The sequence below is a fragment of the Bradyrhizobium sp. MI1.3 genome, assembly GCF_055811695.1.
Genome location: NZ_JBVVPQ010000062.1, coordinates 1 through 40799, shown reverse-complemented (window position 1 = coordinate 40799; position 40799 = coordinate 1). Strand labels below are relative to the sequence as shown.

Annotated in this window: 35 protein-coding genes; 25 read left to right on the top strand and 10 right to left on the bottom strand. The window is 63.6% G+C overall.

The window, feature by feature from the left end:
• Positions 1 to 590 precede the first annotated feature (590 nt).
• A complete protein-coding gene (locus AC0L3A_RS31635; protein WP_007601251.1) occupies positions 591 to 1574 on the bottom strand; it encodes a LysR family transcriptional regulator in 984 nt (327 codons plus the stop codon).
• Between the two features lie 102 nt (positions 1575 to 1676).
• On the opposite strand from AC0L3A_RS31635, the gene AC0L3A_RS31630 reads away from it, so the two are divergent.
• The 12 genes from AC0L3A_RS31630 (at position 1677) to AC0L3A_RS31575 (ending at position 10998) form a co-directional block, all read left to right on the top strand.
• Entirely contained in the window at positions 1677 to 2621 is a 945-nt protein-coding gene (locus AC0L3A_RS31630; protein WP_007601252.1) for a ketopantoate reductase family protein, read from the top strand.
• A 1-nt stretch (position 2622) separates the two neighbouring features.
• Positions 2623 to 3009, top strand: a complete 387-nt coding sequence (locus AC0L3A_RS31625; protein ID WP_007601253.1) for a VOC family protein — start codon at positions 2623 to 2625, stop codon at positions 3007 to 3009.
• Between the two features lie 13 nt (positions 3010 to 3022).
• Positions 3023 to 3493: a MaoC family dehydratase gene (locus tag AC0L3A_RS31620; RefSeq protein WP_007601256.1), complete on the top strand. Its 471-nt coding sequence runs from the start codon at positions 3023 to 3025 to the stop codon at positions 3491 to 3493.
• Positions 3490 to 4716: a CaiB/BaiF CoA transferase family protein gene (locus AC0L3A_RS31615; RefSeq protein WP_007601258.1), complete on the top strand. Its 1227-nt coding sequence runs from the start codon at positions 3490 to 3492 to the stop codon at positions 4714 to 4716. Before AC0L3A_RS31620 ends, AC0L3A_RS31615 begins: the two co-directional genes overlap by 4 nt.
• Before the next feature lie 3 nt (positions 4717 to 4719).
• A complete protein-coding gene (aroE, locus tag AC0L3A_RS31610; RefSeq protein ID WP_007601259.1) occupies positions 4720 to 5547 on the top strand; it encodes a shikimate dehydrogenase in 828 nt (275 codons plus the stop codon).
• Positions 5548 to 5562: 15 nt separating this feature from the next.
• Positions 5563 to 6417: a shikimate dehydrogenase gene (locus AC0L3A_RS31605; RefSeq protein WP_007601260.1), complete on the top strand. Its 855-nt coding sequence runs from the start codon at positions 5563 to 5565 to the stop codon at positions 6415 to 6417.
• A gap of 51 nt (positions 6418 to 6468) precedes the next feature.
• Positions 6469 to 7137 carry an amino acid ABC transporter permease gene (locus AC0L3A_RS31600; protein WP_007601261.1) on the top strand — a complete coding sequence of 223 codons (669 nt, stop codon included), beginning with the start codon at positions 6469 to 6471 and terminating at the stop codon, positions 7135 to 7137.
• Positions 7138 to 7149: 12 nt separating this feature from the next.
• Positions 7150 to 7806, top strand: a complete 657-nt coding sequence (locus tag AC0L3A_RS31595; RefSeq protein ID WP_007601262.1) for an amino acid ABC transporter permease — start codon at positions 7150 to 7152, stop codon at positions 7804 to 7806.
• 51 nt (positions 7807 to 7857) lie between these two features.
• Positions 7858 to 8685 carry a transporter substrate-binding domain-containing protein gene (locus tag AC0L3A_RS31590; RefSeq protein WP_007601263.1) on the top strand — a complete coding sequence of 276 codons (828 nt, stop codon included), beginning with the start codon at positions 7858 to 7860 and terminating at the stop codon, positions 8683 to 8685.
• Positions 8686 to 8747: 62 nt separating this feature from the next.
• Entirely contained in the window at positions 8748 to 9494 is a 747-nt protein-coding gene (locus AC0L3A_RS31585) for an amino acid ABC transporter ATP-binding protein (RefSeq protein WP_354128980.1), read from the top strand.
• A 13-nt stretch (positions 9495 to 9507) separates the two neighbouring features.
• A complete protein-coding gene (aroQ, locus tag AC0L3A_RS31580) occupies positions 9508 to 9957 on the top strand; it encodes a type II 3-dehydroquinate dehydratase (protein WP_007601266.1) in 450 nt (149 codons plus the stop codon).
• A gap of 6 nt (positions 9958 to 9963) precedes the next feature.
• Positions 9964 to 10998 carry a Gfo/Idh/MocA family protein gene (locus tag AC0L3A_RS31575; RefSeq protein WP_219683107.1) on the top strand — a complete coding sequence of 345 codons (1035 nt, stop codon included), beginning with the start codon at positions 9964 to 9966 and terminating at the stop codon, positions 10996 to 10998.
• A gap of 50 nt (positions 10999 to 11048) precedes the next feature.
• Here AC0L3A_RS31575 and AC0L3A_RS31570 read toward each other — a convergent pair whose 3' ends face one another.
• Complete coding sequence (locus tag AC0L3A_RS31570; RefSeq protein ID WP_007601273.1) at positions 11049 to 12050, bottom strand: alpha/beta hydrolase; 1002 nt, start codon at positions 12048 to 12050, stop codon at positions 11049 to 11051.
• A gap of 15 nt (positions 12051 to 12065) precedes the next feature.
• Positions 12066 to 13001: an MBL fold metallo-hydrolase gene (locus AC0L3A_RS31565; RefSeq protein ID WP_007601274.1), complete on the bottom strand. Its 936-nt coding sequence runs from the start codon at positions 12999 to 13001 to the stop codon at positions 12066 to 12068.
• Between the two features lie 232 nt (positions 13002 to 13233).
• Here AC0L3A_RS31565 and AC0L3A_RS31560 point away from each other — a divergent pair, with 232 nt between their 5' ends.
• The gene (locus AC0L3A_RS31560) at positions 13234 to 14178 is read left to right on the top strand and encodes a LysR family transcriptional regulator (RefSeq protein WP_007601275.1); all 945 of its coding nucleotides are present in this window, start codon (positions 13234 to 13236) and stop codon (positions 14176 to 14178) included.
• Positions 14179 to 14259: 81 nt separating this feature from the next.
• Here the strand turns inward: AC0L3A_RS31560 and AC0L3A_RS31555 are convergent, their stop codons facing one another.
• Positions 14260 to 14610: a RidA family protein gene (locus AC0L3A_RS31555; RefSeq protein ID WP_088941402.1), complete on the bottom strand. Its 351-nt coding sequence runs from the start codon at positions 14608 to 14610 to the stop codon at positions 14260 to 14262.
• Between the two features lie 325 nt (positions 14611 to 14935).
• On the opposite strand from AC0L3A_RS31555, the gene AC0L3A_RS31550 reads away from it, so the two are divergent.
• Entirely contained in the window at positions 14936 to 17257 is a 2322-nt protein-coding gene (locus AC0L3A_RS31550) for a molybdopterin guanine dinucleotide-containing S/N-oxide reductase (RefSeq protein WP_473255841.1), read from the top strand.
• Positions 17258 to 17339: 82 nt separating this feature from the next.
• Here the strand turns inward: AC0L3A_RS31550 and AC0L3A_RS31545 are convergent, their stop codons facing one another.
• A complete protein-coding gene (locus tag AC0L3A_RS31545) occupies positions 17340 to 18323 on the bottom strand; it encodes a helix-turn-helix domain-containing protein (RefSeq protein ID WP_473255840.1) in 984 nt (327 codons plus the stop codon).
• Positions 18324 to 18676: 353 nt separating this feature from the next.
• Between AC0L3A_RS31545 and AC0L3A_RS31540 the strand changes: the two genes are divergently transcribed.
• Positions 18677 to 21559 (top strand): ATP-binding protein, encoded by a 2883-nt coding sequence (locus AC0L3A_RS31540; RefSeq protein ID WP_473255839.1) that lies wholly within the window; start codon positions 18677 to 18679, stop codon positions 21557 to 21559.
• 28 nt (positions 21560 to 21587) lie between these two features.
• On the opposite strand, the gene AC0L3A_RS31535 is transcribed toward AC0L3A_RS31540, so the two are convergent.
• Entirely contained in the window at positions 21588 to 22295 is a 708-nt protein-coding gene (locus AC0L3A_RS31535; protein WP_219683101.1) for a hypothetical protein, read from the bottom strand.
• A gap of 118 nt (positions 22296 to 22413) precedes the next feature.
• Positions 22414 to 25257, bottom strand: coding sequence for an ATP-binding protein (locus AC0L3A_RS31530; RefSeq protein ID WP_473255838.1), 2844 nt, complete (start codon positions 25255 to 25257; stop codon positions 22414 to 22416).
• Positions 25258 to 25588: 331 nt separating this feature from the next.
• Between AC0L3A_RS31530 and AC0L3A_RS31525 the strand changes: the two genes are divergently transcribed.
• The 6 genes from AC0L3A_RS31525 to msrA all read left to right on the top strand — a co-directional run bounded on the left by AC0L3A_RS31525 (position 25589) and on the right by msrA (position 30791).
• A complete protein-coding gene (locus AC0L3A_RS31525) occupies positions 25589 to 26260 on the top strand; it encodes a sensor histidine kinase (RefSeq protein ID WP_473255837.1) in 672 nt (223 codons plus the stop codon).
• A 33-nt stretch (positions 26261 to 26293) separates the two neighbouring features.
• A complete protein-coding gene (locus AC0L3A_RS31520; RefSeq protein WP_473255836.1) occupies positions 26294 to 27019 on the top strand; it encodes a VOC family protein in 726 nt (241 codons plus the stop codon).
• A gap of 261 nt (positions 27020 to 27280) precedes the next feature.
• The gene (locus tag AC0L3A_RS31515; protein WP_473255835.1) at positions 27281 to 28594 is read left to right on the top strand and encodes an epoxide hydrolase family protein; all 1314 of its coding nucleotides are present in this window, start codon (positions 27281 to 27283) and stop codon (positions 28592 to 28594) included.
• 61 nt (positions 28595 to 28655) lie between these two features.
• Positions 28656 to 29504 (top strand): enoyl-CoA hydratase/isomerase family protein, encoded by an 849-nt coding sequence (locus tag AC0L3A_RS31510; RefSeq protein ID WP_007601288.1) that lies wholly within the window; start codon positions 28656 to 28658, stop codon positions 29502 to 29504.
• A gap of 196 nt (positions 29505 to 29700) precedes the next feature.
• Entirely contained in the window at positions 29701 to 30123 is a 423-nt protein-coding gene (locus AC0L3A_RS31505; RefSeq protein WP_007601290.1) for an OsmC family protein, read from the top strand.
• 152 nt (positions 30124 to 30275) lie between these two features.
• Positions 30276 to 30791, top strand: coding sequence for a peptide-methionine (S)-S-oxide reductase MsrA (msrA, locus tag AC0L3A_RS31500; protein WP_007601292.1), 516 nt, complete (start codon positions 30276 to 30278; stop codon positions 30789 to 30791).
• A 49-nt stretch (positions 30792 to 30840) separates the two neighbouring features.
• On the opposite strand, the gene AC0L3A_RS31495 is transcribed toward msrA, so the two are convergent.
• The gene (locus AC0L3A_RS31495; RefSeq protein WP_245286012.1) at positions 30841 to 31401 is read right to left on the bottom strand and encodes a TetR/AcrR family transcriptional regulator; all 561 of its coding nucleotides are present in this window, start codon (positions 31399 to 31401) and stop codon (positions 30841 to 30843) included.
• 216 nt (positions 31402 to 31617) lie between these two features.
• On the opposite strand from AC0L3A_RS31495, the gene AC0L3A_RS31490 reads away from it, so the two are divergent.
• The 3 genes from AC0L3A_RS31490 (at position 31618) to AC0L3A_RS31480 (ending at position 35273) form a co-directional block, all read left to right on the top strand.
• Positions 31618 to 32757: an HlyD family secretion protein gene (locus AC0L3A_RS31490; protein WP_007601296.1), complete on the top strand. Its 1140-nt coding sequence runs from the start codon at positions 31618 to 31620 to the stop codon at positions 32755 to 32757.
• Positions 32754 to 34250 (top strand): MDR family MFS transporter, encoded by a 1497-nt coding sequence (locus tag AC0L3A_RS31485; RefSeq protein ID WP_007601298.1) that lies wholly within the window; start codon positions 32754 to 32756, stop codon positions 34248 to 34250. The genes AC0L3A_RS31490 and AC0L3A_RS31485 overlap by 4 nt, the downstream gene beginning before the upstream one ends.
• 84 nt (positions 34251 to 34334) lie before the next feature.
• On the top strand, positions 34335 to 35273 hold the full coding sequence (locus tag AC0L3A_RS31480) for an aldo/keto reductase (RefSeq protein ID WP_007601300.1): 939 nt from the start codon (positions 34335 to 34337) through the stop codon (positions 35271 to 35273).
• A 23-nt stretch (positions 35274 to 35296) separates the two neighbouring features.
• Here the strand turns inward: AC0L3A_RS31480 and AC0L3A_RS31475 are convergent, their stop codons facing one another.
• Positions 35297 to 38134 (bottom strand): ATP-binding protein, encoded by a 2838-nt coding sequence (locus AC0L3A_RS31475; RefSeq protein WP_007601302.1) that lies wholly within the window; start codon positions 38132 to 38134, stop codon positions 35297 to 35299.
• A 296-nt stretch (positions 38135 to 38430) separates the two neighbouring features.
• Between AC0L3A_RS31475 and AC0L3A_RS31470 the strand changes: the two genes are divergently transcribed.
• Complete coding sequence (locus AC0L3A_RS31470; RefSeq protein ID WP_354128975.1) at positions 38431 to 39420, top strand: Bug family tripartite tricarboxylate transporter substrate binding protein; 990 nt, start codon at positions 38431 to 38433, stop codon at positions 39418 to 39420.
• Positions 39421 to 39426: 6 nt separating this feature from the next.
• Here AC0L3A_RS31470 and AC0L3A_RS31465 read toward each other — a convergent pair whose 3' ends face one another.
• Complete coding sequence (locus tag AC0L3A_RS31465) at positions 39427 to 40566, bottom strand: MFS transporter (protein ID WP_007601306.1); 1140 nt, start codon at positions 40564 to 40566, stop codon at positions 39427 to 39429.
• Between the last annotated feature and the right edge of the window lie 233 nt (positions 40567 to 40799).

The following is a 40799-nucleotide window of genomic DNA, read 5'->3' as shown; positions in this document are numbered from 1 at the left end:
GACAACCCGTTCGGCACGAGGTTGTCACCCATGTCTTAGGTACGACCTGTTACCTATGTCTCCGGTCTGGACAAGGGAAAAGCGGTAGCGGCCTCCTGACTCGAACCCCCGACGCATCGCAACGCCACCGATCTGGCGCGGCGGTAAATCCGCTGGCGCGATTGCGATTCCAGCCGAACCGGATCAGCTCTTAGGTTCGTCAAGGGATCTCGACCGGCTCCAATCCTGTAGGTGGGAGTGGAATGTGGTGTGCGACGAATGCCCATTTGCGGTCGGATAAGGGCAGCAGTGCGATCCATAAGTCATTGATTGTATTTGACCCGTGGCTGACTCTTAATCAGCGGGTCCCAGGTTCGAGCCCTGGTGCGTCCACCAAATAAGAGTTCTTGCTTCCCAATACCTTCGCGAAATGGTGGCCGAGAATAGAACGGGTCTCGCGCGATATCTTTCGTGGCGGGACGGTGCACGGGCAGATCGCTGCGGGTGAAGTTTCCTTTGTCCTGTATCTCACCCCATTCGACATGGTGCGCAGAGCCGGGCGTTAAGCTTCGGTCGTAGGGCAAGTTACCCGAAAGCCGATCTCAACAAGCTCATTGCGACTGCAAATCGCGAGGCACTCGTTTCTTCGGCCGACCGGAACGATGCAGACCGCGTACTTCCTGCTGTTGAAAAAGCTCCGCGCAGAGGCCACGCAGCCATTGGCTTGCCGGGTCGTGATGGAAGCGGGCGTGCCAATATTGCTTCACCGTGAAGCCGGCAATCGGCAGCGGGCAGTTGAGCACGCGCAGTCCGTAATAGTGAGCCAGGGTTTCGCCGATGTGCCTTGGCAGGGTAGCAAGCAGGTCAGTCGTTCCGACGATTGCGGGTAGCCCCAAAAAGCCGGGCAACTCCAGTGCAACGTCGAGGACTATCTTCTGCTCCTGCAGCGCGCCCGCGAGCAACTGATGTCCAGTGCCGGAGCGAATGAGGACGTGAGCCTCACGCCTGAAATCCTTTGCCGTGATGCGGTCGCGGATCCGAGCATGTTTTGCGTTCGCGAGGCAGACCCAATCCTGCGGAAACAGCGCCTGTTGGAAGTGTCCAGCATCGAGATCCGAGATGTAGCCGAGCGCCATGTCGGCTTCACCGGATTGCAGCATGCGTGGAGTGTCGGCGCCAATCTGTGTCGCCTCGATACGAACGCCTGGGGCAACGCGGCGGACGTGGGCGAGAATGGACGGAAGCAGCGTGACGTGGCTTCCGTCCGTCATGCAGATGGCAAAACGGCGCTTTGCGGTTGTCGGATCGAAATCGGTGCGAAGCTCGGCAAGGCGACGCAGCATTTCCAGCGCCTGCCTCGCGGTGCCGATGAGAGCCTCGGCGCGCGGCGTCGGCAGCATGCCCTTCGCTGACCGGATGAAGAGCGGATCGTCCAGTTCCGCACGCAGGCGGGCCAGCCAGATCGAGATGGTCGGCTGACTTTGGCCGAGCTTTTCGGCTGCCCTGGTGACGCTGCCAGTGGTGAACAATGCATCGAAGAGCCTGAGAAGGCGCGGGTCCAGCAGGTTGGTCTCGGTGTGATCCTGGTGCTTCATTGCAATTCACAATAACGGATATAAGAATCATAACATATATAAATATCGAGCCGCCAGCTACGATGCTTCCAACGCCGAGAATGGCGCGGGAGAAGCGTTCGGATGAGGATCTGCTTTATCGGAGCGGGAGCCTTGGGCTCGACCATCGGCGGTACGTTGGCGCGCGGCGGGGCCGAGGTCTGGCTGATCGATCCGTTCCAGGCTCATGTCGGCGCAATCAATGCCGGTGGCCTGCGAATACTCGAAGATGGCGCCGAGACCGTCGTGAAGGTCACTGCTTGCACCTCCGCGGCTCAGGTCGGCGTAGAAGCGGACCTCGTCATTATCCTCGTCAAATCCTACCACACGCGGGATGCCATCCGTGCCGCGGCGCCGATCATCGGGCCGCGGACGGTCGTGATGTCGCTTCAGAACGGTCTTGGTCACGAGGACATCCTGTCGGAGGAGGTTGGTCGTGACCGGGTCGTGGCGGGCAAGACCTACGTCGGCGGTGTGCTGCTCGGCCCTGGTCATGTTCGTTCCGGGGTCATCGGCAAGGAGACCATCATCGGCGAGCTTGATGGGCGCTTGACAGAACGTGCGCAGCGAATCTCCGAGACCTTTAATCGCGCCGGCATTCTCACGCTGCTCAGCGACAACATCTTGGGCACGATGTGGGACAAGTTGTTCATCAACGTCGCCGGAGGAGGAATTACCGCCGTGACCGGGCTGACTTATGGCGGCCTGTATTCGCTGCCGGTTCTGGAAGATTGCGCGCTGGCCGCAATCTCGGAGGGCATCTCGGTCGCGCAAGCTGCTGGCGTGAAGATCTCGATTACCGATCCGCGACGCGCCTGGTCGATGGCGTCCGCTGGACTGCCGCCCGAGTTCAAGACGTCGATGTTGCAGAGTTTGCAGTCCGGCAATCTCACCGAGGTTGACTACATCCACGGCTCCGTCGTGCGCTGGGGCGCCAAGCTCAGCGTGCCGACCCCCGTCAATTCCACCCTCGTCGCGCTGGTCAAGGGCATCGAATACGCCCGCAGCGACTATCCTGGAAAGTCCTGAGATGTCATTGCCCCGCGCTTATGTCGAACACGTCGCGATCCGCGTGCCGGACGTTGATCGTCACGTCGACTTCTTTCGTGAGGTGCTTGGTCTCGCCATTCGCGATGAGCAACCCGCCGATGGTACGCGCCCGCGTCAGGTTTGGGTGCTCGGAAGCGTGCAACTCATCGAAGATCCGAATTTCGTCGGACCAGAGGGGCGTCTCGCCCATCTCGGCATCATGGTCGACGATTACGAGGGTGTGCTCACCCGTGCCGCCGCCTGGGCCGCCAAAGCGTTGCCCGCCGGGCCGAACTGGCTCGAGCTGCCGGGCGGGCTCAACGTCGAAATCTTGCAAGCCAGCGCAGGCGCCGTGGAAGCCGCCCTGGCGATCAATCCCCGTGCCTAGAGGAAGACGCGACATGACAGATGAGCGCTACTGGGACGATGCCAAGGTCGGCGATGAATGCGTAACCCCCTCGGTGACGGTCACCGAAGCAATGGTGAATGCCTATGCCGAACTGACGGGCGATTTCACGCCGGTCCATGTCGACGAGGAGTACGCGAAGACAACGCCGTTCGGCACCCGCGTCGCGCATGGGTTGTTTGGTCTGTCGCTCGCTGACGGATTGAAAACGCGTGCCGCCTACCGGTTCCTCCCGGGAATGTCGCTGGGCTGGACATGGGATTTCAAGCTGCCGATCAAGCTCGGGGACACCGTGCATGTGAAGTTCCGCGTTGGTTCAATGCGCGGCACAAAGAGGGATGGGTGGGGCATCGTTGTGCTGCCTTCGGAACTCATCAATCAGCGCGGCGAGGTCGTTCAGCTAGGTGAGCATCGGCTGATGATCCCGATGCGCCCGAAGACCAGCGCTGCAGGAGAGCAGGCATGACCGCGCAAGATCTGCCGCTCAAAGGCATTCGCGTCATCGACTACAGCCATTTCCTGGCCGGCCCGTTCATGGGCCGTTGCCTCGCCGCGATGGGCGCGGAGGTCATCAAGGTGGAGCGCCCAAAGGGGGGCGACGCAGGCCGGGCCCATGGATATTTCAAGGACGGACAATCCGGCTACTTCCTGCAGCAGAATATGGGGAAGCAGGGACTTTGCATCGACCTGCGCGACGAGCGTGGTCTCGACATGATGATGAAGCTGGTCGACACGGCCGATGTCTTCATCGAGAATTACCGACCCGGCGCACTCGAACGTCTCGGTCTCGGTTACAAAGCACTATCAGCGCGGAATCCGAGGCTGATCTATTGCTCGGTCTCCGCCTATGGCCATACCGGTCCCTATGCCGATCGTCCGGGCTTCGGCCTGATCGCAGAGGCGATGTCGGGTGCGCTGGCGCAACTGGGCAATCCCGGCGAACCGCCGCCGCTGCTGCGGATGCCGCTGGCCGATATGTACACTGGCATTCATGGCGTCGCTGCTATCAATGCGGCGCTGGTTGGCCGTGCGTCGTCCGGGCGCGGCCAACATATCGATCTGGCGCTGTACGATTGCATGGTCTCGATGCACGACTATGCGGTTCAGCGTTACTTCCTCTCGGGCGGCGCTGACCTGCCGAAGCAAACCGGCAGCGGACAGCCGGATTCGACAGTTTACGGCGTCTTTCCGGCCAAGGACGGCAATCTTGTCATCGCTGCGCAAGTCGATGATGCGTGGCGACGATTGGCGAGCCTGATTGGAGGAGACACGCTGGCATTGGACGAGCGTTTCGCCAAGCCCGCCGCGCGGAACGCCCATTATGCTGAAGCCATGGAGATTGTGCGCAATTGGACGCTATCGCAGCCGTCTCGAGATGCGTGTCTTGCGGCACTCGAGGAAGCAGGTGTGCCGTCCGCTCCCGTGCAGACCATCGAAGAGGTCGTGAGGGATCCGCAGATCCATGCGCGCGGCATGCTGGTCGAGCAGGAGCATCCGGTGCTCGGCAAGGTAACGCTGCCGAACCTGCCGTTCCGGTTTTCCGATTGCGACACCACGGTGCGCACTCCGGCGCCACTGCTTGGACAGGACAATCGTCGCATTGCTGTCTCGCTGGGACTGTCGGCCGAAGCCGTCGACGCGATGGTGCGCGACGGCGTGCTCTACAACGAAGCTGCAGTGCAGGAGTGAGCGATGAGCGATCGCTATGCGGTGATTGGCAATCCGATCGGCTTCAGCAAGTCACCTTTCATCCATGGCACTTTCGCCAAAATGATGGGACAGGATCTCGTCTATGAGGCGATCGAGGGGCCCATCGATGGCTTCAGCGCACGGGTTGATCAATTCCGGACGGAGGGCGCCAAGGGGCTGAACATCACCGCCCCGTTCAAGCTCGATGCCTTCGCTTATGCAAATGAGCTCTCAGAGAGCGCCCAACGCGCAGGTGCCGCAAACTGCCTGAAGTTCGAGGGCGATCGGATCATTGCCGAGAATTTCGACGGAATCGGCCTGGCGCGTGACATCACTGCCAATCTCGGCGTCAAAATGGTTGGCCGGCGCGTCCTGATGCTCGGCGCTGGGGGAGCGGCACGTGGCGCGTTACTGCCGTTTCTGCGCCAGCAACCGTCCGAGCTGGTTCTCGTCAATCGAACGCTGTCCAAAGCCGTGGCATTGGCCGAAGAGTTTGCCGGCTGTGGTCCCCTGATCGTGAGCGGCTACGCTGAACTGGCCGACCTTGCCGAGGGCTATGACGTCGTGGTCAACGCGACTTCTGCCAGCCTGCGAGGTGAAATGCCGCCGCTTCCGAGCAATGTCTTCCAGGGCGCGGAGCTGGCGTACGAACTTGCCTATGGCAAAGGATTGACTCCCTTTCTGCAAGCGGCCCGCACTGAAGGCGTGGCCAAGTTGGCTGACGGCGTCGGCATGCTGGTCGAGCAGGCGGCGGAAGCCTTTGTCTGGTGGCGTGGCGTCCGACCGAGCACGGCCCAGATCATCGCCGAATTGACTGTCCCATTGAGCTGACGGACGACGCCGACAATGCATCCCAAACCCAGTTTTCTCGTCGGCCTGATCGGCAGCGGCATCTCGGCGTCTCGCACGCCGCCCATGCACGAAGCGGCCGCAGACGCCGCTGGCATCCGCTATCTCTACAAGAAGATCGATCTGGTCGAGTTGAACCTCGGGGTCGAAGCGTTACCGGAATTGCTCACGGCCGCAAGGCGGATGGGCTTTGACGGATTGAACGTGACCCATCCCTGTAAGCAGGCGATCCTTCCACTGTTGGACGAGCTTTCGCCCGACGCGGAGGCGCTTGCCGCTGTGAACACCGTGGTCGTCAGAAAGGGCCGGATGACCGGCCATAACACGGACTGGTTCGGCTTTGCCGAGAATTTTCGCCGCAGCATGCAAGGTGCACCACTCGGTCGTGTCGTGCAATTCGGCGCAGGCGGCGCGGGCGCGGCGGTTGCTTTCGCGCTCATGAAGCTTGGCGTGCAGGAACTGACCATCATAGACGTCGACTTGGCCAAGGCGCAGAGCGTGGTCGACGGCTTGTCCTCTCGATTTGTCAAAGGGCGCTTGAGGGTCGGCCGGGATGTCGCAGCGGCCGTGGCTGCCGCAGACGGAATTGTAAACGCGACGCCCATTGGCATGGACAAGTATCCGGGAACGCCGCTGCCGCTGGCAATGCTCTGTTCCGGTCTCTGGGTCGCTGAGATCATCTACTTCCCGCTGGAGACCGCGCTGCTGCGCGCGGCGCGTACCCTCGGCTGCCGCACCGTCGATGGTGGCGGAATGGCAATCTTCCAGGGCACCGAAGCATTCCGCCTGTTCACGGGCGTCTCGCCTGATCCAGACGTCTTCTTCGCAACTTTCGCATCCCTGGGAGGATGACATCCGGCCGATGGGCGAGCGGTACGCACAACGCCCGAGAGGAAACGCAAGATGGGCTACACGCTCGATTTCTCGGTGGTTTGGCACGCAATGCCCGCGTTGCTGTGGGGTTGCGTGGGGACGTTGGGGTTGGCGCTTGCTGGCATGACGCTCGCAATGATCATCGGCGTCGCGGGCGTCGCAGCCCGCGATGCGAAGGCGGCCTGGTTGCGCGCCATCGTGATCGGCTTCGTCGAAATCGTGCGCAACACGCCGTTCCTGGTGCAGATCTTCTTTCTGTTCTTTGCACTGCCACTCGTCGGGGTAAAGCTCAATCCGACTGCCACCGCCATTATTGCGCTCGGTGTGAACGGAGGGGCATACGCCATCGAGATCATCCGCGGCGGCGTGCAATCGATTCACAAAGGGCAAATCGAGGCCGGCTACGCGCTCGGACTGCACAAAGGGCAGGTATTCCGTTCCATCGTACTCAAGCCCGCGCTTCGCGCGATCTATCCCTCGCTCACGGGACAGTTCATCATGCTGACGCTGACCTCGTCGATCTGTTCGGCTGTGTCCGCCTATGAATTGACGTCGGTGGCGCAGCGCATCGAAAGCGACACATTCCGCAGCTTCGAGGTCTATTTCTTCGTCACTTTCCTCTACCTCGCGATCTCCTGGCTGCTGATGGCGGGCTTCGCAATCATCTCTCACCGCTTCTTCTCATATCCGACGCGCTGAGGAGCACAGATCATGACACCGCATTTCGGCCTTCCCGAGTTCGGCTTCCTCCTGCGTGGTCTGCAATGGACGGTACTCCTGACGCTGGTTGCATTCGTCGGTGGCTGTACCGCCGGCCTGGTCGTCGCACTGTTGCGCACCTGCGGTCGCACGAGTGTGGAATGGATAGTCCGGATCTATATCGGAATCTTCCAGGGGACACCGCTGCTGCTGCAACTGTTCGTGGTGTACTACGGCTTGGCGCTCCTCGGATTGAAGCTGTCGGCATTCGTTGCGGTCGCGATCGGGTTCACCGTCAACGCCTCGGCTTTTCTCGGCGAGATCTGGCGCGGCGCAATCCAGGCCGTGCCTCGCGGTCAGACCGAGGCCGCAATGGCGCTCGGTCTGCATTATTCCGCGCGCATGCGCGACATCGTGCTGCCGCAAGCCATTCGCATCGCGCTGCCGGCGACCATCGGCTATCTCGTGCAGCTCATCAAGGGCACCTCGCTCGCTGCCATCGTCGGCTTCATCGAACTCGCCCGCGCCGGTCAAATCGTATCGAACCAGACCTACCAGCCGTTGCTCGTCTTCGGTGTGGTCGGCGCAATGTATTTCATCCTCTGCTGGCCACTCTCATGGTGGGGCAGTCGGGTGGAGGCCAGGCTCGCCCTGGCCGGTCAAAGGTAGGTTCGGCGCACCTACTCAATCAAACACAGCCATCACCAGGAGGAGATACTCATGTTGTTTTCGCTCAATCGTCGCCAGCTCGGCATTGCGCTGCTGACGCTCGCGGCCATCGTTGTCGCAGGCGGCTCGCAGGCGGGCACGCTGGAGGACGTGAAGAAGAAGGGCGTCGTCGTCATCGGCATTCAGGGCGATAATCCGCCCTGGGGCTATGTCGATAGCTCGGGAAAGCAGGATGGGATCGATGCCGACATGGGGCGCGCCTTCGCTGAATATCTCGGCGTGAAGGCCGAGTTCGTCCCGCTGGCGGTGGCCAACCGTATTCCGGCGCTGACCACAGGCCGGGTGGACATTCTGTTCGCGACCATGGCCATGCTGCCCGAGCGCGCGAAGGCGGTACAATATTCCAAACCGTATGTTGCCAATGAGATTACACTGGTCGCTGCCCAGGCAACTCCGATCAACAGTAATGCCGATATGGGGAAGTACGTTATCGGCGTCCCACGCTCCTCCACGCAGGACACCCAAGTCACCAATAATGCTCCTGCGGGCGCCGAAATCCGCAGGTTTGATGATGACGCGGCCACGATCCAGGCGCTGCTCTCGGGTCAGGTGCAGGCGGTCGGCGCAAACAGTTTCTACCCGCAGCGTCTGAACGCTGCAAAGCCGGAACTTGGGTTCGAGCCCAAGCTTCACTTCACCGCCTTGTACAACGGGGCCTGCACGCGCCTGGGAGAGAAGGAGTGGAACGAGACGGCGAACAAATTCATCGACCAGATCAAGTCCAATGGCAAATTGGCCGGTTTCTACGCCAAGTGGATGAAGGCGCCCGTGCCAATCTTCCCCGACTCAGTCCCCGGAGTTCCGTTCACAGTTCAATAGTCACTGCAAGCGGCCGACGCGCTGGGCGCGTTGGCCGTCGTCCGATAACGGAGGTCGAATCCATGCAGGACCAGATCCTGATCGAAATGAAGGGCGTGCAGAAATGGTACGGCGGGTACCAGGCTCTCCGCAACGTTGATCTCACTGTGCGCCGAGGTGAAAAGATCGTGCTCTGCGGTCCTTCCGGTTCGGGCAAGTCGACGCTGATACGCTGTATCAACCGCCTGGAGGCGATCCAGCAGGGCAGTATCGTGGTGAACGGTCATCGGCTGGACGACAGCATCAAGGCCATCGATGTCGTGCGTCAGGATGTCGGCATGGTCTTTCAGAGCTTCAACCTTTTTCCGCATATGACGGTCTTGCAGAACTGCATGCTCGCGCCCATTCGCGCGCGCCGCATCGGCAAGACCGATGCGGAGGCGACCGCGCGAAAATATCTCGAGCGGGTGCGCATTGGTGAGCAGGCCGAGAAGTATCCGGCTCAACTCTCGGGCGGTCAGCAGCAACGTGTTGCGATCGCGCGTGCTCTCTGCATGCAGCCCAAGGTCATGCTGTTTGATGAACCGACCTCGGCTCTCGATCCGGAAATGGTCAAGGAAGTGCTCGACACGATGATCGGTCTCGCCAACGACGGCATGACCATGATTTGCGTCACCCACGAGATGGGTTTTGCCCGCCAGGTCGCCGACCGCGTCATCTTCATGGCTGAAGGGCAGATCATCGAAGAAGGTGTGCCCGACGCTTTCTTCCGCAATCCGCAGCACGCTCGCACCAAGCAGTTCCTTGGCGAGATCCTAGCCCATCACTGAACGGAGTTATTCCATGAGTCGTCTTGTCTACGTCCTCAACGGGCCAAATCTCAATTTGCTCGGCAAGCGTCAGCCCCACATCTATGGCCACGAGACGCTTGCGGATGTGGAGCGAGATTGTCGGGGGCTAGCCACGGAGCTCGCTCTGGAGCTACGCTTTCACCAGTCGAACAGAGAATACGAGTTGATCGATTGGATCCACGAGGCACGCGAGACGGCTGTCGGCGTCGTGATGAATCCCGCGGCTTTCACCCATACGTCAGTCGCCATCCTGGATGCTTTGAACACGTTCGAGGGGACAGTGATCGAGGTGCACATTTCCAATGTGCACAAGCGCGAGGAATTCCGCCACCACTCGTTCGTTTCCAAACGAGCTGATGGCGTTATTGCAGGCTTCGGCACTCAGGGTTATCTGCTCGGCTTGCGTCGCGTGGCCAAGCTGCTCGATGAGAAGAAGGTATAGAATCGCATGAGTGCACCCATCCGCCTGACGGTCATGGGAGCGGGTCTCATCGGCAAGCGACATATTGAACATATTCTCGCGCGGCCGGAGGCGGTGCTGTCGTCGATCGTCGATCCGACGCCGGCAGCACGAGAGTTGGCGGTTTCGCTGAACGTGAACTGGTTTCCGTCCTTTCGGGACATGCTCTCCGAAAGTCGGCCCGACGGGGTGGTCGTCGCCACCCCCAACCAGATGCACGTGGCGAACGGCATGGATTGTATCGCTGCGGGCATCCCGGCGCTGATCGAGAAACCGTTAGCGGATGATGTCGTTGCTGCACAGGCGTTGGTCGAAGCCTCCGACCGGGCGGGCGTGCCGTTGCTAACCGGCCACCACCGCCGCCACAGCCCGATGATCCAACGCGCCAAGGCGGAGATCGATAGTGGCGGGCTCGGTCAGATCGTATCGGTGCATGGCATGTTCTGGTTGATCAAGCCGGACGATTATTTTGAAGTGTCCTGGCGCCGCGAGAAAGGAGCGGGCCCCATTTTCCTGAATCTCATCCACGATATCGACCTGTTGCGGTATCTGTGCGGCGATATCGTCGCGGTGCAGGCTGCCCAATCCAATCGGCTGCGCGGAAATGGCGTTGAAGAGACCGCGGTGGTGATCCTGCATTTCGCCTCCGGCGCGCTGGGAACGGTCAATGTCTCCGATACCATCCAGTCGCCTTGGAGCTGGGAATTCACCGCCGGTGAGAACCCAGCCTACAGTCGTACGCAGGAGGCGTGTTACCAGATCGGCGGCACGCGGGCATCGCTGGCTATTCCGCAACTCGATTTATGGCATCATCCGAGCAAGGCCAGTTGGTGGGCGCCGATTGAGCGCGAGCAGCTAAGATATGAGAAGGAAGACCCGCTTGGCCTGCAGATCGCAAATTTCTGTGGTGTTATCTGCGGCACGGCCACGCCTGTGGTGAGTGGGCACGAAGGGCTAAAAACGCTCAGGGTGATCGACGCGGTCAAGCGCGCAGCGGAAACCGGAGATCTCGTGTCGGTTTGATTCGGGCGAGGCACCTGTGTTCTCGCGGCGGGATCCGCGCGAAGATCGCGCTAGTCATGCTCATACTGTTCCGAGAGAAACTGGTTGATCGCGTCGAACGCCTGCAACCGGTTCTTCTCCAGCAGAACCATGTGCGTGCCTTCGCCGATCTCGACCCATCGCCGATATCGCGCCTGTTTCAGTGAGAGGAAGAGGTCCTGTGCCGAGCCGATGGGCACGTCGCGGTCCCATTCGGCGTGGACCAGAAACACCGGCACGCGAATCTCGCTGGGCTCGTAAAGGGCCTTGCCGGCGGCCCAGTACTCGCGGATGTCCAGGATCGGGCCGTTCACGGCACGCATGAGCGGACGAGCTCCTGCGCTGGCCTGTGGGTCTGTTGCGAGCGAGATGTCCGCCCAGAGTTCGAACCCACCTTCCGGGATGAGACTTGATCGCGCTGCTTCCGGTGCTGCCGAAAGCCAGCGCTCCCTGAAGTCCAGAACAGGGACGTGGCGATAGGCCCCGAGGCGGCCGCCCGCATCGATCGGAGCCGGGCCCTTCAGCAACCACAGTGGCGCGACGAGCGCCAGCTTTACGATCTTATCGTTATTGCTTACCGTGTAGGCACCGGCCACAGAGCCGCCCCAGGACATCGCGACCAGATTGAGCCGCGTGATGTTGCGCTGCTTCAGGATGTATTGGACTGCGCTGGCGAGGTCACGCACGCCGACTTCCGTGCGCACAATCGGCTCAGAATCCTCCGGCGGCGCGTCCATTTGGGGCGGACGCGTCGATCCGCCATAGCCGCGCACGTCGAGTGCAAAGACGTCGTAGCCGTGCCCGGCGAGATAATCCATGAAGGAGATGCCATCGAGCGGCACATCGAACAGGCTTTCCGACGAATAGGTCGCGCCGTGCATCATCAGGATGGTTCGCTCGGCGGAAAACGTCTTGAGCGCCGCTGTTCGCTTGTTGCGCAAGTGAAGCGAGATGCCGGCCGTGTCGCTCGGGATCATGAGATCCTCGACCACGATGTCGGATCCGTCTGCCTGCGCGTAAGTTTGCTGGTCCATGATCGGTCTCCTTTATCAGACGAATTGCCAGGCGAAGCGATCGCCGCGGCAGTCGATGCGCCCGACGGACGATTGTGCGAAATGGGTGGTGAAAACGGTTGCGCCAAGCTCGGCTGCGTCCTCGAGGACGGCGGCGCGAGAGCGCGAGGCGGCCTCAGGGAATTCGCAGAAGCAGGAATTGAGCGAAGGCTCATACACCTGCAGTGGATGGTGCATCACGTCGCCGGCAAAAAGCGCCTGCTCGCCGCGGGATACGAGACGGATCGACGCGTGATCGATGCTGTGGCCGGGAGTCGGGATGAAAGAGATGCCCTCAAGGAGCTCGTCGCCATTCACTGCGATGAGCTTGGCAAGGCCGGCCTCGATCACCGGCCGCACACTGTCGTCATAGACGCGGTCGGCCGGCTTGCGCGCCGCCGGGCCGAGCGCCGGGTCGGGGCGGGCTGCCCCTGTGGGCTCCGTGCCCGCCGCGAGGCTCTCGCCATAGGCCTGCTCGATCCCGGAGAAGACGTAGGTTGCGTTCGGGAATGTCGGAATCCAGCGACCGTTGACCAGGCGCGTGTTCCAGCCGACGTGGTCGGCATGGACGTGCGTGAGCAGAACGTAGTCCACCTGTTCCGGGGTGACGCCCGCCGCCGCCAGCCGCGCCAGGAACGGCTCGTTCAGACGATGCAGCGGCGGGATGTCGGGCCTGTTCTTGTCGTTGCCGGTCGCCGTGTCGATCAGGATCGTGTGGTGCGGGGTTTTGACCAGCCAGCTGTGAATGCTTTGAATGAAGGTGCCGGTTGCAGGATCGAACGAGCCCGCCTCGAGCCGGTCGCGATGGCGCTCAAGCGCATCCGGTTCGGCGTCAGGATAGAGGGCGCCGAACTTGAATGCGGCAAGCCGCAATTCATCGATCCGCGTGACGGCTGCATCGCCAACGCGATAGGTTTTCGTCGCTTGCGTCATCAAGGTCCTCCACTCCAGGTCGTGGCTGAGCCGGCCTGATTGCCAGCGCCGCGGTGACCGGGAAGTACGAAGCGCACCACGCCGCCGGGAGGGCCGTGGGCTCGATAGGTCCCATCGACGACGTCGATATCGAAAGGCGGTCAGCCCAGCTTTTCAGACCGCCATTTTGGCTCTACCTCTCTCATCGCGGCTCGTTCGGCCGCGATCATGTGCTTTGAACGGAGGAGGACCGATGCCGGATGCGGAACACGGTCCAGGTCGGCTGGCCGACGACACCGATCTCGCCGAGATCGACCTCGGCCTATTGCTCGCCCTGGAGGCTCTGCTGCGCGAGCGGAACGTCACGCGCGCGGCGTCGCGCCTGAACATCGGTCAGCCCGCGCTATCGGCTCGATTGAACCGGCTGCGACAGGTCTTTGCCGACCCCTTGTTCGTGCCCGCGGCGGCGGGCCGCGGCGTGGTGCCGACGACGAGAGCGGTGGAGCTGCAGGCGGAGCTGGCAGACGTGCTCGGCAAGCTCCGTCGCATGGTCGAGGGACCGGCCGTATTCGACCCGGTCCACAGCCAGCGCACCTTTGTCGTTGCCATCCACGAGAATCCAGCCGTGACGCTGGCGCCCGGATTCGTCGCGCGGTTGACCTCCACGGCCGCACGGGCGCGGCTAGCCTTCGTCCATCCGACGCGCGACGTTGTCGATCGGCTTGAACGGGGCGAGATCGACATTCTGGTGACGGGGGCTGATGGGGCACACGGCGATCTGATGCAGCGCCCGCTTTTCGAGGACAGCTTCCTCTCCGCGCAGCGCAAAGGTCACCCGCGCGGCCACGGGCCGCTTGATCTCGATCGTTTTTGCGCGCTCGACCATCTGTTGATCTCCGCCGACGGTGGCGGCTTTTCTGGTCTGGTCGACGACGCACTCGCCGGGCTAGGCCGTTCCCGACGCGTCGCCGTCTCGATTCAAACCTATGCGCTGGCGCCGGTCATCCTTGCCCACAGCGACTGCATCTGCACCCTTCCGCGACGCTTTCTGATGCGATTTTCCCACGAGCTCGATCTTACATCGCCGCCGCTCGATCTGCCGCCGGCGCGCATCGTTGCGCTGTGGCATCCGCGCAATCAGGAGGACGGAGCTCATGCTTGGTTACGTGAGTGCCTGTACCAAGCGGCCGCCTCCTGATTCGACTTGCCTCAACCGCACCACGTCGCGCATCTAGGCTTGATGATCGTCGGGACCTCTCGATCAGCGGATTCCGTGCCACTATTGTCGAGCGGCGATGGCCGTGATCTCGAGTTTGACGCCAGGACCGAGATCGGCCACGCCGATTGCCGCGCGCGCCGGCAGATGAGCCTCTGCAAAATGCGCCTTCCAGGCCGCATTGAACTCTGCCTTTTCCTTGAGGCTCGCCATGTAGATGGTCACCTGCAAGACGTTGCTCAGATCGGATCCGAGGGTCTTGAGTAACTGCGCCAACTGCCCGAGGACGTCGTTGGCCTGGCCCGACATGTCGAGGCTCGTGTCCTCGGGGACGATTCCACCGATGTAAAGCACGCCATTGTGCTCGACCACTTCGTGGAGCAGACCTTCGTAGGGCAATTCGCGCTTGATCATGACGGGACCGATGTTGTGTGTGACGGGCGGCATATCGCACATTTCAATGTCAGTGTCGTTGCAAGAGATCTCGCGCCAAGTCTTACCGGAAAACGGACCGCACGGCCCCGAATGCAGACGGCTAAGACGTTGAAAATAAAAGCACAAATTGGTCGAAAAATCGCCGCCGGTCGTCCCTGCGAACGTTCGCCAATCTATCTTTGCACGAGCGCCCGGCATTTTCGCCGGCCCTGACCCGACGACATCGAAGCGCGGATCGCTATACTGCGACCCGGGTTATCGGTGCGGCCGGGACAGTGCCGCGACCGGAACAAGGAATGCGACGATGGACGATACGATTGGCTTCCCCGACCCCGGCCTCGACCTGTCCGACGGCTTCAAGCCGCACACCTCGCATTGGGGCGTGTTCTCGGCACGTCAAGGCGAGGCCGGGCTCGAGGTCAGGGCCTATGCGGGCGATCCCGATCCGAACGGCATCATCGGCAATTTTCCCGGCGCGCTGCGCCATCAGGCGCGCATCACCCAACCTGCGATCCGCCGCGGCTGGCTCGAACGCGGTCCCGGTCCGGACGATCGCCGCGGCCGCGACGAATTCGTCTCCGTTAGCTGGGAGAAGGCGCTCGATCTGCTCGGCGACGAGCTGGCACGCATCCGTGAGACGCGCGGCCCCGGCGCGGTGTTCGGCGGCTCCTATGGCTGGTCGAGCGCGGGCCGCTTCCACCACGCCCAGAGCCAGGTGCATCGCTTCCTCAACATCGCCTTGGGCGGCTATGTGCGCTCGGTGAACTCCTATTCCTCCGGCGCGTCCTCGGTGCTGCTGCCGCAGATCTTGGCAGGCTACGAGGACATCACCAAGCGCAACGTCACCTGGGAGCAGATCGCGGCCGATACCGACATCGTGCTGGCGTTCGGCGGCATGGCGCTGAAGAACTCGATGGTCGCAGGCGGCTCGATCAGCAAGCATGTCGAGCGCGGCGCGATGGAAGCTGCGCGCCGCCGCGGCTGCGAGTTCGTCCTGGTCAGCCCACTGCGCGAAGACCTGCCCGTCGAGGCCGGCGCCGAATGGATGACGTGCGTGCCCGGCACCGACACCGCGCTGATGCTCGGCATCGTTCATACGCTGGTCGCGGAAAACCTGCACGACCAGGCTTTCCTCGATCGCTACACCGAGGGATGGCCCGTCTTCCTGCGCTATCTCACAGGCGAGAGCGACGGCCAACCCAAGCACGCCGAATGGGCCGCAGCGATCTGCGGCGTCGACGCAAATACGATCCGCACACTTGCGCGCCGGCTCGCCGGCAAGCGTGCGCTCATTACTGTCTCCCATTCGCTCCAGCGCGCCGAGCATGGCGAGCAGCCGGTGTGGATGGGCATGGTGCTGGCGGCAGCGCTCGGCCAGATCGGCCTCTCCGGCGGCGGCTACGCCTATTCGTTGGGGGCGATCGGCTATTACGGCCGCCGCGTCAACGACGTGCCGGGGCCGACACTGGGGCAGGGCCGCAACGCTGTCCGCGATTTCATTCCGGTGGCGCGCATCGCCGACATGCTGCTCAATCCCTGCGGCACCTATCGCTACAACGGCGAGACGCGCACCTATCCGGATATCCGCCTCGTCTACTGGGCCGGCGGCAATCCCTTCCATCACCACCAGGACATCAATCGCCTGCGCAAGGCGTTTGCGAAAGTCGACACGCTGGTCGTGCACGAACTCGCATGGACTGCTACGGCCCGGCATGCCGACATCGTGCTGCCCTCGACGATGACGCTCGAACGCGAAGACATCGGCTATTCCAGCAACGATCCCCTCATGGTCGCCATGCACCGGATCGCCGAGCCGTTCGGCCTTGCGCGCGACGATTACGAGATCTTTGCCGATCTCGCCGACCGTCTCGGCGCGCGCGACCCCTTCACCGAGGGGCGGACGTCACGTCAGTGGCTGGAACATCTCTATGAGCCGACCCGCGCCTCGCTCGAAGCGCGCGGCCTGGAGGCGCCAAGCTTCGAAGAGTTCTGGCGGCGCGGCAGCCTGGTGGTGCCGCAACAGCCCGACGACGGCGGCCGGCTGCGCCGCTTCCGCGACGACCCCGTCAATCATGCTTTGCCGACGCCGAGCGGCCGCATCGAAATATTCTCCGCCAAGATCGCGGGTCATGGCGATGCGGATTGTCCGGGCCATCCGGTCTGGCTGGAGAAGTCCGACATGCCCAAGCCGGGGGCGCCGTGCTTCCTGGTCGCGAACCAGCCGGTGACGCGTCTGCATAGCCAGCTCGATTTCGGCGGACATTCGCTTCAAAGCAAACATCGCGGCCGCGAGGTCGCACGCATGAACCCTGGGGACGCTGACGCGCGCGGGATCAAGGACCGCGACATCATCCGGCTGTTCAACGCGCGCGGCGCCTGTCTCGCCGCGGTCCACGTCACCGACGATATCGCCCCCGGCGTAGTCCAGCTCCCGACCGGCGCCTGGTACGACCCGATGGACCCCGAAGACGACGCGCCGCTCTGCGTGCACGGCAATCCGAACGTGCTCACCCGCGACGTCGGCACCTCGTCCTTCGCGCAGGGCTGCACCGGCCAACTCACGACAGTCGAGGTCGAGAAGTTCACCGGCAATCTGCCGCCGATCCGGGCGTTCGATCCGGTGTAGAAAAAAGGGGCCGCCCTGTGTGGGTACAGGGACGGCCCCGAGTGGCTCGCAGGCCCGGGAGGATGAGGGCGCGAGCGGATGCTTACGCGGCTGCGCTGATCCAGTCCCTCTCCGTCAAAGGACGACGCGGCGGGAGTGCTTGCACTTCACGCCGTTCGCCCTCGCTGGCGAGGCGCCAGCGTGCCGGGGATTGATCGCTGATGCGCTTGAAGACGGTCGAAAAATGCGCCTGCGTGCTGAAGCCGACCGCAAGCGCAATCTCCGCCAGCGGCCGTTCGGTGGTGGCCAGCAGCGTCTTGGCGTGCTCGATCCGGTGATTGAGCAGATATTCTCGGGGCCGGTAACCGGTCGCGGCGCGGAATTGCGCCGCAAAGTGCATTCTGGACAGGCCGGCGACATTGGCGAGTTCGGACAGGCTAATGCAGCGGTGGAAATGATCGGCGACATATTGCTCGACCCGCCGCAGCCGCCATTTCGGCAAGGCATTGACCCTGGCGCGTGGCAATTCCAGACGTGCGAGATGCATCGCAAGGGTCTGGCCGATGCAGCGCGTGAACTCGTGGTCCGCGGCGTCGCCAAGTTCGATCAGCGCCTTGGCAAGCTCGGCTGCGAGCGGATCGCGCAACAGGACGAGGTCATTCAATCCCTCGGTCCCGGAAAATTGTGCCGGAAATTGATCCGCGGAGATGTAAAAGTGCAAGAAGGCGCATGGCGACTGGAATTGCACGGCGAGGGGCTTCGACGGCGCGGTGAGATACAGTGTGCCCGCGGGCATGGTCCCGTCGAAAATGACCTGGCGATCCCGGGTCAGTTTCGCGCGCGTGGTCTTGAGGGCGATGCCGACGAAATAGCGATCCTCAGGGGTCGTCGCTTCGTGCGACGAGGTGCTCCGCGGGTCTTCCCATCGCGAGATCGCGATGTCCTTGGCGGCCACCCCCGCGCGCGGATCGACCTGACGCCATTGACGCTCGCGAATGATCGCTTGTGTTGCCTGAGGTATCTCGCAATCCCCCGAGGCGCCCGGAAATTCAATCCAGGCATCACTTGCCTGCAAATTGGTCAACATCGTTCGTCCTCTCCGGGCGTTCTCCGCTGTTTGCAACCAGCAAACGCGCAAAGCCCTGCTTTCCATGTTGAGAGGATAGGCGTGAGCTGACCTGCAAGCTCGTTAGTGGTGATTAGGATGTGTTAGTTTTTGTGGGAGCGCATCAGGTGCGGCATCCCGTCTCAGGAAGCGTCCTTTTTGTACAATTTATCAGATATTTGCGCATCCCCGGCCCGACATAGGAGAGCGCCGGACATCGCGTGGAGATCGACGCGGCGGCGTGAGTTCCGTGGTTTGCCCTCGCTGGACCTCGCACTGGCGCGGGGTATAGTCGCGCCGCATTTCGATGGAGCGGCCGTCAGGATGAGTCAGAAGTGACCGAGCTCTCGGCAGGACATGGCCCCCGCAGCAGCGACGCCGCGGCGATCCCAGATTTCGATGCCGTCGCGTTCGGGCCATTTTCACTTCGGTCGCGGCTGCTGGAGAGGGATGGCTTGCCGGTCAGGCTCGGCAGCCGCGCGACGGATATTTTGCGCCTGCTGGTCAGTCGCGCCGGCGAAGTGGTCCCGAAGGACGAAATTCTCGGCTATGCGTGGTCCGGACTTTCCGTCGAGGAGGTCAGCCTGCGCGTCCATGTCGCGGAGCTGCGCAAGGTGCTCGGCGACGGAAAGGATGGTGCCCGCTACATCACCAACATCCCGGGCCGGGGCTATTGCTTTGTCGCCCCCGTGCGGCGTGGCGAACGCGCGGAGCTGGCTGCGCCGCCGTCGCGTGCGCCTGGAAGGACTGCGCCGCCACCTTCGCTGCCGCGCCGATTGGACCGGATGGTCGGGCGGGAAGACGCTGTAACCGAGTTGGCGGCCCGCTTGCTCCGCGATCGCTTCGTCACGTTGCGAGGGCCGGGCGGCATCGGTAAGACCACTGTTGCGACCGCGCTCGCGCATGAGATGTGCGATAGCTTCGACGGCAATGTCCATTTTCTCGAATTCGGTCCGCTCAAGGACGCGGCCCTGGTCGCGAGCACGGTTGCCGCCGCCTTGGGCCTCGTCGTGCACCATGATGATCCCTCGGCCAGCATCGTCAATTTCCTGCGGGGCCGCCGGCTGCTTCTCGTGCTCGACAGCTGCGAGCACGTCATCGAGGAGGTCGCGCGTCTTGCAGAAAACATCTACCGGGCGGCGCCCGGCATCGTCATCCTCGCAACCAGCCGCGAGTCGCTGCTGGTGGAAGGCGAGCAGATTTTCGAGCTCGTTTCGCTTCCTGGTCCGCCGCAGGGCACCCGCCTCAGCGCCGGCGAGGTGCTGGCTTATCCCGCTGTGCGCCTGTTCGTCGATCGCGCCGTCGCGGCCGGGCATCGCGACGACATCACCGACGAGGATGCCGAAGTCCTGGCCCGGATTTGCGGCAAGCTCGATGGCATCGCGCTGGCGATTGAGCTGGCTGCCGCGCGCGTCGGTCTCTATGGACTGCGCGAGATGGCGGCACTGCTCGACAACCGGTTGCAGCTCGAATGGCGCGGGCGGCGGACGGCGCCGCCGCGGCAGCAGACGCTCGGCGCTACGCTCGACTGGAGTTTCGGTCTGATCGGCGAGAGCGAGCGGATCGTATTTCAGCGCCTCGCCGTCTTCGCAGGTCACTTCACGTTGAGGGGCGCGATAGCGATCGCGGCCGGGGCGGCGATGCCGGAGGACCGCGTAGTCGAGGCGCTGGAGCAGCTCGTGGTGAAGTCGCTGATTTCCACCCAGCCGGACGGCGCATCGCGGCGCTATCGCCTGCTCGACGCAACGCGCGCCTATGCCCTGCAGAAACTGGCCGATGGCGGACAGCTGGCCGAGATCGCGCGCCGTCACGCTCTCTATGTCCAATGCACGCTCGAAGCGGGCATGAAGGATGAGGGCAGCAATCATGCCTCACGTTTGCAGGAACGCGCGAGCCTGCTCGCCGATGCCCGCGCTGCGCTGCAATGGGCTTATGCCAACGACGAGGGCGCCGGCTTGCGCGTGCCGCTCGCCGGCAGCTGCACAAGGCTCTTCGTCGAACTCAATTTGCTCAACGAGGCGCGCATCTGGTCCGATCGCGCCCTCGCAATGCTCGACGAGGCCGACCGGGGCGGCGCATGGGAGCTCGAACTTCAGTCGACGCTCGGTCACGCCTTGATGTTCACCGAGCGCAACAGCGAGCAGGCGGAAGCGGCGCTCAGGCGCGGGCTGGAAATAGCGGAAGCGCTTTCCGATCACGCCAACACATTCAGGTTGTTGTCCCGGCTCAACATGTTCTACCGCCGGACCGGTCGCTATCGGCATCTGGTGCCGACTGCGCTTCACGCCGAGCGGATTGCCCGCGTCATCGGCGATACCGCGGGGATCGCCGGGAGCAAAGCGCTGCTCGGCGTGTCATATCACCTCGCCGGAGACCAGGCCGCGGCGCAAGCCCATCTCGACCAGGGCCTGCGCGACGACGCTGCGCTCCGCGGGACCCAACCCGGGCATTTCGCCTATTCACGCACACCGCAGATTCCGCTTGCGCGCGTGCTATGGCTGCGCGGCTTTCCCGATCGTGCGCTTGAATGCATCCGGCCGCTAGTCGGCGCTTCAGCGCCGCATGACGTGGTCATGCATTGTATCGCATTATGCTGGTCCGCCTCGGTGTTCGGCTGGCTCGGCGACTGGTTGTCAGTTGAGGCCATGACCGATCGCCTGGCCGCGCATGCGAGCATGCACGGACTCGTGCCCTACGAAGCCGTCGCGACGGGTTTTCGGGCACAGAGCATGATCGCTCGGGGCGAGGTGGCCGGCGGCGTCGACCTGATGCGGAGTGCGCTTCCACGCCTGCATGCCGATCGCTACGAACTCTATGCCTCGGCGTTCGCCGCGGATCTGTCTCGGGGCCTGGTCAGCTTGGGACAATTGACGCAAGGCATTCAGGTTCTTCACGAAACCATTCTACGGGTCGAGCACGAAGGCGGCGCCTTCGACATGCCCGAGCTGCTCCGTCTGCGGGGAGAGCTGGAGGCCCATGGCGGCAATCCCGACGCGGCCGAGGCGGATCTTGTCGCCTCGATCTCGCTCGCCGAACAGCAGGGCGCGTTATCCTGGCGGCTGCGAGCCGAGATGTCGCTGGCGAGCCTTCGAATCCGGCAGCGTGTGCAAATTCCGCTCGAACAGCTCGCTCAAACCTATGCCCGGTTCACTGAGGGGTTCGAGACCGCCGATCTCAGGGCAGCGCGGCGCATGTTGAACGAGCCGGCGGCCCGGTGAAGTCGAAGCGAATTTTTTGCGCGGGCCGCTACTCGAAGACGGCGTCAAAGATCTCGACGTCCATCAGTACGGGCTTGGCGACCACTGTTCCGTCGGGCCGCAGCGTCTGCGCGCGTCGGAGCGTCGGCACCACGATGCCGCCGAAGCTGTCATGGGCCCAGGAGTAGTGCGCGACCTTCATCCCGAACAGATCGTGATCGGTCCGACGTTGCAACGCGTTATCGTCGAAATAGAAGATCTGCTCGGGCGCGAGCGTGATCAGGCCCGGAGGGAACTGCGCCCGCAACCGCCGCCATGACTCGTTGTTCTCCTGCCACGGTGGCAGCTCCTCCACCACCACGTCGGGATGGGCGAGCAGGAATGGATTGGTCAGATAATTCCAGATCGCGACGCCGCAGAAGAAGACGAGATGCAGTTCGTCCGCCAGCGTAGGCGAACCGGCCTCGGTGAACGCAACGCTTGGATTGCGCCAGGTCCTGAGGACCTCACCCTCGAGGCTTTCGATCGTGATCGCGTCCGGCTGAAACGAGCCGGAATGTTCCCCTCCGGTGATGCCGGTGAAGCGGACCGACTGCGTGCGGGTCGAGCCCTCCGCCGTCACGTCCTTGAATTCGCTGGCATGTCCGGTGCTCGAGAACAGCGTTCCGGCAACGGAGAGGTGAAGCGTGAACCGGCTCAAGCTATTCCAGCGGGCCATTCCGCCGCTGGCATCAATTACATCGTCAAGAAGCGCCATGTCCCGCCATATCCACCGTGAAGTGCCAGCACCATGGCGGGGCGGATGCGGCTTGGCGTGTTAGAAGTTGTTAGGAGTTGCGAGCGGAAATTCTTGCGGTATCCCGTTGAAGATACACTCAATTCAGCGCCGCAAGGAGCTCCCTGGCTGCGACGAGATCACGGGTCTGGAAGCCCTCCTGGTACCGCGCGACGAGAGGGGCGATCAGGGCGCGCGCGTCTCCGGCTTTTCCGGCCTGGCGCCAGAACCGGCCGAGACTGATTGCCCCCCGCAGCTCCCAGCCGAGCGCACATTGGCGGCGTGACAGATCAAGCGAGTCCCGGAAGCAGCTTTCGGCCTCCGCGGCATTGCCCGATCGGGCGAGGATATCGCCCTTGACCCTCAGCATCTCGGGCATGTCGAAGGATTCGCCATGATCGGGGATCTCTGCGATGGCATCATTGATGGTCTGCAAGGCTTCGTCGGCCTGGTTCTGCGCCACGAGTCCCTCCGCGAGCGCGGTCGCAAACACCGTCGTCATGATCCGGTGTCGCGTCGCGTACAGCGTGGCCTGGCTGCGGCGGAGGTGCTCGATGCTGGCGGTGACGTCGCCGCGGCGAAGCAGCAGCTCACCCTTCTGGCCGATGCCGACCGCATGATAGGGCCCGAGGAAGTGCCGCGCCGAATGATCGATCAGCCGCTCGATCAGGATTTCCGCATTCGCCAGGTCGCCGACCCAGAGGAACACGTAGATGGTCCAGATCAAGGAAATACCGAGAGTGAGCGGTTGCTCGAGCAGCTCGGCTTCGCGAATGGTGTATCGGGACGCCTCGATCGCACGATCGGGCCGGCCGGTGAGCCAAAGCCCGCGCGCGAGCGCCACCAGTGCGACGATGCGGTCGTCATAGCCGAGATGCCCGATATTCAGCCGCCGCGAGCCGGGATTATGCAACATCGCGCTCTCGCAGAGCTGCACCGCCTTGTCCTGGTTGCCGATTAAATGATGGGCGACGCCCAGCATCCATTCGACGTTCAGCGTGCTGGCGGGATCGTTCAGCTTCCGCGCGACGCTCTCGCCCTGTTCGCCGGTTCCGAGTGCTCCGTGAAAATCCCCGACCCTGGTCAGGTAGATGTGTAATCCGCGCAGCAACCAGAGCTGCCAGTGCAGATCCTGGAGCTCTCGGGCAAGCTGGAGACTGCGCGTGAACGCCGAGCGGACCGCTTCGGTATTGCCCTGCGTGAACATCGCGGAGACGCCGAGCGCGGCGTGCAGGATCATTTCATTGCGGCCATCCACTGCGCTCGCGTCGAGGGACGCCAGCGCCTGCTGGGTCCAGCGGTAGCATTCCGTCAGCAATGTCAGCTCAAGGAAGAACTGGGCCGCTGACGCCGCAAGATCCACGCCGATCGTTCGGTCCCCGCCGTCCGAAAAGCTCCAGGTCAGCGCGGCCCGAACATTGGGCAGGTGGTCGGCATAGGGAAGGAAGCCGCCGGCCGTCTGCATGCCCGTGGATTTGAGCGCGATGTCGCGCAGGAAATCGCGGAAATATTCGGCGTGGGCGCGTGCGACGCGGTCCGCTTCGCCGTTCTCGACGAGCTTGTCCGCTACGAAGGCACGCGTCGTATCCAGCAGGCGATAGCGCAGCCGCCGCTCCGCAGGCGAGGTCGCGATCAGCGATTTGGAAAGCAGATTGGAGATCGCCTCGGCGGCTTCTGCCTCGCCAATTCCCTGACAGGACGCGACCGCAAGCGCGGCTTCCAGCGTGAACGGTCCGACGAATGCCGACAATCCGCGCAGCGTTGCGCTTTCGGTTGCCGGCAGCAAATCATAGCTCCAGGCGAGCGCCGCACTCAGGGTGTGGTGCCGCGGCACAGCGGTGCGCCGACCGCGCCATAGCAGCGAGAAACGGCTGTCGAGCAGCGAGGCGGTCCCGGCAATGCCGTAGGCGTTCACACGCCCGGCCGCGAGCTCGATCGCGAGCGCGATGCCGTCCAGCCGACGGCAGATCTCGGCGACGAGCGGCGCATCCTCTTCGCTGAGCTCGAATTCGCTCAGGCTCTCTGCAATGCGTTCCACGAAGAGCTGAGTTGCGGGATAGGCAAGGATGTCGGCGATGCCGAGCCCGTCGCGCTGTGGCGGGCAATCCAGTGGAAACAGCCGATGGACACGCTCACCGTCGGCGCGGAAGGATTCGCGGCTGGTGGCGAGAATATGCAGCCCGCCCGCTTCCCGGACGATGCGTTCGGCCAGGGGGGCGAGATCGTCGAGGATGTGCTCGCAACTGTCGAAGACCAGCAGCATCCGCCGGCTGCGCAGGAATGTCAGCAACCCCGGCATCGGGTCGTCGGAATTGACTGTAAGGCCCAGCGCGGCCGCAATCGTTCCCGCAACGAGCCGCGTCTCCCTGAGTGCGCCGAAATCGACAAAACACACCTGGCCGTCGAAGGCCTGGAGTTCGCCATGCGCCACCGCCAGTGCGACCGAAGTCTTGCCGATCCCGCCGGGGCCGACGATCGTGACGAAGCGATGCAAGGCAAGCTCGGCGGAAATTCTCGCGACCGCATCGTCCCGCCCGATCATCTTCGCGAGCGGCGAGGGCAGCGAGCGCGGCGCAGCGACGGGCAGGCTGGTCCGGTTCTCCGATGGGGCAGCCCGGAGCAGCGCGGCCGTGAAGCAATAACCCCGCCCGGGGACGTTGACGACGTAGCGGGAGCCTTCGCCCGGATCGCCCAAGGCCTTGCGCAGTGTCGTGATGTGAAAGCGCAGGCTGCCTTCGTCCACATTCACGTCGGCCCAGACGCGCCGGATCAACTCACGCTTGTCCACGACCTCCCCGGCGCGCTCGGCCAGAAAAACGAGAATATCGAGCGCACGGCCGCCGAGGTGAACCGGGGCGCCGTCCTTCTCGAGCAGCCGCGTCTTTGCGAACAGCCGGAATGGCCCGAAAGCAATGGCCGACTCCTGGTCGTTAGTGTCCGGCACGGGCCAATCATTCCAGTGAGAGCTGAACTCTGCACTTTGATTTAGCAGAAGGGAACCCCGAGTAAACTGGCCGAAAGTGGCGAAATCGCGTGGGGCGCCGGCAATTGGCCGTCGCGCGCGACGATCCGTCGCAAATTGTACTCAAACGCGAGCATCTTGCGAAGCGATAGGGGCAGCCCGGCGGCGTGCTTGACCGCCCAGCTCACGGCTTGGAGTCCCGGTCGTCGCACCCTCATCATAACAAAATCTTACAACGTCTAACGAGCAATGCACGCGAACTGCATCCAGTATCCGTTCCGAGTTTGACGTTAATTCCAACGGGGAGGCGACGATGTCCGGTATCAACGCTCGGCCGAATGACGACGTCGTTCGATCTCAGCTTGTGGCCAGTTTAGACGATCAGTCGCGTGACTGGCAGCTCGTGCTGCGGGAATCCCACCATCGGATGAAGAACACGCTGACGATACTGGGTGCGTCAGTCCGCCGCGATTTCACCCGGGCAGGCACCAGGGACGTGTCGCTTGCCGCGGACCGGCTCGAGCGGCGCATCGTCGCCTTCGGCAGGCTCTATCAACTCTTGTCCGACAATGACGATCATACGGCGATCCCGGTGGCGGCCTTCTTCGAAAATTTGTGCGGAGCGATTTCCGAGGCCGTGCTGGAGCCCGCGGGCATCCGCTGCGAGGCGGCGATCGAAAACGGGACCCTACCGGCATCGCAATGCCATCGGCTCGCGCTGATGCTGACGGAGCTGGTGACGAATGCGGCCAAGCACGCCTTCCCGAACAGGAATGATGCAATGATCCGCATCGAGATAGCCAATCGTGACGGCGCCTGGTTCTGCATGGTATTAGACAACGGGATCGGCGCGACCGGGCCGCTTCAGGGCACAGGCAGCCGGATTCTCGAAGGACTCGCACGCAGCATTCGCGCCCGGCTGCAGGGCGAGGCGGGAGAAGACGGCACACGTGTAACGATCGTGATGCCGATCGCAGCTGCTTGAAGTTCGTCTTCGATCCAACCCAGGGAGTTCGACATGGCCACTACCGAAATCGACCGCGACGCCGCGGCCAAGTCTTCTAAGAACCCTTCCAACAAGTCTGCGAGCAAGTCTTCGACATCGTCTAGAATTGATCAGAGGCTCGAGGTGATCGTGATCCCCGTGTCCGATGTCGATCGCGCCAAGGCCTTCTACGCGCGTCTCGGTTGGCGACTTGACGCCGATTTTGCCTCCGGCAATGACTGGCGCGTGATCCAGTTCACGCCGCCAGGCTCGGCCTGCTCGGTGATCTTCGGCAGGAACGTGACCGCGGCAGCGCCGGGCTCGGCGCGAGGCTTGTACCTGATCGTCTCCGATCTGGAGGCGGCGCGAAAGGATCTGCTCGGCCGCGGCATCGAGGTCAGCGCTCCATTCCATGGTGCCGGCGATGTCCACGCCGGAACCGACGAGCCTTATCTCTCCGGCAGCGTTCGGGTTAGCGGTGCTGACCCGAAGCGCGGCAGCTACGGCTCATTTGCCTCGTTCAGCGATCCCGACGGCAATGGCTGGTTGTTCCAGGAGGTCACCACGCGATTGCCGGGACGGATCGCGGGCGACGGCACGACATTCGCTTCGCAGGCTGCGTTGGCCGCAGCACTGCGCCGCGCGGCGGCGGCACATGGCGAGCACGAAAAGCGGACCGGCGGGCACGATGAGAACTGGGCCGATTGGTACGCCGATTATATCGTCCGCGAGCAGGCGGGCCAGCCGCTGCCATCCTGAGCTGGACGGCGGCTTCTCGACTGATGCAAGCCGACGCGGCGCGCGATGACTGAGCTGATCGCGCGCCGTGTTGCTTTGGCGGCGACCATCGTGGATCGCCGCTTGCTCTGCTCGGCGTCGCGCGGCTCGCAACGGCTAACGCGGTCTAACAACCCATAACGAGCAAATTGCCAGGGCCTGCGCCAATCTCTCTGCATGACGAACCGAGGCGTTGATGTCGAATTCGGTCAGCGTCACCGACCAAAGCCAGGGAGATCGAACATGACCACGCAAGCACGTATCGACATTCTCAATCCAGACCGCCGTCAACTGTTGAGCCAGGCCGCGATGACCGCGGTTGCCGCAAGCGTATCGAGCCTGTTGCCGCTGCATTCCACCAAGGCTGGCGTGAGTGGGGCGGTTCGCCCGTTCCACGTCAGCGTGCCCGAGCAGGATCTGGTCGATCTTCGCCGCCGCCTCGGGGCGACGCGCTGGCCGGATCGTGAGATCGTTGTCGATCAATCGCAGGGCGTGCAGCTGACGACGGTGCAGCAACTCGTGAACTACTGGCAGAACGACTACGACTGGCGCAAGATGGAGGCGCGGCTGAATGCCTTGCCGCAATTCGTCACCGAGATCGACGGCGTCGACATCCACTTCATTCACGTTCGCTCGCGTCACGAAAACGCGCTGCCGATGATCGTCACGCATGGCTGGCCCGGTTCGATCACCGAGCAGATGAAAATCGTCGGCCCGCTCACCGACCCCACCGCACACGGCGCGACGGCGGCGGACGCCTTTGATCTCGTGATCCCGTCGCTGCCCGGCCACGGCTTCTCCGGCAAGCCGACGGAGCTGGGCTGGGATCCCCAGCGCGTCGCGCGCGCCTGGATCGTGCTGATGAAGCGGCTCGGCTACAACCGCTATGTCGCGCAAGGCGGCGATTGGGGCAATGCCGTGACGGAGCAGATGGCAGTGATTGCGCCGCCCGAGCTGCTCGGCATCCATACCAACATGCCCGCGACCGTTCCGGACGACATCGCCAAGGCGCTTCAGCCCGGCGGATCGCGGCCGTCGAACCTCTCGGCCGATGAGCGCTACGCTTACGATCAGCTCGATGACTTCTACAAGCACGGTCTCGGCTACGCCATCGAGATGTCGAACCGGCCGCAGACGCTCTATGGCCTGGTGGATTCGCCGGCGGGCCTCGCGTCCTGGATGCTCGACCACGATGCGCGCAGCACCGCGATGATCGCCCGGGTGTTCGACGGCAAGACGGAAGGGCTGTCGCGCGATGACGTGATCGACAACATCACGCTCTATTGGCTCACCAACACCGCGGTGTCCTCGGCGCGGCTGTACTGGGAGAACAAGCTGGTGTTCTTCGAGCCCAAGCACATCAAGATCCCGGTCGCCGTCAGCGTCTTCCCGGACGAGATCTACGCCGCGCCGCGCAGCTGGACCGAGAAGGCCTATCCGAAGCTGATGCACTACAATCGCCTCGACAAGGGCGGCCACTTCGCCGCCTGGGAGCAGCCCGCGCTGTTCTGCGCGGAAATGCGCACCGCCTTCCGACCGCTGCGTCAGTCGATCTGAGACCTGCGGGGACGCGCACTTCCGCGCGTTCTCATTTTTCCCCACAGACAGGAATGCAATCATGAACCGCCCCGAACGCACCTTCACGACCGACCAAATCCGCCTGGAACGTCGGCTGCCGTCGTATTGGCGTGTCACCTTCGACATGCCCCCGGTCAATATCTTCGGCCCCAAGCAGCTTCCGCTTCTCGACGACGTCGTCACGGCGATCGAGACCGATCCTGAGGTGAAGGTCGTGGTGTTCGACAGCGCCGTGGAAGGCTTCTTCATCACGCATTACGACTTCCTCGCGCCGCTGGAGGATTCGCTTCGTATCCCGCCCGGGCCGACCGGCCTGCAGGCACTGCCCGACATGCTGGTGCGTCTCAGCCGCGCGCCGGTTGTCTCGATTGCCTCGATCCGGGGCCGCGCGACCGGCGTCGGCAGCGAGCTGGCGCTCGCGAGCGACATGCGCTTTGCCAGCCGCGAAAAGGCGATACTGTCGCAATGGGAAGTCGGTGCGGGCCTGGTGCCCGGCGGCGGGCCGATGGCGCGGTTGCCGCGCCTGATGGGCCGCGGCCGCGCGCTCGAAGTTCTGCTCGGCGCCGATGACATCCACGGTGATCTCGCCGAACGTTACGGCTATGTGAACCGGTCGCTGCCGGATGCCGAGCTCGACGGCTTCGTCGAGGCGCTGGCCATGCGCATCGCGTCCTTCGACAAGGAGGCGATTGCCGAGACCAAGCGCCTCGTCGACGTCGCGAGCCTGCCGCCGGATGTCGAGATCAAGCCGGAATGGGACGCGTTCCTGGCCTCGCTCAGCCGCCCCGCGAGCCAGACCCGCATCAAGGCGCTGATGTCGCGCGGCTTCCACCGCGCCGGTGACGTCGAGAACCGGCTCGGCTTCCACGTCGGACAGATCGGTAACTAGAGCGTTTTCGAGCGAAGTGGATACCGGTTCGCGTGAAGAAAACGCGTCAAAGCAAGAATCAAGTCCCGTTCGGAACGGGACTTGACGGAACCGCTGCGGCGCTCGGCCGGTTGGAATTGGCGACAAGCGGTCGTGCCAATGTCGCTTTCCTTCGGTACCGAGCGCCGGTGCCAAAAAATCAACCAGGAGAATTGAGATGATCCGCAAGGCAACAGCAGTCTGGAAGGGCACCGGTCGGGACGGGACCGGTCAGCTATCGAGCGAATCCGGCGTGCTCGCTGCGACGCCCTATTCCTTCAAGACCCGCTTCGAGAACGAGAAGGGCACCAATCCCGAGGAGTTGATCGCGGCGGCCCATGCCGGTTGCTTTACCATGGCGCTGGCCTTCGGCCTGCAGCTCGCCGGCTTCACTCCTGACGAACTCTCGACGGAAGCCGCGGTCACGCTCGAGCCGGAAGGCAAGGGTTTCAAGATCAGCAAATCGGCGCTGACCTTGCGTGCCAAGGTGCCGAACCTCGACGATGCCGGCTTTGCCCGCATCGCGGGCGAGGCCGAGAAGAACTGCCCGGTGTCGAAAGTGCTCAACGCCGCAATCACGCTCGACGCTAAACTGACGTAGGGCGCGCTCTCATTGTGTCTCCATCCGGTTCTGGAAGCTTGCGTCTCGCGAGAGGAGCTGGATGGACAAATGCCTGGCTTTCGGCTGAGCCGCCAAAAGCATAGGATGCGACGGATTCAGAACGGACAGACGGATCAATTGGGAGTGGAGATATGACAACGGAACGCGCAGTTTTAGCCGGAGGCTGCTTCTGGGGCATGCAGGATCTGATCCGCAGGCAGCCGGGCGTGATCTCGACCCGCGTCGGCTACACCGGCGGCGCTGTGAAGAATGCCACCTACCGCAATCATGAAGGTCATGCCGAAGCGATCGAGATCACCTTCGATCCCGCCAAGACCAGCTTTCGGACCATGCTGGAGTTCTTCTTCCAGATCCACGATCCGACCACGCTCAACCGCCAGGGCAATGATTTGGGCACGAGCTATCGCTCGGCGATCTTTTATACCAGCGACGAACAGAAGCGCATCGCAAAGGATACGATTGCAGACGTCGAGGCGTCCGGTCTCTGGCCTGGCAAGGTCGTGACCGAGGTCGCGCCCGCGGGCGAGTTCTGGGAAGCCGAGCCGGAGCACCAGGATTATCTCGAACGCTATCCGGACGGGTACACCTGCCACTTCATCCGCCCCGACTGGAAACTGCCGCGGCGCGGGGCTGCAGCGGCAGGCTAGAGCTGGTCGTCGTTATTGTCGGGGAGAGCCATGCCCGAAATCCGCGAGATCACCGCCGGCATCCGCAGAGCACATCGACCGCTTTTCGGGCCATCTCCCTCAGCTCGGAGCGGCGGGCGCCGGCACGGGCGCGAATGGCGATGGTGTGCATCGTGGCTGAAGCGAGAATGGCAAGCGCCGCTGGATCGGCGTCGCGCTTCAACTCGCCCTTGTCCTGCGCAAGGCGGAAGCGGGCTTCGAAATCGGCATCTATCATCCGCAGTCCCGCCGCGACGCTGCTCCGGATCGCGGCATCTTCGGCGACTTCGGTCACCGCCGTCCCCACCACGAAGCAGCCGCGCGCGGCTCCCTTGCCGGAAAAGTAAATCGACAGCGCCGCGTCATAGGCCAGCATCAGCGCTTCGTCCAAGGGATGGTCCCCGGCGAGAGCCTCACGCGTCGCGGCAAGGCTGATCTCCCAATAACGCGCGAGCGCCTCGAGGTAGAGCGCATGCTTGTTGCCGAACACCGCGTAGAGGCTCGGCGGACTCATCCCGGTCGCGGCAGCGACCTTGTCCAGGGAGGTACCGGAATAGCCCGTCCTCCAGAACGTCTCCGTTGCCCGCTTCAAGGCGGTCTCTGCGTCGTAGGCCGGTGGCCGTCCCCGGCGCGCCGGGCTCGTTTCGCTCTTTTTCCGTGCCATATCGTCAGAACCCCGGTTGCCCTGTTCTACACGTATATTTGTATGGATCGTTATAAAAATCAAGGGTCGCAGCCTTGATCGCCGCGTTGGAGTGCAATATTTGTAACGATCGTTATTAAATAGATTGAACCCGAGGATCTTCCGATGCGTTTCGATTTCGCGCCAATCGCCGGCGGGCTCGGCGATGGCAGCAGCTTCCGCCCGAGCGAGGCTGCCGCGCAATGGTTTGGGGCAGGGCTCGGCAAGCGGCTGCCGCTGATGCTCGCGCTGCCGATGGCGGTGGCCGTGGTTGGCGCCTTCATCTATCTGGCGCAGGAGCAATATGTCTCGACCGACGACGCCTTCGTGCGTGCCGCCAAGGTGACCGTCAACGCGCGCGTTTCCGGCCAGGCGGTCGAGATAGCCGTGCGCGACAACGAGCGCGTCCGGCGGGGGCAGGTGCTGTTTCGCATCGACCCGGAGCCTTATCAAATTGCCGTCGACCAGGCCGAGGCGCGCCTCGGAAGTGCGCGGCTCCAGATCGAGTCCCTCAAGGCGACCCATCGTCAGCAGCAGGCGGAGCTGCAGTCGGCCAAAGAGACGGCTACCTTCGACGAGCGCGAGTTCGATCGCAAGAAGATGCTGGTTGCCTCCGACTTCACGCCACGCGCGGTGTATGAGCGGGCCGAGACGGACATGAAGGTCGCTCGCCACCGCATGGCGTCGATCGAACAGCAGATCGCCAACACGATCGTTGCCCTCAACGGCGATGCCGATATCGATGTCGACCGTCATCCGACCGTTCGCGCGGCCAGGGCACAGCTCGACCGTGCGCGGCTGGATCTCTCCTACGCCACCGTGACGGCGCCGGACGACGGCATCGTGACCAAGGTGGACGATCTCCAGATCGGCGGCTTCGTCAATGCCGGGGCAACGACGTTCTCGCTGCTGTCGAGCCGGCACGTCTGGGTCGAGGCGAATTTCCGCGAGACCGGCTTGACCCACATGCGCCCGGGCCAGGAGGCGACGATCGACGTCGATGCCTATCCGGATCGCAAGTTCAAGGCGCACATCGTCAGCATGAGTCCGGGGACCGGCTCTGACTTCTCGCTCCTGCCGCCCGAGAATGCGACGGGAAACTGGGTCAAGGTCGTGCAGCGATTGCCGGTGCGCCTGGAACTCGACGATCTCGATCCGAACCGGCCATTGTTCTCGGGCATCAGCGTGACGGCGCGGGTCGATACAGGCCATCGCCGCAGCTGGCCGCATCTGCTCCAACCGGCGCCTGCAACGGAGGGCAAATGAGTACGCCCCTTCCATCGACCACGGCGCCCGGCGGTCATCACGCGATCGCCGCGGCCGCACTCATGGCGACCTACATGCAGGCCGTCAACATTTCGATACCGAACGCGGCGCTACCCCATATTCAAGCGACGCTCTCGATGGCGAATGACGAGGTCGGCTGGGTGTTTTCCTCCTATATCGCGGCGAGCGCCGTGACCATGTCGATCACGCAATGGCTGGCGGGACGCTACGGCCGGAAAGTGGTCTATCAGGCCGCTGTCACGATCTTCGTGTTGGGTCTCGCCCTCGACACGCTGGCGACGACGTCGATCCACTTCGTGCTGGCGCGAATCCTCCAGGGCGCGGCGAGCGGACCGCTGGCGCCGCTCTCGCTGGCGATCCTGCTCGAGGCGACACCGCCGGCGCGACATGCGCGCATGAACTTGGCCTGGACCGTCTGCTCCCTGCTCGGCATCAGCAGCGGCCCGGCCATTGGCGGCTGGCTCAGCGAATATTACGGCTGGCCCGCGATCTTCTATTTCAGCCTGCCGATGACGGGCTTCATTTTCCTGACGATGGCTCAGCTGCTCGGCGAGAAGCGGGCGGAGCGGAGCCAGCCCTTCGACTTCTTCGGCCTGACGACGTTCTCCGTCGGCATGATAGGGTTGCAGATGTTGCTCGACCGCGGGGAGCGCCTCGAATGGTTTGCCTCGACGGAAATCTGGATCGAGGCGGGCGCCTCCGTGCTCGGCTTCTATCTCTTCGTCGTGCACGTCATGACGACAAAGGAGCACTTTCTCCGCACGGCGCTGTTCAGGGACCGCAATCTCGTGCTCTCGACGGTCATCTCCTTCGCGGTTGGCTTCGTGCTGCTGCCGACCTTGGCCCTGACGTCCCCGATGCTGGAGGAATTGCTCAACTACCCCGTTGACACCACCGGATACATGACCGTTCCGCGCGGCGTCGCGCTGGTGGGAGCGCTGGTGCTGACGAGCCTGGTCCCGGCGCAGATCGACTACCGGCCGTTCCTCGTGGGTGGAATGACGCTGGTGGTCTATGCCAACTGGCTGATGCTTGGCTATTCACCGGCGATGGATTGGCGGCCGGTGGTCGAGGCCGGCCTGCTCCAGGGAGCGGGCCTCGGCATGTTGCTGCCCGCGCTCGCCAGGGCCGCGTTCGGCACGCTCGATCCGAAGCTCCGCCCGGAAGGCAGCGCGCTGATCAACCTGTCGCGCCTCTATGGCAGCACCATCGGCATCGCGGTGGTCCAGCTCTTCTTCTACGCCAACACGCAGGCTGTGCACGTCGCACTCGCAAAGAACCTCACGCCCTACCGAGTCGCTGCATTCGTCGGGGGGCCGATCGCGAAGCCAAGCCTTGCCGCCCTCAACGGCATGGTCACGCGTCAGGCGGCGACCGTCGCGGTCATCGACCAGTTCGAGATCCTGATGCTCGCCATGCTCGTCGTGATTCCGCTCGTGTTTTTTCTCCGTAAGCCGCGGCCGACCGGTTAACGCCTGGAGCCGTGGAATGACATCGCATCGAATACCTCGTCCCTCGCTTTTGAGGGAGCCGAGGACAAACAAAGGAGTATGAGCATGACTTCGTCAGATACGCTTCGTTATACGAGGATTCCAACTCATCAATCCGGGACGATTCCCGCGGTGGGATTTGGCACGCTCATTCCGGATCCGCTCGTGACCAGGCAGGCCACCAAGGCTGCATTGGAGGCCGGATTTCGACACCTTGATTGCGCGGAGCGCTATCGCAACGAGGAAGCGGTCGGCGATGCGCTGCAGGAGACGTTCAAGGAGGGAACGCTTCAGCGCAAGGACCTGTTCGTTACGACGAAGCTATGGAACACCAATCATCGACCGGAACGGGTCAGGCCTGCCTTCGACGCCAGTCGCCGGCGGCTGCAAGTCGACGAGATCGATTGCTACATCATCCATACGCCCTTTGCCTTTCAACCCGGCGACGAACAGGATCCGAGAGATGAGCACGGTCGGGTCATCTATGATTCAGGGGTTACGCTGGCGGAGACGTGGGGGGCGCTGGAGCGCCTGGTCGACGAGGGGCACTGCAAGTCGATCGGTCTGTCGGACATCACCCTGGACAAGCTGCGCGAGATCGTTTCGGTCGCGCGGATCAGGCCCGCCATGGTGCAAGTCGAATCGCATCCGTATCTTCCCGAGTGGGACCTGCTCGACTTCTGTCGAGAGCACGGGATCGTCTTGCAGGCGTTTGCAGCGCTGGGGCACGCGATGAAGCCGAACGTCCTGGCCGATCCGGTGATCACTGCCATCGCGGAGCGTTTGCACAAGACACCGGCCCAAATTGCGCTGGCGTGGGCCGTCCAGCGCGGCACCGCTTTCCTGACGACTTCGACCAATCCCCGGCGCATCCAGGAGAACTTCGATATTTCGGCTTTGCCCAAAGACGCCATGCGAGAGATGAGGGACGAGATCACGACAAACATCAGGTTCAACACGGTCGTCGAGACCGGCGTGCCCGGATTCATTCCGCGCGCCGGATGAATCGGCGCCGGCCAGCCGACTCGTCAAGCTCGGAGCTGCTCGATCAAATCGTGGGCGCTGCGGATTTCGGCGATGCCGGCACCTTCGGTGAACGGCCGGCATGCGCGTTCCAGAATTGCCAAGGCCTCCTTGGTCTGGCCAGCGCCGATCATGTACCGCGCCAGGCTGACCGCGCTTCGCAGCTCCCAGAAGCGCGCGCCTTGCTGGCCGGCAATGTCCATGGCCTCGCGAAAGCGCGGCTCGGCGTCTCCTGAATGCCGGGTGCTCCTGAGCATCAACTCTCCCTTGATGCGGATCAGCTCCGGCAGATACCAGAGCTCCTGCCGGTCGTTGCAGCGGGTCAGGACATCCTCGATCACGTCGAGGCCGCGATCGACCTGGTCGGCCTCTCCGGAACACGCGGCGAGCTCGCCGAGCAGGGGCAGAAAACGCGGCAGGAAGCGCGCATCGCCGGCGCGATTGAGCTCCTCGCGCAGCAGCGGAAGGCCGGTCGAGTCGCCGCGTTTGACCATGACAGCGGCGTTGAAGGCCCTAGCCCACAGGCCCCACAGCCGGATCGCGTGGCGCTCGGTGTGTTCGAGCAGCTCGGCGCCGTGACGCTGCGCGGCGTCGAAATCGCCGGACCAGAAGGCGATCGGACAGGCGGCTTGTCCGAGTACGCTGCAGAAGGTCAGCGCGTGGCCATTGGCGCGGCCTTCCTCGATGTTCCTGGCGGTGAGGGCCTGAGCCTGATCGGCCAGGCCCTGAAGCCACAGGATGCGAGCTCGAAAATATTGGGTCGAGATTCTCAGATCGAGCGGGAAGATCTTCGGCTTCTCCGCCAACACATGCAGCGATGCATTGACCCGGTCGATGCGCAGCCGAGCCTCGTTCTGATCCCCGAGATAGTGCAGCGCCACGGCCATTAGCCGGTCGCCCAGCATGACGTCGGTCCTGTCGGACGAGTTCGCCGCTGCGTTCGCAAAGCGATCGGCGAGCGCACGGGCCTTGCCGAACTGTCCGTTGTTGAACTGGTCGATGCACAAGCCCCAGAGCGCGCGCAGCCGGAAATCCTTGTCGTCGAGCCTGTCAGCCAGCTCGAGGGTCGTCTCGAGGATCGGCCGCGCCTCGCGCGCGCGGCCCTCGCCATACATCAGCGACCAGCCGAGTGCCGACAGGAGCTGCATGCGGATGCGGTCATCGTCGGCGGTGTCTCCGAGCGCTGCGAGTGCCGTTCTGCTGCGCTCACGGCATTCCGCGAACAGTGAAAGACGTACCCACAGCGTGATCGCGGCCGCCGTCAGCGCGATGCCGAGTGTCGCCTCGCCGTCGGGCCCGAAGGCCCAGTCCAACGCCGCGCGCACATTGTCCAGCTCCGCGCCATAGATGCTCAGCCATTCGGGCAGCGGCGTCGAAATATCCGCCTCCGCGCGCTGGAATAAATCGCGAAAATGCTCGGCATGACGCCGCGCGAACTGCCTGGCTTCGCCGAGCTCGTTGAGTTTTCCGTATGCATAGGTGCGCGTGGTGTCGAGCAGCCGATAGCGCAGCGTCCGCGAGCCGGACGGCGAGATCAGCGACTTGGTCACCAGGCTGTCGATTGCTTCGAGGGTCTCGGATGCGTTGAGGCCGTCACCGGACGCGACCGCTGCCGCCGCCTCCGGCGCGAAAGGCCCGGCAAAGACCGACAAGCGTCGCAGCGTGGCGCTCTCCACGGGAGGCAGAAGGTCGTAGCTCCAGTCGAGCGCCGCAGCGAGCGTCTGGTGCCGCGGCACGGCGGTGCGCCGGCCGCGCCATTGCAGCGAAAAGCGGCTGTCGAGCAGGGATGCCGTGCCGGCGATGCCGTAAGCATTGACGCGGCCCGCCGCGAGCTCGATAGCCAGCGCGATGCCGTCGAGGCGCCGGCAGATGCTCGCGACGAGGGGCGCCTCTTCTGCGCTGAGCTGAAACGGTCCCGAGCTCTGCGCAATGCGGTCCACAAAGAGTTGAGCCGCGGGATAGGCAAGAACCTCGTCGACAGCAAGCCCTTCGCGCTCGGGCGGACAATCCAGTGGGAACAGCCGGAAAATCCGCTCGCCTTCGCTCCGGAACGACTCGCGGCTGGTTGCGAGAACACGAAGCTGCGGTGCTTCGCGAACGATGTGCTCGACGAGAGGCGCCAATTGATCCAGCACATGTTCGCAACTGTCGAAGATCAGCAGGGCCGGGCCGATCTTGAGGAAAGTCAGAAGGGCCGGCGTCGGATCTTCCGCGCTGATGGTCAGTCCGAGCGCCGAAGCAATGGTGGTCGCGATGTGACTGGCATCCCTCAGCGGACCGAAATCGACAAAGAAGACTCGCCCGCCGAAATCCTGGGAGCGGCGATGCCCGACGGTGACGGCGACCGAGGTCTTGCCGATGCCGCCCGGGCCGACGACCGTCATGAAGCGATAGAGGGAAAGTCCGTTCGAGATCTTCTCGATGACATCTTCCCGGCCGACCATCCTGGTTAGCTGAGCGGGCAGGGAGCGGGGAGGGGCGGTTTCGGCCGCGAGCGGGGCGGCTGGCGCAGCTGCTTGAGCGAACGAGGCGACAAAGCAATAGCCGCGGCCCGGCACGTTAACGACGTAACGGGCCGACTTGCCGGTATCGCCGAGCGCTTTGCGCAGCGCCGCGACATGGAAGCGCAGACTGCCCTCGTCGACATTGACGCCGGCCCAGATGCGCTTGACCAGCTCTCTCTTGTCGACGACTTCTCCGGGGCGTCCGGCAAGGAAGATGAGAATGTCGAGCGCGCGGCCGCCGACATGAAGCGGCGCCCCCTCCTTCTCCAAGAGCCGGGACTTCGGAAACAGTCGAAATGGCCCAAAGGAAATGGCCGAGTCTTCGCTACGATCTGGCACGCGCCATCGCCCCCTCGAAGGGAGTCAAAAGGTATTACTTTTTGGTCTACCAGAACGAGGCGTACAGTAAACTGGCCGAAAGCAGTGGGCAGGGCTGGCAGCCCTGCGTGGACGGCTTGGGTCGGCTCGCTCGCGAAATTGTGCTTGGAAAGTAAAGAGTTAGGCCGATGTGACAATGCGATGACGCCGAGGCTCGCCCGGATGGAGCATTGACTGTGATGCCGGATTGCTGCGATGGCATCGTCCGGGAGCCGGTCCCGCCACCACATCGACTGCCGACTTCCGGAATTTCCAGCATGGCCTCTTTCACGCGGCGACAATTCGTGCACGCGTTGACAAGCGCAGCGGCGCTCGCCGCGCTTCCCCGCAGCGGACAAGCCGCCGACTATCCGTCTCGTCCCATTCGCCTGGTGATTCCCTACGGACCCGGTGGATCGGGTGACCAGATCGCGCGCCCCTGGGTTGACAGGATGCCGTCGCTGCTCGGGCCGACCTTCGTCGAATATATCGGCGGTGCGGGCGGCGCCATCGGGACCGCGGCGGTCGCACGCGAGGAGCCCGACGGCTATTCGCTGCTGCTCGGTAACGGCAGCACGCAGGTCATCATTCCCATGACGTCGGCGAATCCCGGATATTCGGTTGGCGATTTCCGCGCCATCTACCGGCTGATCAACAGCGCGCTGGTTTTCGCCGTCAATCCTTCGGTGCCCGCCGCAAACCTGCGCGAGTTGATCGCCTATGCGAAAGCCAATCCGGGAAAGCTGTCCTATGGCACGCCGGGGATCGCCACCGGAAACCATCTGGTCGGCGAATCCTTCAAGCAGCAGGCCGGCGCGCTGGACATCGTCCACGTGCCCTATCGGGGCATCGCGCAAGCGACCAACGACCTCGTCAGCGGCCAGATATCGCTCGTCATTGCCGTCATGTCCGTTCAATTGCAGCAGCTGACTCAAGCGGGGAAAGTCAGGCTGCTCGCGGTCACCACCGAAACGCGGCTGAGCGGCGCGCCGGAGATCCCGACCGCCGTCGAATCCGGCATGCCCGGCATCCGGTATGAGGGATGGTTCGGTCTGTTCGCGCCCAAGGACACCGACGATGCGATCATCGACCGAATCGCGCAGGCGACGCGGCTCGCCATGGCCGAACCGGCGCTTCTGGCGAGCTATCGCGCCCAGGGCATGGAGCCGGACAACGATTCAAGTCCGGACAAATTCCAGCGCATCGTCGAGGCCACATCCGCAAGCCTCGCGCCCCTGATCAAATCGATCGGGCTGAGCAATTTGTGAGGCCGCTCAGCCGTCGGCGCGCGTAACCATGCGCGCCGTCAGCGTGACGAGGCCCATCAGCGCGGCCAGGAGCCAGAACGCCATCGGCAATCCGCCAAAGCGTGCGACGAAGCCGACACCGGCGGGGCCGACGAGAACGCCAGCATAGCCGGCGGTCGTGATCGCCGCAACGGCGAGCCCCGTGGGCATCACCGTCTGCCTCGCCGCCCGGCGGAACAGCACCGGTACGACGTTCGATGCGCCGAGGCCGATCAGCAGGAAGCCGGCTATGGCGACCGCCACGACGGGAGCCGTGAGCAGGACCACGAAACCCGCGATCGCAATCAGGCTGCCCCAGAACAATGTCGTGCGGTCTCCGACGCGTGCGACGACTGCGTCGCCGCCGAGCCGCCCGATCGTCATGGCTACCGAGAACACGATGTAGCCGATCCCGCCTTGCGCTTCGGAAACGAGACCCGCGCCGATGACGAGCAAGGCGCCCCAATCGAGCATCGCGCCTTCGACCAGGAAGGTGATGGCGCAAAGCAGCGCGAGCAGGAGCACGGCGCCATGCGGCAGCACGAACAACGGCCCCTCCTGTACCTGCACAGAGCGAAGCAGCCGCGGCCACGCCGCCAGCATCGCGATCAGCATCAGGACGGAGCAGATCAGCGTGCAAGCGAGCGCGCCGAGTTGCAGCGAGAGTAGTGCGGTCATCAGCGCGGCCCCGGCGAAGCCGCCGATGCTGAACAGCGCGTGGAAGCCGGACATCAGCGGACGTCCTGCGGCGCGCTCCACCTCAACCGCGTGGATGTTCATGGCGACGTCGACGGAGCCGAGCGCGGCGCCAAATGCGAAGAGTGCCAGCGCGAGCGTCATGGACGAGCTCGCGATTGTCAGCAGAGGCAGGACCAGGGCAAGACCGAGCCCGCCCGCAATGATGATCGGCTTGCTGCCATAGCGCGCGCTCAGCACGCCGGTCAGAACCATCGCGACGACCGAGCCGATGCCGAGGCTGAGCAGGAGCAGTCCGAGGATGCCGTCGTCGACGGCGAGCCGCGCCTTCGCGAACGGCACCAGCGGTGCCCAGCACGCGATGCCGAAGCCCGCGACGAGAAAGGCAAGCCTGGTCGCAAGGCGTGTCGCCGGCCTATCGGCAGAGGACATGGGAACTCCGGGGAGGGGAAGCAGGGCAGGGGCAATCGACAAGCCTCGCAATTGTCGCGTCTTTATGTCCGCGGCGGACTCGGATTGTCGCAGGCGGCCCGTGGGGCGGACGGAACGCCAGTGCGAACCAAGGAGTGAGGCTTCGTTTCCGGGGGGGGGGGGGGGCGGCCGGCCGGGGGGCGGGGGGGGGGGGGGGGGGGGACGACCCCGCCGGGGGGGGGGTGGGGGGCGGG

Excerpts from the sequence above, each read along its gene's own strand:
- AC0L3A_RS31550 (WP_473255841.1), top strand. The coding sequence starts at position 14,936 with ATGGACGATACGATTGGCTTCCCCGACCCCGGCCTCGACCTGTCCGAC.
- AC0L3A_RS31575 (WP_219683107.1), top strand. The coding sequence starts at position 9,964 with ATGAGTGCACCCATCCGCCTGACGGTCATGGGAGCGGGTCTCATCGGC.
- AC0L3A_RS31560 (WP_007601275.1), top strand. The coding sequence starts at position 13,234 with ATGCCGGATGCGGAACACGGTCCAGGTCGGCTGGCCGACGACACCGAT.
- aroQ (WP_007601266.1), top strand. The coding sequence starts at position 9,508 with ATGAGTCGTCTTGTCTACGTCCTCAACGGGCCAAATCTCAATTTGCTC.
- aroE (WP_007601259.1), top strand. The coding sequence starts at position 4,720 with ATGAGCGATCGCTATGCGGTGATTGGCAATCCGATCGGCTTCAGCAAG.
- AC0L3A_RS31520 (WP_473255836.1), top strand. The coding sequence starts at position 26,294 with ATGGCCACTACCGAAATCGACCGCGACGCCGCGGCCAAGTCTTCTAAG.
- AC0L3A_RS31565 (WP_007601274.1), bottom strand. The coding sequence starts at position 13,001 with ATGACGCAAGCGACGAAAACCTATCGCGTTGGCGATGCAGCCGTCACG.
- AC0L3A_RS31620 (WP_007601256.1), top strand. The coding sequence starts at position 3,023 with ATGACAGATGAGCGCTACTGGGACGATGCCAAGGTCGGCGATGAATGC.
- AC0L3A_RS31470 (WP_354128975.1), top strand. The coding sequence starts at position 38,431 with ATGGCCTCTTTCACGCGGCGACAATTCGTGCACGCGTTGACAAGCGCA.
- AC0L3A_RS31630 (WP_007601252.1), top strand. The coding sequence starts at position 1,677 with ATGAGGATCTGCTTTATCGGAGCGGGAGCCTTGGGCTCGACCATCGGC.
- AC0L3A_RS31555 (WP_088941402.1), bottom strand. The coding sequence starts at position 14,610 with ATGATCAAGCGCGAATTGCCCTACGAAGGTCTGCTCCACGAAGTGGTC.
- AC0L3A_RS31615 (WP_007601258.1), top strand. The coding sequence starts at position 3,490 with ATGACCGCGCAAGATCTGCCGCTCAAAGGCATTCGCGTCATCGACTAC.
- AC0L3A_RS31465 (WP_007601306.1), bottom strand. The coding sequence starts at position 40,566 with ATGTCCTCTGCCGATAGGCCGGCGACACGCCTTGCGACCAGGCTTGCC.
- AC0L3A_RS31595 (WP_007601262.1), top strand. The coding sequence starts at position 7,150 with ATGACACCGCATTTCGGCCTTCCCGAGTTCGGCTTCCTCCTGCGTGGT.
- AC0L3A_RS31515 (WP_473255835.1), top strand. The coding sequence starts at position 27,281 with ATGACCACGCAAGCACGTATCGACATTCTCAATCCAGACCGCCGTCAA.
- AC0L3A_RS31590 (WP_007601263.1), top strand. The coding sequence starts at position 7,858 with ATGTTGTTTTCGCTCAATCGTCGCCAGCTCGGCATTGCGCTGCTGACG.
- AC0L3A_RS31535 (WP_219683101.1), bottom strand. The coding sequence starts at position 22,295 with ATGGCGCTTCTTGACGATGTAATTGATGCCAGCGGCGGAATGGCCCGC.
- AC0L3A_RS31510 (WP_007601288.1), top strand. The coding sequence starts at position 28,656 with ATGAACCGCCCCGAACGCACCTTCACGACCGACCAAATCCGCCTGGAA.
- AC0L3A_RS31635 (WP_007601251.1), bottom strand. The coding sequence starts at position 1,574 with ATGAAGCACCAGGATCACACCGAGACCAACCTGCTGGACCCGCGCCTT.
- AC0L3A_RS31570 (WP_007601273.1), bottom strand. The coding sequence starts at position 12,050 with ATGGACCAGCAAACTTACGCGCAGGCAGACGGATCCGACATCGTGGTC.
- AC0L3A_RS31485 (WP_007601298.1), top strand. The coding sequence starts at position 32,754 with ATGAGTACGCCCCTTCCATCGACCACGGCGCCCGGCGGTCATCACGCG.
- AC0L3A_RS31525 (WP_473255837.1), top strand. The coding sequence starts at position 25,589 with ATGTCCGGTATCAACGCTCGGCCGAATGACGACGTCGTTCGATCTCAG.
- AC0L3A_RS31585 (WP_354128980.1), top strand. The coding sequence starts at position 8,748 with ATGCAGGACCAGATCCTGATCGAAATGAAGGGCGTGCAGAAATGGTAC.
- AC0L3A_RS31490 (WP_007601296.1), top strand. The coding sequence starts at position 31,618 with ATGCGTTTCGATTTCGCGCCAATCGCCGGCGGGCTCGGCGATGGCAGC.
- AC0L3A_RS31505 (WP_007601290.1), top strand. The coding sequence starts at position 29,701 with ATGATCCGCAAGGCAACAGCAGTCTGGAAGGGCACCGGTCGGGACGGG.
- msrA (WP_007601292.1), top strand. The coding sequence starts at position 30,276 with ATGACAACGGAACGCGCAGTTTTAGCCGGAGGCTGCTTCTGGGGCATG.
- AC0L3A_RS31545 (WP_473255840.1), bottom strand. The coding sequence starts at position 18,323 with ATGTTGACCAATTTGCAGGCAAGTGATGCCTGGATTGAATTTCCGGGC.
- AC0L3A_RS31625 (WP_007601253.1), top strand. The coding sequence starts at position 2,623 with ATGTCATTGCCCCGCGCTTATGTCGAACACGTCGCGATCCGCGTGCCG.
- AC0L3A_RS31480 (WP_007601300.1), top strand. The coding sequence starts at position 34,335 with ATGACTTCGTCAGATACGCTTCGTTATACGAGGATTCCAACTCATCAA.
- AC0L3A_RS31600 (WP_007601261.1), top strand. The coding sequence starts at position 6,469 with ATGGGCTACACGCTCGATTTCTCGGTGGTTTGGCACGCAATGCCCGCG.
- AC0L3A_RS31605 (WP_007601260.1), top strand. The coding sequence starts at position 5,563 with ATGCATCCCAAACCCAGTTTTCTCGTCGGCCTGATCGGCAGCGGCATC.